Annotated in this window: 50 protein-coding genes and 2 riboswitches (2 of these 52 running past the window's edge); of the genes, 18 read left to right on the forward strand and 32 right to left on the reverse strand. The window is 64.1% G+C overall.

Annotated features, from left to right (window positions below; all coding sequences use genetic code 11):
* The 6 genes from H582_RS25570 to spoVAC all read right to left on the reverse strand — a co-directional run.
* Positions 1-1,136, reverse strand: partial view of a transglutaminase TgpA family protein gene (locus tag H582_RS25570; protein ID WP_052332873.1) — the 5' portion only. 1,132 nt of this gene lie to the left of the window's left edge; the window shows 1,136 of its 2,268 coding nt (coding positions 1-1,136); the start codon lies at positions 1,134-1,136; its stop codon lies beyond the left edge, outside the window.
* Positions 1,123-2,406 carry a DUF58 domain-containing protein gene (locus tag H582_RS25575; protein WP_043110746.1) on the reverse strand — a complete coding sequence of 428 codons (1,284 nt, stop codon included), beginning with the start codon at positions 2,404-2,406 and terminating at the stop codon, positions 1,123-1,125. Before H582_RS25575 ends, H582_RS25570 begins: the two co-directional genes overlap by 14 nt.
* 2 nt (positions 2,407-2,408) lie before the next feature.
* The gene (locus H582_RS0102025) at positions 2,409-3,365 is read right to left on the reverse strand and encodes an AAA family ATPase (RefSeq protein WP_052332874.1); all 957 of its coding nucleotides are present in this window, start codon (positions 3,363-3,365) and stop codon (positions 2,409-2,411) included.
* Between the two features lie 182 nt (positions 3,366-3,547).
* Positions 3,548-3,898: a stage V sporulation protein AE gene (gene spoVAE / locus H582_RS0102030; RefSeq protein ID WP_028597161.1), complete on the reverse strand. Its 351-nt coding sequence runs from the start codon at positions 3,896-3,898 to the stop codon at positions 3,548-3,550.
* Positions 3,895-4,914 carry a stage V sporulation protein AD gene (gene spoVAD / locus H582_RS0102035; protein ID WP_028597162.1) on the reverse strand — a complete coding sequence of 340 codons (1,020 nt, stop codon included), beginning with the start codon at positions 4,912-4,914 and terminating at the stop codon, positions 3,895-3,897. Before spoVAD ends, spoVAE begins: the two co-directional genes overlap by 4 nt.
* Before the next feature lies 1 nt (position 4,915).
* Positions 4,916-5,407 (reverse strand): stage V sporulation protein AC, encoded by a 492-nt coding sequence (gene spoVAC / locus H582_RS0102040; RefSeq protein ID WP_028597163.1) that lies wholly within the window; start codon positions 5,405-5,407, stop codon positions 4,916-4,918.
* 374 nt (positions 5,408-5,781) lie between these two features.
* On the opposite strand from spoVAC, the gene H582_RS0102045 reads away from it, so the two are divergent.
* The 3 genes from H582_RS0102045 (at position 5,782) to H582_RS25580 (ending at position 9,697) form a co-directional block, all read left to right on the forward strand.
* Positions 5,782-7,035, forward strand: coding sequence for a CynX/NimT family MFS transporter (locus tag H582_RS0102045; protein ID WP_240478903.1), 1,254 nt, complete (start codon positions 5,782-5,784; stop codon positions 7,033-7,035).
* Positions 7,036-7,233: 198 nt separating this feature from the next.
* Positions 7,234-7,803, forward strand: a complete 570-nt coding sequence (locus H582_RS0102050; RefSeq protein WP_052332875.1) for a C40 family peptidase — start codon at positions 7,234-7,236, stop codon at positions 7,801-7,803.
* Positions 7,804-8,077: 274 nt separating this feature from the next.
* Positions 8,078-8,176, forward strand: a riboswitch (purine riboswitch).
* 48 nt (positions 8,177-8,224) lie between these two features.
* Positions 8,225-9,697 carry an NAD(P)/FAD-dependent oxidoreductase gene (locus H582_RS25580; RefSeq protein WP_043110747.1) on the forward strand — a complete coding sequence of 491 codons (1,473 nt, stop codon included), beginning with the start codon at positions 8,225-8,227 and terminating at the stop codon, positions 9,695-9,697.
* A 636-nt stretch (positions 9,698-10,333) separates the two neighbouring features.
* On the opposite strand, the gene H582_RS0102060 is transcribed toward H582_RS25580, so the two are convergent.
* The 3 genes from H582_RS0102060 to H582_RS0102070 are packed head-to-tail and all read right to left on the reverse strand — an operon-like array spanning position 10,334 to position 12,929.
* Entirely contained in the window at positions 10,334-11,182 is an 849-nt protein-coding gene (locus H582_RS0102060) for a MetQ/NlpA family ABC transporter substrate-binding protein (RefSeq protein WP_028597166.1), read from the reverse strand.
* 50 nt (positions 11,183-11,232) lie between these two features.
* Positions 11,233-11,892, reverse strand: coding sequence for a methionine ABC transporter permease (locus H582_RS0102065; protein ID WP_028597167.1), 660 nt, complete (start codon positions 11,890-11,892; stop codon positions 11,233-11,235).
* A gap of 32 nt (positions 11,893-11,924) precedes the next feature.
* On the reverse strand, positions 11,925-12,929 hold the full coding sequence (locus tag H582_RS0102070; RefSeq protein ID WP_028597168.1) for a methionine ABC transporter ATP-binding protein: 1,005 nt from the start codon (positions 12,927-12,929) through the stop codon (positions 11,925-11,927).
* Positions 12,930-13,224: 295 nt separating this feature from the next.
* Here H582_RS0102070 and H582_RS0102075 point away from each other — a divergent pair, with 295 nt between their 5' ends.
* The 3 genes from H582_RS0102075 to H582_RS0102085 all read left to right on the forward strand — a co-directional run bounded on the left by H582_RS0102075 (position 13,225) and on the right by H582_RS0102085 (position 16,877).
* Positions 13,225-13,983, forward strand: a complete 759-nt coding sequence (locus H582_RS0102075; RefSeq protein WP_028597169.1) for a YdcF family protein — start codon at positions 13,225-13,227, stop codon at positions 13,981-13,983.
* 128 nt (positions 13,984-14,111) lie between these two features.
* Positions 14,112-16,079 (forward strand): stalk domain-containing protein, encoded by a 1,968-nt coding sequence (locus H582_RS25585; protein WP_052332876.1) that lies wholly within the window; start codon positions 14,112-14,114, stop codon positions 16,077-16,079.
* Positions 16,080-16,103: 24 nt separating this feature from the next.
* Positions 16,104-16,877, forward strand: coding sequence for a hypothetical protein (locus H582_RS0102085; RefSeq protein WP_028597170.1), 774 nt, complete (start codon positions 16,104-16,106; stop codon positions 16,875-16,877).
* A gap of 132 nt (positions 16,878-17,009) precedes the next feature.
* On the opposite strand, the gene H582_RS0102090 is transcribed toward H582_RS0102085, so the two are convergent.
* The 8 genes from H582_RS0102090 to copZ form a co-directional block, all read right to left on the reverse strand.
* Positions 17,010-17,393: a MerR family transcriptional regulator gene (locus tag H582_RS0102090; RefSeq protein WP_028597171.1), complete on the reverse strand. Its 384-nt coding sequence runs from the start codon at positions 17,391-17,393 to the stop codon at positions 17,010-17,012.
* 5 nt (positions 17,394-17,398) lie between these two features.
* Positions 17,399-18,379, reverse strand: coding sequence for an aldo/keto reductase (locus H582_RS0102095; RefSeq protein ID WP_028597172.1), 981 nt, complete (start codon positions 18,377-18,379; stop codon positions 17,399-17,401).
* Positions 18,380-18,617: 238 nt separating this feature from the next.
* A complete protein-coding gene (locus H582_RS0102100; protein ID WP_028597173.1) occupies positions 18,618-19,223 on the reverse strand; it encodes a hypothetical protein in 606 nt (201 codons plus the stop codon).
* Positions 19,220-20,380 (reverse strand): ATP-binding protein, encoded by a 1,161-nt coding sequence (locus H582_RS25590; RefSeq protein ID WP_043110748.1) that lies wholly within the window; start codon positions 20,378-20,380, stop codon positions 19,220-19,222. Before H582_RS25590 ends, H582_RS0102100 begins: the two co-directional genes overlap by 4 nt.
* A gap of 671 nt (positions 20,381-21,051) precedes the next feature.
* Positions 21,052-22,155 (reverse strand): Gfo/Idh/MocA family protein, encoded by a 1,104-nt coding sequence (locus H582_RS0102115; RefSeq protein WP_028597175.1) that lies wholly within the window; start codon positions 22,153-22,155, stop codon positions 21,052-21,054.
* 154 nt (positions 22,156-22,309) lie between these two features.
* Positions 22,310-23,299, reverse strand: coding sequence for a DUF2332 domain-containing protein (locus H582_RS0102120; protein ID WP_052332899.1), 990 nt, complete (start codon positions 23,297-23,299; stop codon positions 22,310-22,312).
* 221 nt (positions 23,300-23,520) lie between these two features.
* Complete coding sequence (locus H582_RS29695) at positions 23,521-25,179, reverse strand: ATP-binding response regulator (RefSeq protein ID WP_052332877.1); 1,659 nt, start codon at positions 25,177-25,179, stop codon at positions 23,521-23,523.
* Entirely contained in the window at positions 25,179-25,379 is a 201-nt protein-coding gene (gene copZ / locus H582_RS0102135) for a copper chaperone CopZ (RefSeq protein WP_028597177.1), read from the reverse strand. Before copZ ends, H582_RS29695 begins: the two co-directional genes overlap by 1 nt.
* Before the next feature lie 253 nt (positions 25,380-25,632).
* Between copZ and H582_RS0102140 the strand changes: the two genes are divergently transcribed.
* The 3 genes from H582_RS0102140 (at position 25,633) to H582_RS0102150 (ending at position 32,698) form a co-directional block, all read left to right on the forward strand.
* Positions 25,633-28,218, forward strand: a complete 2,586-nt coding sequence (locus tag H582_RS0102140) for an Ig-like domain repeat protein (RefSeq protein WP_028597178.1) — start codon at positions 25,633-25,635, stop codon at positions 28,216-28,218.
* Positions 28,219-28,379: 161 nt separating this feature from the next.
* Complete coding sequence (locus H582_RS25605; RefSeq protein WP_052332878.1) at positions 28,380-31,523, forward strand: hybrid sensor histidine kinase/response regulator; 3,144 nt, start codon at positions 28,380-28,382, stop codon at positions 31,521-31,523.
* Positions 31,520-32,698 carry a response regulator gene (locus H582_RS0102150; protein WP_028597179.1) on the forward strand — a complete coding sequence of 393 codons (1,179 nt, stop codon included), beginning with the start codon at positions 31,520-31,522 and terminating at the stop codon, positions 32,696-32,698. The genes H582_RS25605 and H582_RS0102150 overlap by 4 nt, the downstream gene beginning before the upstream one ends.
* A gap of 95 nt (positions 32,699-32,793) precedes the next feature.
* On the opposite strand, the gene H582_RS0102155 is transcribed toward H582_RS0102150, so the two are convergent.
* Positions 32,794-33,912 (reverse strand): DUF4179 domain-containing protein, encoded by a 1,119-nt coding sequence (locus tag H582_RS0102155; protein ID WP_028597180.1) that lies wholly within the window; start codon positions 33,910-33,912, stop codon positions 32,794-32,796.
* Positions 33,890-34,474, reverse strand: coding sequence for an RNA polymerase sigma factor (locus H582_RS0102160; protein ID WP_052332879.1), 585 nt, complete (start codon positions 34,472-34,474; stop codon positions 33,890-33,892). The genes H582_RS0102155 and H582_RS0102160 overlap by 23 nt, the downstream gene beginning before the upstream one ends.
* A gap of 239 nt (positions 34,475-34,713) precedes the next feature.
* On the opposite strand from H582_RS0102160, the gene H582_RS0102165 reads away from it, so the two are divergent.
* The 3 genes from H582_RS0102165 (at position 34,714) to H582_RS32690 (ending at position 36,112) form a co-directional block, all read left to right on the forward strand.
* The gene (locus H582_RS0102165) at positions 34,714-35,079 is read left to right on the forward strand and encodes a PadR family transcriptional regulator (RefSeq protein WP_028597182.1); all 366 of its coding nucleotides are present in this window, start codon (positions 34,714-34,716) and stop codon (positions 35,077-35,079) included.
* Positions 35,066-35,464: an HAAS signaling domain-containing protein gene (locus H582_RS32685; RefSeq protein WP_240478904.1), complete on the forward strand. Its 399-nt coding sequence runs from the start codon at positions 35,066-35,068 to the stop codon at positions 35,462-35,464. The genes H582_RS0102165 and H582_RS32685 overlap by 14 nt, the downstream gene beginning before the upstream one ends.
* A gap of 63 nt (positions 35,465-35,527) precedes the next feature.
* On the forward strand, positions 35,528-36,112 hold the full coding sequence (locus H582_RS32690) for a hypothetical protein (RefSeq protein ID WP_240478905.1): 585 nt from the start codon (positions 35,528-35,530) through the stop codon (positions 36,110-36,112).
* Between the two features lie 22 nt (positions 36,113-36,134).
* Here the strand turns inward: H582_RS32690 and helD are convergent, their stop codons facing one another.
* The 9 genes from helD to H582_RS0102215 all read right to left on the reverse strand — a co-directional run bounded on the left by helD (position 36,135) and on the right by H582_RS0102215 (position 45,426).
* Positions 36,135-38,561: an RNA polymerase recycling motor HelD gene (helD, locus tag H582_RS0102175; protein WP_028597183.1), complete on the reverse strand. Its 2,427-nt coding sequence runs from the start codon at positions 38,559-38,561 to the stop codon at positions 36,135-36,137.
* A 232-nt stretch (positions 38,562-38,793) separates the two neighbouring features.
* Positions 38,794-39,423: a cysteine hydrolase family protein gene (locus tag H582_RS0102180; RefSeq protein WP_028597184.1), complete on the reverse strand. Its 630-nt coding sequence runs from the start codon at positions 39,421-39,423 to the stop codon at positions 38,794-38,796.
* 113 nt (positions 39,424-39,536) lie between these two features.
* The gene (locus tag H582_RS0102185; protein ID WP_028597185.1) at positions 39,537-40,418 is read right to left on the reverse strand and encodes a deoxyribonuclease IV; all 882 of its coding nucleotides are present in this window, start codon (positions 40,416-40,418) and stop codon (positions 39,537-39,539) included.
* Positions 40,419-40,553: 135 nt separating this feature from the next.
* On the reverse strand, positions 40,554-41,465 hold the full coding sequence (locus H582_RS0102190) for a fumarylacetoacetate hydrolase family protein (protein ID WP_028597186.1): 912 nt from the start codon (positions 41,463-41,465) through the stop codon (positions 40,554-40,556).
* Positions 41,466-41,501: 36 nt separating this feature from the next.
* Entirely contained in the window at positions 41,502-42,275 is a 774-nt protein-coding gene (locus tag H582_RS0102195; RefSeq protein WP_028597187.1) for an SDR family NAD(P)-dependent oxidoreductase, read from the reverse strand.
* On the reverse strand, positions 42,272-42,703 hold the full coding sequence (gene fucU / locus H582_RS0102200; protein WP_028597188.1) for an L-fucose mutarotase: 432 nt from the start codon (positions 42,701-42,703) through the stop codon (positions 42,272-42,274). Before fucU ends, H582_RS0102195 begins: the two co-directional genes overlap by 4 nt.
* Positions 42,697-43,809: a Gfo/Idh/MocA family protein gene (locus H582_RS0102205; protein WP_043110749.1), complete on the reverse strand. Its 1,113-nt coding sequence runs from the start codon at positions 43,807-43,809 to the stop codon at positions 42,697-42,699. Before H582_RS0102205 ends, fucU begins: the two co-directional genes overlap by 7 nt.
* 10 nt (positions 43,810-43,819) lie before the next feature.
* Positions 43,820-44,968 (reverse strand): UxaA family hydrolase, encoded by a 1,149-nt coding sequence (locus tag H582_RS0102210; protein ID WP_043110750.1) that lies wholly within the window; start codon positions 44,966-44,968, stop codon positions 43,820-43,822.
* Positions 44,969-45,084: 116 nt separating this feature from the next.
* The gene (locus H582_RS0102215) at positions 45,085-45,426 is read right to left on the reverse strand and encodes a UxaA family hydrolase (RefSeq protein WP_028597191.1); all 342 of its coding nucleotides are present in this window, start codon (positions 45,424-45,426) and stop codon (positions 45,085-45,087) included.
* A 162-nt stretch (positions 45,427-45,588) separates the two neighbouring features.
* On the opposite strand from H582_RS0102215, the gene H582_RS0102220 reads away from it, so the two are divergent.
* Entirely contained in the window at positions 45,589-46,599 is a 1,011-nt protein-coding gene (locus H582_RS0102220) for a LacI family DNA-binding transcriptional regulator (RefSeq protein WP_028597192.1), read from the forward strand.
* A 255-nt stretch (positions 46,600-46,854) separates the two neighbouring features.
* Here H582_RS0102220 and fosB read toward each other — a convergent pair whose 3' ends face one another.
* Together fosB and H582_RS0102230 are read right to left on the reverse strand one after the other, a co-directional pair.
* Positions 46,855-47,277 carry a metallothiol transferase FosB gene (gene fosB / locus H582_RS0102225; protein ID WP_028597193.1) on the reverse strand — a complete coding sequence of 141 codons (423 nt, stop codon included), beginning with the start codon at positions 47,275-47,277 and terminating at the stop codon, positions 46,855-46,857.
* Between the two features lie 98 nt (positions 47,278-47,375).
* The gene (locus tag H582_RS0102230; RefSeq protein ID WP_028597194.1) at positions 47,376-47,867 is read right to left on the reverse strand and encodes a C40 family peptidase; all 492 of its coding nucleotides are present in this window, start codon (positions 47,865-47,867) and stop codon (positions 47,376-47,378) included.
* 4 nt (positions 47,868-47,871) lie between these two features.
* Positions 47,872-48,005: riboswitch (cyclic di-AMP (ydaO/yuaA leader) on the reverse strand.
* 313 nt (positions 48,006-48,318) lie between these two features.
* Here H582_RS0102230 and H582_RS0102235 point away from each other — a divergent pair.
* The 3 genes from H582_RS0102235 (at position 48,319) to H582_RS0102245 (ending at position 52,146) form a co-directional block, all read left to right on the forward strand.
* Positions 48,319-49,629, forward strand: coding sequence for a glycosyl hydrolase family 18 protein (locus tag H582_RS0102235; protein WP_028597195.1), 1,311 nt, complete (start codon positions 48,319-48,321; stop codon positions 49,627-49,629).
* 225 nt (positions 49,630-49,854) lie between these two features.
* Positions 49,855-50,736: an AraC family transcriptional regulator gene (locus H582_RS0102240; RefSeq protein WP_028597196.1), complete on the forward strand. Its 882-nt coding sequence runs from the start codon at positions 49,855-49,857 to the stop codon at positions 50,734-50,736.
* Between the two features lie 123 nt (positions 50,737-50,859).
* Positions 50,860-52,146, forward strand: a complete 1,287-nt coding sequence (locus H582_RS0102245; RefSeq protein ID WP_028597197.1) for a glycoside hydrolase family 27 protein — start codon at positions 50,860-50,862, stop codon at positions 52,144-52,146.
* 243 nt (positions 52,147-52,389) lie between these two features.
* Here the strand turns inward: H582_RS0102245 and H582_RS0102255 are convergent, their stop codons facing one another.
* Positions 52,390-52,857, reverse strand: coding sequence for a CBS domain-containing protein (locus H582_RS0102255; RefSeq protein ID WP_028597198.1), 468 nt, complete (start codon positions 52,855-52,857; stop codon positions 52,390-52,392).
* 185 nt (positions 52,858-53,042) lie between these two features.
* Here H582_RS0102255 and H582_RS0102260 point away from each other — a divergent pair, with 185 nt between their 5' ends.
* The gene (locus tag H582_RS0102260; RefSeq protein ID WP_028597199.1) at positions 53,043-53,474 is read left to right on the forward strand and encodes a MarR family winged helix-turn-helix transcriptional regulator; all 432 of its coding nucleotides are present in this window, start codon (positions 53,043-53,045) and stop codon (positions 53,472-53,474) included.
* 130 nt (positions 53,475-53,604) lie between these two features.
* Here H582_RS0102260 and H582_RS0102265 read toward each other — a convergent pair whose 3' ends face one another.
* The gene (locus H582_RS0102265) at positions 53,605-56,055 is read right to left on the reverse strand and encodes a heavy metal translocating P-type ATPase (RefSeq protein ID WP_028597200.1); all 2,451 of its coding nucleotides are present in this window, start codon (positions 56,053-56,055) and stop codon (positions 53,605-53,607) included.
* A 260-nt stretch (positions 56,056-56,315) separates the two neighbouring features.
* Here H582_RS0102265 and H582_RS0102270 point away from each other — a divergent pair, with 260 nt between their 5' ends.
* Positions 56,316-57,171, forward strand: partial view of a S8/S53 family peptidase gene (locus tag H582_RS0102270; protein WP_028597201.1) — the 5' portion only. The gene runs 38 nt beyond the window's last position; 856 of the gene's 894 nt are visible here — the first part of the coding sequence; the start codon lies at positions 56,316-56,318; its stop codon lies beyond the right edge, outside the window.

Here is a 57,171-nt window from a genome sequence, read left to right on the forward strand (position 1 = left end):
TCCTCGCGCTCGGGCGGCTTCAGCGAACGCACGGAAGGAGCGGCGAACAGCACCGGAAACTTGTCCTTGCGCAGCATCGTGAACGTCTGGTCGACCATCACGGTCTCCGCCCCGGCGATGTCCGGACGATCGCCAAGATCGGTGCCGAGCGGAAGCTCGAAGGGGCTTGAGATTGCCTCGCTCGCCTTCCACCCCTCGCCGCTGTAATAATCCTTCGTCTCTCCCCGCCAGTAGCTCTTGTGGGTGGACGACACTTCCATGACCGGCGAATAGTCGAAGTTGAAGCCGCCTCCGAGCTTGCTGTCGTCCCGGCTGTAGCCGGATTTGGCCGACTTCTTGGAGGAGGCCGGCGCGATGCCCTTGTCGCCGACGAAGTTCTGGACCGCCACCCCTCTGGACTCCTGCCAGGCCGTGTACGGGTCCTTGAGCAGCGGCGGAATCTCGGGGGCCGCCAGGCCGGCGGCCATGACGAGCGACAGCACGAGCACGATCGGCAGCAGCAGCTGCAGCGGATATCGCAGCAGCCGCCGCCAGCTGACCGGATGCCGCTGCTGGAAGCCGGCGTAATGCTCGGCGATCAGCCAGACGAGGCCGGCGAACACGACGATCGCCACGCTGTCCCACAAGTAGATCGGCGTGAACGAGTCGGAGATCGCCAGCACGAGCAGGTTGACCGTCGTGAAGCCGACGATGCGGATGCGCGCCCGGTTCCAGGCGGCGAACATCGCATGCACGGCCCAAACGGCGAGCGCGATTTCCCAGAACGGATGCAGCAGCGTCGCGGCGGCCCGGACGCTCTCCCCTAAGCCGATCTCGGCCGGTCTCGGCAGCAGGCTCCAATCGACCGGCGCCAGCTGCACCAAAATGACGGCGACAGCCACAGCCTGCAGGACGAGCCGCAGCAGACGGCGCACCGGCAGCAGCTCCAGCAGCGCCGCAACGCCCAGCACGGCATAGACGATCGTATACGTCTCTTCCCACCAAAGCTCTTCCAGCACCGAAAGGGAGCTCGCGATCATGACGGCGGTCAATACGCCGGACAGCGCGAGGAACCAGCGCGCCCGCGCCGGCGGCTGCAGCCGCTCCCATCCGCGCGAGGTGCGCATCCGGCCGCGCGTCGGTTCAGCTTCCAGCATCGGCAGCCGCCTCCCTTCCGCTCAGCGCCTCAGGCAGCTCCTCGAGGCTGCGGATCGCATGCACCGGGCCGACGGCATGATCGGACAAGCCGTCGGCGGAGCGGGCCTGGTCTTCATCCAGCACGCGGATGCAGCACGGGTTATGCCCGCGCCGAGCGAGCCAGCTCATCGCCTGCCGGATCTCCTCCGGCGGAGCGTCGGTCACGAGCAGCGTCATCGATCCCGCTTCCAGAATCGGATCGGCTCGCAGCACCGCCTGCGCCAGCCGGTCGGCGCCGTCCCGGCTCGCCTCGGTGAGCAGCTCCATCGCGCGATGCAGCTGGTCGCCGCCGCTTCTCGCCTTGAGCGCGGCAGGGACGGCCGAGGAGCACCACAGCCCCATCGACGTGCCCCGCTTCATGCCGTGCTCGAACAGCGAGGCGGCGGCCGATACGGCCGTCTCGAACCGCTCGGCCTCGCCCGGTCCGCTGCGGACGCAGGCGTCGAGCAGCACGATCGTGCGGGGAAGCGCTTCGCGCTCGAACTCCTTGGACTTCCACTGGCCGGTCTTGGCCGTCGCTCCCCAATGGATGCGCGAGAGGCGGTCGCCCGGGATGAACTCGCGGATGCCGTTGATCTGCGTCGTCTCGCGCGAGGAGCGCGGCGCCGCCGAGTGGGAAAAATGCCCCTTGGCTCCGCGGCTGACGCGGTCCCAGCCCGGCACCGCGATCGTGCGCGGACGGACGGAGAAGCTCATCTCCTCCTCGAAGCTGCCTTCATGCTCGAGGAAGCCGAAGACGTCCTTGGTCGTGCAAAGCGTCGGCAGGAAGCGGTAGACGCCCCGCCGCAGCGGCGGCGTCTCGAAGTCGGCGGCGCCGCTGCGGCGCATGCCCGGCACGAAGCTGACCTCGAACGGAATCGTCTCTCCGCCGTTGCGTTCGAGACGCTCCTGCACGAGCACATAAGGAACGGGATAATAGCCGGGCAGCCGCAGCTGCATCTCTACGCGCAGGCTGTCGCCCGCCGCGAGCACCCGGCTGTCGGCGCTGCCCGCGGCCATGCCTGCCGGAGCGGTCGCGGCGATCCGGCGCGAGCCCGATATGCGGCGGATGCCGCTCCAATAACCGAGGATCAGATAAAGGATGAGGCCATTGAAGATGCAGAACAGCATGACCGCGGTCTTGCCGCCCTGAAACAGCATGTACAGCAGGCTGCTGACGTAAAGCGAGGCCATCAGCCCCCAGCGGCGCCGCGCTCGGACGGAGCGTCGATCCGTGGCCGGCCGTCGCATGCTCATCGCTCCAGACGGACCGGAGCCTTGGTCCGCTCGATGACATCCTGGACGACCGTCTCGGGACGCGTCCCCCGCAGACGGGCAGAAGGCTGCAGCAGCAGCCGGTGGGAGAGCACATGGGGCGAAAGCTGCTTGACGTCGTCGGGAATGACGTATTCCCGCTGCTCGACGAGCGCCCGCGCTTTGGCCGCGCGCATGAGCGCTACGGCCGCGCGCGGGCTGGCGCCGAGCTGCACGCCTTCATGCTCGCGCGTGCCGCGCACGATGCGCACGAGATAGTCGGCGACGGCTTCGTCGGCATGGATCCGCTCCGCCTGCTGCTGCAGGGCGATGATGTCGGCGATCGAGGCGACGCGCTCCAGCGCGTCTACCGGATGGCCGCTCTGGCGCCCCAGCACCATCCGCTTTTCGTCCGCCTCGCCGGGATAGCCGAGCGACAGCTTCATCATGAAGCGGTCCATCTGCGCCTCGGGCAGCAAATAGGTGCCTTCGAACTCGATCGGATTCTGGGTGGCGATCAGGATGAACGGCGCGGGAAGCGCGTGCGTCTCGCCGTCGACCGTCACGCTGTTCTCCTCCATCGCCTCGAGCAGCGCGGACTGGGTCTTGGTGGTGGCGCGGTTGATCTCGTCGGCGAGCACGAGATGGGACATGATCGGACCGGGACGGAAAATGAATTGTTCTTCGCGGGGATGATAGATCGTGAGGCCGGTGATATCGGTAGGCAGCAGGTCCGGATTGCATTGGATGCGCCGGAAATCGCCGCCGATGGAACGGGCAAGAGCTTTGACCAGCTGGGTTTTGCCGGTGCCGGGAACGTCCTCCAGCAGCAGATGGCCGCCGGCGAGAAGCGCGATCAGAACAAGCTCGATCTCCCGCTCCTTGCCGAGGATGACGGATTCCAGGTTGCTGCGGATGGACGAGCACAGCCGCGTATGAGGGGCATAGACTTCCAAGTCGACAACTCCTTCCCGAATTCTACATCGAGTGAGCCAGCGCCATGGGACGCTGGTCTCATTAGTTTACAGGAACCGGGATGCCTCAACAACATTTCCCAGTCCGCTCGCATCGCAAAAAAAATTGGAGAATCCTCCAGGAGGAGGATTCTCCAATCAACGAGCGGAACGGCCAAAAGGTTTCACCCTTTGGGACGAACGATGAGCGCGGCGAGGAACGAAAAGATGATCGCGGCGCTTATGCCCGCGCTCGTCACCTTGAAGATGCCGGAGATGACGCCGATCCAGCCGGTATCATGCAGCTCCGTCAGCGCCCCGTGCACGAGCGAGTTGCCGAAGCTGGTAATCGGCACCGTCACCCCCGCGCCGGCGAACTTGATGAGCGGCTCGTACCAGCCGAGCCCGTCGACGATCGCGCCGAGCACGACGAGCAGCGACATCGTATGCGCCGGAGTCAGCTTCACGACGTCGAACAGCAGCTGCCCGAATACGCAGATCGCCCCTCCGATGACAAACGCCCACAGATAGATCATGGCTTCACCTCGTTTCTTTCGATGGATACGGCATGCGCGATGCACGGGATGCTCTCACCCTGCTGAAACGACAGCGGCGACAGCAGCGCGCCGGTCGCGACGACCAGGATCCGCCTCAGCTCGCCTTTCTCGATCCGCTTGAGCAGATGGCCGTAGGTGACGACAGCGGAGCAGGCGCAGCCGCTGCCGCCGGCCTGGACCTTCTGGCGGTCGACATCGTACACCATGAGCCCGCAGTCGGCGAACACCGTCTCCTCCATCGGGACGCCGCCGCGCTTGAGCAGATCGGTCGCGATCCGGTGGCCGACCGTCGCCAGGTCGCCGGTGACGATCATGTCGTAGTCGCCGGGCGAGCGGCCCGTGTCGGTCAGATGCGCCTGGATCGTATCGACGGCCGCCGGCGCCATCGCCGCTCCCATGTTGAACGGATCCTTGACGCCGAGATCGACGATGCGGCCGATCGTCGCGCATTCGACGACCGGCCCGCTGCCTGCCGGAGCGACGATCGCCGCGCCCGCTCCCGTGATCGTGTACTGGGCGGTCGGCGGCTTTTGCGAGCCGTACTCGGTCGGATAGCGGAACTGCTTCTCGGCCGTGCAGTTATGGCTGCAGGTGCCGGCGAGCACATGGGTGCCGTTGCCCGAATTGACGATCATGGAGGCGATCGCCAGCGACTCCATCGAGGTCGAGCAGGCGCCGAAGACACCAAGATACGGCACGCCGAGCGTGCGCGCCGCGAACGTGTTGCTGATGATCTGGTTCATCAGATCGCCGCCGACGTAGAATTCCAGCTCGTCCTTGGCGATTCCCGATTTTTTGATCGCCAGGTCGGAGGCTTGCTCGAGCAGCAGCCGCTCGGCTTTCTCCCAGCTTTTCTGCTGCAGGTCGAGCTCCGGATGGACGAGATCGAAGTCGGCCGCGAGCGGCCCGTCGCCCTCGTCCGGACCGACGACCGTCGCCGTGCCGATGATGACCGGCCGGTTCTCGAACCACCAGGTCTGCTTGCCTTTTTTCATCTTACTGCCCCCCCGTGCCGAGGATCAGATGCGCGATGCCGACAAAAAAAGCCGCTACGGTGCCGAATACGATGACCGAGCCCGCCAGCTTGAACATATTGGCGCCGACGCCGAGCACGAGCCCCTCGCTCCGATGCTCCAGCGCGGCGGAGCACATCGAGTTGGCGAAGCCCGTCACCGGCACGGCCGTCCCCGCTCCCGCCCACTGGGCGATCTTGTCGTAGACGCCGAGGCAGGTCAGGATGATCGACAGCAGAATCATGACCGCGACCGTCGGGTTCGCCGCCTTTTCCGCATCGAAGCCGAAGGCATGCATGAAAAATTCTTGGACGCCCTGTCCGATCAGGCAGATGAAGCCGCCGACGAGGAACGCGCGAATGCAGTTGCCGAGCACGGAGCGCGCCGGCTCCCGGTTTTTAGCGAATGCCTTGTACTCCTTGGGAGACATCGTCATTTTTTTATAGTCCTCGCCTTTAACGCTGTTGCCTGGCATGTCGAATCCCCCTGTCTGGCCGCTGGATCGGCACGCGGTCCACCGCGGCGATCGGCCCATGGTCTGGGATTAGTATGAGCGTTGGCGGCCGACCTTATCCTATCGCTCGTCCCCGAAAACCTTCCGCTCGTCAGGCGCGGCGGCTCAGGAAAGGCTAACAAAAGCCGCCCCTCCCTCATGTCCGCAAGGCGGCCGGCGACCGCAGCAAGCATTAGAAGAGCTGCTTCTTCAACCGCGTCACCGCTTTACATTCGCATAGAACAGCCTGTCCGCCGTTTACGAAAAGCTCCAGATGCGCTATAGTACGTTTCAGGCCGTTTTATAACCTTACATCTTATGTCATGACAGGCATGTCAGAAAGAAGGGCTTTATCCATGATTCCTCATTCCTCGCCTGCCGGACGCCGTCCGACATGGCTTGCCGTCGCCGGCATCCTGCTCATCGCCGCCAACATGCGCGCCGCGATCACCTCGGTCGGTCCGCTGCTCGACCGGATCGCGACGGATTATCGCCTGAGCAGCGAGATGTCCGGCTTGCTTACCTCGCTGCCGCTGCTCGCCTTCGGAGCGATGTCGCTGCTGGCTCCCCGCCTGGCCGAAAAGCTCGGCTCCGAGCGCTCGCTGCTGTACGGCTTGGCGCTGCTGCTCGCCGGCATGCTGATCCGCGCGCTCCCTGGAACGGAGGCGCTGTTCGCGGGCACCGCGCTGCTCGGGCTCGCGATCGCCGTCAGCAACGTGCTGCTGCCGAGCCTCATCAAGCGCGACTTCCCGGGACAGATCGGACTGCTGACCGGCTCCTACTCCGTGACGATGAGCGTCTTCGCGGCGATCGCTTCCGGCGCGTCGGTGCCGCTCGCCGCATTGCCGGGCTGGGACTGGAGCCGCTCGCTGCTGCTCTGGGCGCTGCTCGCCGCGCTGGCGTTCGCGGTCTGGCTGCCGGTCAGCCTGAGCTCCAAGCGCGTGACTGCCGCCGCTCCGGCCCAGTCTCCGGCGCGCATGCTGCGCTCGCCGCTCGCTTGGCGGATCACGCTGTATATGGGCCTGCAGTCGCTCACGTTCTATGCGACGATCACCTGGCTGCCCGTGCTGTTTCACGAGCGCGGCTTCAGCGCGGCGTCGGCGGGCTGGCTGCTGTCGCTGATGCAGCTGGTCAGTCTGCCTACCTCCTTCTTCGTTCCCGTCTGGGCGAGCCGGATGCGCTCCCAGGTGCCTCTCGTCGGCATTGCCGGCGCCCTTTCCTTGAGCGGATATGCCGGGCTGCTTTGGGGCTCGGCGTCGATGTCGCTGCTCTGGATCACGCTGCTCGGCTTGAGCCAAGGCGCCACGATTTCGCTGGCGCTGACGTTTTTCGGCCTTCGCACGCGCACGGCGGCAGAAGCCGCCCGCCTGTCGGGCATGGCCCAGTCGATCGGCTATTTTCTCGCCGCTTTCGGCCCGGTGCTGCTCGGCACGCTCCATGACCGGACCGGCTCGTGGAATCCGGTGCTGGCCGTGCTGCTGCTCGTCTCCGTCGTTGTCGTCGCCCTAGGCCTCGGCGCCGGCCGGCCGGGCACGATCAGCGAGCCGCATGGCGGCGCGAGCGGGCTGCGCTCGCCGGCCGGCGGCAAGCTGACCGGACCTGCCCGCTGACAAACGGGCGGCTGACGGCCCGCCAGACGGGCGGCTCGGCTTTTCAACCTGAATTCGCTCTCCCCCAAGCCTCGGTCCTTGCTCAGGACCGGGCTTTTTTTGCCTTCATTTTCCTGTATTAGGATCTTCTAAGAAGGATACCCAGGCTCGTCCTCCGATGCTACAATCGGCCCACAACGCATAAGGAGGCGCTCCAACATGAACCATCACCACCATCCGATGCTTCGCCGTCTGCTTGTCGTCACGGCCGCCGCGACGCTTGTCGCCGGACTCTCGCTGCCCTCTACGGCCGCCGCCAGCACCGCCGCAGTATCGTCCGTCTCGACATCGGCGGCAAGCGCTTCGGCTGACGATGCAGCCGCATCCGTCTCGGCCAGTTCGAAAGCCGACCGCATCATCGCCTTCGCCCAGTCGCTGCGAGGCAAGGTCAAGTACGTCTATGGCGCGAACCAGCCGTCCCGGCTTGTTTTCGACTGCTCCTCGTTTACGAAATATGTGTTCGCTTCCGAAGGCGTCAGCCTGAAATGGGGCTCGACGGCGCAAAGCAAGCAAGGCGTCAAGGTCGGCAAGGACAGCCTTCGCAAAGGCGATCTGATGTTCTTCCGCAGCAGCAGCGGCTCTTCCTCGAAGATCAGCCATGTGGGCATCTACATAGGCGACGGCAAGTTCATCCATAATACGATCGGCTCCAATGTGAACGGCGTCGTCATCAGCAGCTTCAACAGCAGCTATCAGAAACGATTCGTCTCCGCCGCGCGCGTGCTATAGCGAGCGCCATCTCCCTAAACGCCCCTCGTTCCGGCCGTTCCACGGCCTGGATCGAGGGGCGTTTCCGTTGGTTTTCACATGCTTCCATTCGCTTCCGTTCGCTTCCGCCCGCTTCGGACGTCCGGCTTTGATTGGAGACTCGCCGCCGATTCATCGTTCGGATTTTGGTCATTTTATTCGATGGAACCTATACATTCTCTCTTCCAAACTACTGATAGGCGAATGATTTTCATCCCCACCGTTGACACATCCGTTTTCCTGAGCTACGATATCAACTGTCGCCGATAGGCGCGTTCGTATATCCTCGGGAATCGGCCCGAGGGTCTCTACAAGGAACCGTAAATTCCTGGCTACGAACGGGTTGCTTTTCGCATACCCGTTTGCAGCCGGGAATTTTTGCGTCCAAAGGAGAATGAAGGTCATGGGAAAATATGATGTCATCGTCGTCGGAGCCGGTCCGGCCGGAATCTTCGCCTGCTACGAGCTCACGCTCAAAGCGCCGCAGCTGAAGGTGCTGCTCGTCGACAAGGGCCACTCGATCGACCGCCGCAGCTGTCCAATTCTCGAAGAGAAGATCCAGCTCTGTCCTCCGCCCGCGGGCAAGAAGGAATTCGCCGGCTGCCTGCCGGCCTGCTCGATCACCGCCGGCTTCGGCGGCGCCGGCGCGTACAGCGACGGCAAGTTCAACATCACGACCGAATTCGGCGGCTGGCTGACGGACTATCTGCCTCCTTCTCAAGTGCTGGAGCTCATCCGCTACGTCGACCGCATCAACCTCGAGCACGGAGCGACGACGGCAATCACCGATCCGACGACCGATACGATCCGCGACATCGAGCAGCGCGGCTACGCCGCCGGCCTCAAGCTGCTGCGCGCCGAGGTGCGCCATCTGGGCACGGAGCAGAACCTCGCGATTCTGAAGTCGATCTTCGACTACTTGCAGACGCGCATCGACATGCGCTTCAAGACCGAGGTCGAGGATCTCGTCACCGTCAAGGAGAACGGCGCGCACCGCGTGACCGGCATTACGATCCGCGGCGGCGAGACGCATGAAGCCGACGTCGTCATGGTCGCCCCAGGCCGCGACGGCTCCGCCTGGCTGACCGAGGTGCTGAAGCGCCGACGCCTCAAGATGCACAACAACCAGGTCGACGTCGGCGTGCGCGTAGAGACGAGCGACGTCGTCATGCGCGAGATCAACGAGCATCTGTACGAGGGCAAGTTCATCTACAACACTTCCGTCGGCACGCGCGTGCGCACGTTCTGCAGCAATCCGTCCGGCCACGTCGTCGTCGAGAACCACAGCGGCGTCATGGCGGCCAACGGCCACTCCTACAAGGATCCGGCGCTCGGCTCGTCCAACACGAACTTCGCGCTGCTCGTCTCGCACCGCTTCACCGAGCCGTTCGACAAGCCGAACGAGTACGCGCGCGAGATCTGCCAGCGGGCCAACGACCTGTCGAGCGGCGGCGTCATCGTGCAGAAGTACGGCGACATCCTGCGCGGACGGCGATCCACCGCGAGCCGTATCCGCGAGGGCTTCCTAGAGCCGACGCTGCATGAGGCGGTGCCGGGCGATCTCGGCCTCGTGCTGCCCTACAACACGATGCGCAGCCTGATCGAGATGGTCGAGGCGCTGGAAAAGGTGACGCCGGGCATCGCGTCCGAGCATACGCTGTTCTACGGCGTCGAAGCGAAGTTCTACTCCGCCCGTCCGAAGCTCACGAACGACCTGGAGACGGAGATTTCCGGCCTGTACTGCGGCGGCGACGGAGCCGGCATCACGCGCGGCCTCGCCCAGGCCGGCGCGGCCGGCGTCTGGATCGCGCGCGCCATGCTGCGCCGGACGAGCGGCTCCGCTGCCGGAGCGGAGGCGGCTCTGCCGACGCTCTGACGGCGCTGCTGGCGGACGATTACATTCGGGGGGACCAACATTCGGCGGACGACCAGAAAGCGGGATCGCTCGGCGGCGCGGGCATTCGAAACCGGCATTCGCTTCGCGGCGCGGGGACTCGAAACCGGTATTCGCTTCGCGGAGCGGCATCGAAACCGACATCGCTTCGCGGCGCGGGGACTCGTTCCGATCTCCCTGGAGCCCAGATTCCTTTGATTCTATTTTTCCAAAACGGAAGGAATCCGGCCTCCAAGGGAACCGCTGCCGCTTCTCCACGAGCCCCCGTCCGCTTCGCATCCGGTTTCAACCTCGCTGACGGCTTGATCGCCTCGCCTGAGGCCATTGCAATTTCTATCGTCTCCGGCTGAACGCGGAGTACGATCAGGCCAATCAAGCAGAGCGGGCCGCTGCCGTTCGGAGAAGCGTCAGCGGTCTTTTGCTACGCCAATCCCGCCTCAGCGCCCCCACCAGTGGTACTTTTACCACTAACGGGCGCCTTTTCCGCCGCAGCGCTTCCACCAGTGGTATTTTTACCACTGACGTGCAGGCTCCCCGGCACGCGGGGCCAAGGCTACCCATAATGTCAAAAAAGGCCGCTCCCGGACTTCCGGGAACGGCCTTTTCAATCATGTGCGTTTAGAATGCAGCGACGATCGCGCCTTTGTACGTCTCGTCGATGAAGGTTTTCACTTCTTCGCTGTTGAGCGCCTTGGCCAGCTTCTGGATCGCCTCGGAGTCCTTGTTATCCGGACGGGCGACGAGGATGTTGGCGTACGGGGAGTCCTTGCTCTCGATGAAGAGGGCGTCCGCCGTCGGGTTCAGGTCGGCTTCGAGCGCATAGTTCGTGTTGATGACGGCCAGATCGACTTCGCCGAGCACGCGCGGCAGCGTCGCGGCTTCCAGCTCCTTGAACTTGAGGTTCTTCGCGTTCTCGGTCACGTCCTTCACCGTCGCGGCGATGCCGACGCCTTCCTTGAGCGTGATCAGGCCGTTCTCGGCCAGCAGCGCCAGCGCGCGGCCGCCGTTCGTCGCGTCGTTCGGGATCGCTACGGTCGCGCCGTCCTGAAGCTCGTCGACGGACTTGATCTTGTCGGAGTAGGCGCCCATCGGCTCGACATGCACGTTCACGACCTTCACGAGGTCATAGCCGCGCTCTTTGTTCTGATCGTCGAGGTAAGGCACATGCTGGAAGAAGTTCGCGTCGAGCTGCTTCTCGTACAGCTGCACGTTCGGCTGCACGTATTCGGTGAACTCCTTCACGACGAGGTCGACGCCTTCCTTGGCCAGCTGATCCTTGACGTGGTTCAGGATCTCGGCATGCGGAACCGCGGTCGCTCCGACGGTCAGCGTGACCGGCTCGGCAGCCGCGCCGCCGCTGTTCGCAGCGTTGTCAGCCGGAGCGTTGTTGCCTTCGTTTTTGGCGCCGCAAGCAGCGAGCGATACGGCCAGCGCCGCGACGGTGATTCCTTTGAGCCATTTGTTCATGGTTAACCCTCCTGTAGGTTCTCTCTATAATAAAAATCGTATAGCTAGGTTCACTTGCGGCTGATCTTGCGCACCAGCCAGTCGCCGAGCATCTGCAGCAGCTGGACCAAAAGGATGAGCACGACGACCGCGACGATCATGACCTCGGTCTGATACCTCTGGTAGCCGTAGCGGATCGCCAGATCCCCGAGTCCGCCGCCGCCGACGACGCCCGCCATCGCGGTGTACGAGACGAGCGTAATCGCCGTCACGGTGACGGCCGCCAGCAGGCCGGGCCGGGATTCGCGCAGCAGCACCCGCCGCACGATGTCCCATTTGGACGCGCCCATCGCCTGGGCGGCCTCGATGATGCCGCGGTCGATCTCGCGCAGCGCCGTCTCGACGAGCCGGCCGAAAAACGGCGCGGCGCCGATGACGAGCGGCGGAATCGTGCCGGCGACGCCGATCGTCGTGCCGGCGATCTCCTTGGTGAGCGGCATGACGGCGATCATCAGGATGATGAACGGCACCGAGCGCAGAATATTGACGACGAGGGACAAGAACGAGTAGACGACCGGAAGATAGAGCAGCTGGCGGCTGGACGTCAGATAGAGCAGGACGCCGATGACGAGGCCGAGCGCGATCGTGAACACGAGCGACAGGCCGAGCATCGACAAGGTGTCCTGCGTGGCGGTCCAGATCTCGGCCGGATCGATGCGGCTCCAGTCCATCCCGGTAGAGCGCAGCGCGCTGAGGTTCCCGCTCATGGCAGCACCTCCGCGTCGATGCCGCTGCTCCGCAGGGAGGCGATCGCCCCGTCGATGTCGGACGGGCTGCCGCTCAGCTCGACGAGCAGCTGGCCGTACGGCGTATGCTTCATCCGCGACACCGTTCCTTGCAGGATGGCGCATTGGACCGCGCTGCCTTTGACCGCCTCGAACAGCACCGGCTCATACGTCTCCTCGCCGACGAAGTGCAGCCGCACCAGCTTCGATCCGGCCCGCCGCGGCAGCGGAGCGCCGCCCTCCAGCTCGGACAGCTCGTCCGCGAACTGCTTGGTCACGCCATGCGCAGGACGCAGGAACACGTCCAGCACCGGCCCTTCCTCGACGACGCGTCCGGCGTCCATGACGGCGACGCGGTCGCAGATCGAGCGGATGACCTGCATCTCGTGGGTGATGAGGATGATCGTCAGCCCCAGCTTCTCGTTGATGCTCAGCAGCAGCGAGAGGATCGAGCTCGTCGTCTGCGGGTCGAGCGCCGAGGTCGCCTCGTCGCACAGCAGCACGGCCGGCTCGGCCGCCAGCGCCCGCGCGATGCCGACGCGCTGCTTCTGCCCGCCGGACAGCTGCGCCGGATATTTGTCTCCGTGCGCCTGCAGCCCGACGAGCTCCAGCAGCTCGTCCACGCGCGCCGCCTGCCTGCGCTTGCTTTGGCCCGCCAGCACGAGCGGGAACGCGATGTTCTCGCGCACCGTGGCGCTCGTCAGCAGGTTGAAATGCTGGAAGATCATGCCGATCCGCCGGCGCTCCGCCTGCAGCTCGCGCTCCTTGAGCGACGTCAGCTCCCGGCCGCCGAACAACACCTTGCCGGAGCTCGGACGCTCCAGCAGGTTCATGCAGCGGATCAGCGAGCTCTTGCCCGCGCCGGAATGGCCGATGATGCCGTAGATTTCTCCCGGCTCCACCTTGAGCGAGACGTCCTTGACAGCGTCGACCGTGCCTCCGCGTCCCTTGTAGATCTTGGTGACATGCTGCAACTCGATCAGGTTAATCCCTCCTGCACAACACCGCCCGTCAATATTCCTACAAAACCAAGTGATTTAAGTGGTATTATAGAGTCTGACCTATCATTTGTCTATAGCGGCTTGCATGAATTTTAGATTGCGAAAGGAACCGAAAAAGCATACCCCGGTTACCAAACAACTTATTTTAAAGGTACCCGAAAATGGTGTCAATGCACCTCATCACCGCGAGACTGCAAGAAACGAAGGGCTTGCGCCCGAGCGCCCGCTCCTCGATGATAAAAGAAACGAACCGATCGCTACAGCTGGAGGTGCCTGGTTGATCTACTTCATTAAAGCCATCTATAGCTTCCTGCTGCCGCCCGGCCTGTTCCTGCTGCTGCTCGGCGCCGCCTCGTGGCGCATGCTCCGGCGAGACCGCCGCTGGGCGATGCTGCCGCTCGCGGCGCTGCTGCTGCTCTATGCGCTGTCCTCGCCGTGGGCGGCCGACGGGCTCGCCCGCAGCCTCGAGCAGCGGTATCCGCAGCCCGCCCTGAATGAGACGGCGGGCGACGTCATCGTCGTGCTCGGAGCGGGCGCCGTGCCGGACACGCCGGATGTCGGCGGCCTCGGCAACATGTCCGCCACCGCCGAGGCGCGGCTGCTCGCCGCGGTCCGGCTGTCGCGCTCGACCGGGCTGCCGGTGCTGTTCAGCGGCGGCCAGGTGTACCCGGACAGCGGCAACGAGGCCGACATCGCCGGCCGCCAGCTGCGGGAGCTCGGCTTGCCCCCGGACCGCATCCTGCTGGAGAACCGCTCGCTCAATACGGAGCAGAACGCGCAGCTGACGCGCAGCCTCCTGGACGAGCGCGGCCTGAGCCGCCCGGTGCTGCTGACGAGCGCGCTCCATCTGCCCCGCGCCCTGGAGCAGTTCCGCAAGGCCGGCCTCGAGCCTCTTCCCTATCCGGTCGATCATGCGGCTCCGGTCCAGCCGCGCTGGTACTGGAGCAAGCTGCTGCCCTCCGGCGCCGCGCTCGCGCTCAGCCAGGCGGCGCTCAAGGAGCATCTCGGCCTGGCCGCGCTGAAGCTCGGCCTGTGAGGCCTCCCGCATCCGGGAACATTTCCCTCCTTCGGCGCAACTTTTCCAGTCCGGGCGCGTTCTTAGTTACGGGAGTTTCACGGGGAATCACCCTGCATGCAGGAAGCGAAAAGGAGTCGTTCACGTTCATGAAATGGTGGAAAAGCCTGGCCCTGCTCAGCCTTGCCGCCGCGCCGCTCTACGGAGCCGCCGGCGAAGCGAGCGCCGAGCCGGGAGTCAACACGATCACGCTGACCAAAGGAAGCAAGCAGATGGACAAGGACGGCGCGGCGATTACGGCGGTGCAGCCGCTGACGATCAAGAACGACGTCAGCTACGCGGCGTTCAGCACGCTCGCCCAGCTGTACGGCTACAAGACGTCCTACGACGCCAAGGCCAAGGAATCGATCGCCAAGACGCCGAGCGGCGAGATCCGCTTCCGGATGAATACGAAGGACATCTGGGTCGACGGGACCAAATGGACCGGCGAGGCGGCGAGCTACTCCGAAAAAGGCTCGCTCATGATTCCGATCCGCACCTGGGCCAAGATCAGCGGCAGCAGCATCAGCTTCAGCGGCAAGCAGATCCTGCTCCGCTGGACGGAGCAGCAGGCGCCGACCGCAGGCTTCCAGGTGCAGCCTGCCGTCATCTATGCCGGCGATCCGGTGACCTACGTCGACCAGTACGCCTCGCCGTCCGGAGCGCCGCTGCTGAATGAAGAATGGACGGGACGCCAGGACGTCTTCTTCGAGCCGGGCACGTATACGGTGACTCGGCGCGCGCAGGATGCGGACGGCAACTGGAGCGAGCCGTTCACCGTCACGGTGCAGGTGCTCGCGGTCAACCAGCCGCCGGTCGCCGACTTCACGACCGACAAGCCGGTCTACCGCCAAGGCGAGAAGATCGCCTACACGGATCTGAGCAGCGACGACAACAACGCGATCGATCCCGCCAAGACGAAGTGGACGGGCAAGCAGGACGCCTTCTTCTCGCCCGGAGACCATACGGTCACGCTTTCCGTCACCGATGCGCAGGGACTGACGTCGACCGTCAGCAAGACGATCTCCGTCACCGACGAGATCCTCTACACGGAGAATGAATTCGGCCTGCTGTTCGCTCAGCCGGGCGAGAAGATCCGCGTCGACGGCGATCAGGTGCTGAACATCCCGACGCGCAGCTACGACTTCGACTCCGAGCCGTCCAAGATGATCCGCAGCAACAGTCCGGAGATCTGGAACGAGGAAGGCATCGTCTTCGACGACCAGTTCGACGGCAAGGTGCGGCTGCTGTTCCACAACAAGAACAACATGTCCGGCAACGTGCGCATGTATCTGGCCGTCACCAACGAGGGCTACCAGACGGCGCGCTTCGGCGTCGGCGCGACCGGCACCGGCGGCCCCGACCCGTCCGAGATCCGCACCGGCAAGCTGTCGACGATCCGCTATCTGACCGCCGTCAACGCCAATGGACCGCAGACGTACACGGACATCAAGGCGGGCGAGACGAAGCTCGTGCTGAACGAAATCTCGCAAAATGCGATCAAGCCGGGCATGGTGTACTCCGCCTACGCGGACGTCACCGCCGACCGCACGCTGCGCTTCCGCGTCGTCGTCGTGCGGGACGGCCGCGAGCCGATCGCCGCGCTCGACCAGCTCTCGCTGCTGCCGGCGGACGGCACCCACACGCGCGGCTCGTTCAACAACACGACGCGCGACATCCACATCGACGGCATGCTCGGCGAAGGCGGCAAGGCGGAGCGCGTCGTGCTCGGCGACAACAAGCTCGATCCGTACCTCGACGGCTACGACAACTCCGACGGCTCGCTGCAGCTCAACCGGGGCAACTTCGGCGTGCTGTACAAAATGACGGTCACGCTCGCCCCGCGCACGGTCATCTACCTCAATCCGCGCGGCGGCCTATATGCGGGAGCGTTCATCGTCAACGGCCAGATCGTGCCGGTGACGAACAACGAGCAGCTCAAGAACTCCAGCGAGGCGGCCGTGCTGCACCGCTCCGGCGACAGCCCGGAGACGGTCGAGCTCAAGTACATGATCGCCTCCGGCAGCAACCTGCCGATCACGATGGTGTTCCAGCCGATGCCTCCTCTCAAGAGCTAGAAGGGCAAGAAAGGAGCCTGACCGTTGACGCTGAAATGGCGGGACGAGTACGAGCCGGAGCATCCGGAGGATGTCCGCGCGAGCCGGCGGAAGAGATGGATTCGCGACGCCGTGCTGGGGCTTCTGCTGCTGGCCGTATGCGTCCTGGCGGCGAAGCATTTCTCCGCGCGCGTCTTCGAGCTGGACGGCACCCTCTACAAGCTGGAGTCGGCTGCCGGAGAGACGAGGCGGTACGCGCCGGTGACGGGCAGCGCGGCCGGAGCGGTCGTCGCAGCCGGCTCGGACACGGAGAGGGTCGTCACGGCCGGCGGCTACCAGTTCCGCATCGAGGAGCTCGTAGCCGAGGCGGGCAAGCCGCCTGCCATGGCCGACGCGGTGTTCCGCATCGCCTATCCCGGGGGCGAGGCTTACCGGGTCGAATGGTCGCAAGGGCTGCTGTTTGCTTATGACGCCGAGGGAGAGTTCTATGCCGGCGCGGCCGCCTATGCGAACGGAGCTCCCGTCGGCGGCGGCACCGTTCCGGAGCGGTTCCATCCTGCTGCCGTCTTGACGGCAGCCTACCCGGACTTTCAGGAAAGCCGCGGCCAGCCGATCCCGTTCGGCCTCGCCGTGCTGCTGTTCGTTCTCGGCTGGGGCCTGCTGCGCTTCGAGCGGGTGCGGAGTACGTTCTACTGGCTCTCCCTCGACTGGCTGCGCCGGGAAGACCCCGATCCGGAGTCCGGCGAGTTGGGCTACTACAAGCTGCCCGGCATCATCTTCCTGGTCGGCGGCGCCCTGCTCGGAATGTCCTCGCTGTAGGGAGGAATCGGGTTCCGCAATGATCGCAATAGAAAGGGACGAAACGGCGCCTGCGCCGTTTCGTCCCTTTTTCGTCCCTGCCTCTCTCCAAGCGCTCGTCCAAGCGGACGGAACGATCGGCGGCGTGCCGGATTACGGCGCGCGCAGCGCCTGCTCCTTGCCGCCGATCGTCTGCTCGTAGCGGGCGATCTTGTCGTCGAGCCGCCGGAGCGTGCTCGTCATGTCGTCGATCTTCTCCGCCAGCCGGCCGCGCTGCTCGACGAGCAGCGTCTTGCGCGCATCCAGCGTGCCGTCTCCCTGCTGGAACAGCGCCAGGTATTCGATCAGCATCTCGACCGGCAGGCCGGCTTTCTGCCGCATGCACTTGACGAAGTCGATCCATTTCAAGTCTTCTTCCCCATAGTCCCGAATCCCGCTGGCGCTTCGGCGCACCGGCGGAATCAAGCCGATGCGCTCGTAATAGCGGAGCGTATCCTGCGACAGCCCGAACCGCTCGCTCACTTCCGATATGGTCATCGGCATCACTGCGGGCCGACGACCGGATGCGGCACATAAGGCGCCTCGAGCGCAGCGGCTTCCTCCGGCGTCAGCTGGACCGACAGCGCGGCCACGGCCGTTTCGAGATGGGCGGCCTTCGTCGCGCCGACGATCGGAGCGGATACCGGCGACTGCTGCAGCAGCCAAGCGAGCGCGACCTGAGCGCGAGGAGCTTCCCGCTGCTCGGCGATGGCGGCGAGGCGATCGACGATCGCCTGATCGGCTTCGGCCATGCGGTCGTATTTCGACTTCTGCACCTGATCCGTCTCCGAGCGGAGCGTCGACTCCTCCCGGCCGCGCGTCAGCCGTCCGCCCGCGAGCGGGCTGTAAGGAATGACGCCGATGCCCTCCTCCCGGCATAGCGGCAGCATCTCTCGCTCCTCCTCGCGATAGATGAGGTTGTAATGGTTCTGCATGGAGACGAACTTCGTCCATCCCCGTTTCTCGGCCACATGCAGCGCCTTCTGGAACTGCCAGGCGAACATCGCGGAAGCGCCGATGTAGCGCGCCTTGCCTGCCTTGACGACGTCATGCAGAGCCTCCATCGTCTCCTCGATCGGCGTGTCGTAGTCCCAGCGGTGGATCTGGTACAAGTCCACATAGTCCGTGCCCAGCCGGCTCAGGCTCTTGTCGATCTCGCTCAGGATCGCCTTGCGGGACAGCCCGGCCCCGTTCGGACCGTCGTGCATGCGGAAATGCACCTTCGTCGCGATCACGACCTCATCCCGGTTCGCGTAATCCCGCAGCGCGCGTCCGAGATATTCCTCGCTCGTGCCGGCCGAGTAGACATTCGCCGTGTCGAAGAAGTTGATGCCGAGCTCCAGCGCCTGCCGGATCACTTCCCGGCTCCGCTCCTCGTCCAGCACCCACGGATGCGTCCAGCGCGTCGCGTCGCCGAAGCCCATGCAGCCCAAGCAGATCCGCGAGACGTCCAATCCGGTCTTTCCCAGCTTCACGTAGTCCATTCGTTGCAGCGCTCCTTCGGATTCATAGTGGCCAGCCTATGGAAAGTCTACCTCCTGGAGTCCTCTCCAAGTCAAGCCTTGCCGCGTCGAAATTATGTGAAACTTGATGCCAGCTCTCGGGATGAATCCCATCGCCGGAATTCAGTTAAAAATGTGCTCTTCCTGACTTTACTGCTTAAAATAGTCCATAGAAACAACTACAACTCAATTTTTGTCATTATGAACTCTCCAATTTGTGTCACTTAATAAACACGATATATACCTTGTCTTTGTCCAATGCTATTTCTTCTTTATAAAGAAAAACTTTACCCTTCAGGTAAGCCGGAAGGTTCTTGATCAGGTGCTGCACGGCGAGTAATGTATGGTCACCGAAATCATAGATCACCAAAAACTTGAGCGCCTCAGCCGGATTGACCGACTTCACTTTGGACTTACCTTCAAGCAACCCAGTGATATCCTTAATAAGACCCGTTTTCTGTTGAGCACCAAACTTAAATCCATTATTAATCGGCTTATTACATTTTATCTCAGCTAAAACATTAATATCCCCTGTGACTACAAGGTCATAACCATTGTCGCTTGGCTTGATGTTTAATACTTGATCCAAATAAACTTGATAATTTTCCCTGACGTAAGGGAAGCGTTCACTAACCCATTCAATGAAGCGGACTGTGGTTCTGTAAGTAATAATATTATGAATGTCTCTGAGTGTAGTCTTAATATCTTCAAAGTCTTCAATCGACAATTTTGAATAGTAATCTTCGGAATTGCCGGTTATTTTGTCCGTGACAAATCGGTTGAAGCGCTCCTTAAGTTCGGACTCGCGATGATAAGGATCGCTCATAAATACCCCCATCTAAATCGAAAATCCAAAAGCATCTGATTCAACACTTTACCCGTTTTCAAACGCTCTACAATATGATCCCGATGATGATCTGTATCTACATCAACCGAGAAATAATCATCACAAGTATTTAGTTTATTGATAAAGTCATCCTCGTAATGGTGGACATATTCTAAGAAAGTTTCCTTCTCAAGTTCATCATTAAACAACAGAACAACCTCAAAAAATCTTCTTCGAACGTGGGCCTCTTCCTGATCTTCTTCATTGTAAAGAAACTCGTTCAGTTTATACGACGCGCTATCCATCGTGAAATATTTAAATGGATAATCTGCATGCACCTTGTGTTCTCCAAAATTGAGGAACGCCCACTTTGGAGCAGGTGTGCTGTACCTGCCACCATCAAGTATGACAATTAAGTCATTGAATAGCTGCGTGTTAAAGTATTTGATTCTGAGTTCTCGATACATTGTAGATGAATTTATCAATGCATATGAGTAGAACTCAGGTATGCGCCTGTCATATTCGTCATCTTCATTATTAATAGTGATTGTGAATTCAGGTTTAATGCAGTTGTAATAGCCGCCTTCACCATTTTTCCATTCGCTCTTATTTTCAAGTCGCTTAAGGACTTGTTCCAATGGAGATCTGGTCAATAGGAATCGTTTCTTCCATAAATACTCGACATTATTAATATCCGCGCTACGATTAATATCGGTATTAGTGTCGCCCACCCTTGTGTAGATGTGATTAGCACGAACTATTCTTCCTTGATCCTTATAATCTTCGGTTAGATAATACGGAGTGTCAGTACTATTCTTTATGACCAACACATCAACTTCCAAACCAGAGATAATGAAGTTACGTACTTCAACTCTAGGTCGAATACCTGAAACGAACTTCTTATCCTTTAAAAAATCAATCATATGTTGCTGAGTCCTTCGATTTTCATCGTCCTTAACCCCAACGACCTCGTATGTCCCGTCAACTACTCCAAATATAATGTAGGCATCTCTGTCTACACGATTATTCGCCATGCAAATAATATCGTGTAACAGATTAGCCGAATTACTATGATACTTCACTTTGAAGTCCCAATAATCGTCTTCACGCTTTGAGTCGATTAGCATCAGTACTTCTTCCCTAAGTTCAAACATCATCTTCTCACCTTGGCTTTCCTTGCCCCAGGCACGAAATCATTTCGACACCATCTGACAAAGTTATTAGAGTGGAGAAGGTACGTTTTAACTGTCTTTTCCTCAAGAATACCTTCACATTGCTTTTCCAAAACCTCTTTCTCATATTGCTCGAACATTATCTCCAACTGCTTTATAAACTCGGAAGAAGCCTTCATTGATTTGAACACCCCCGGACAAGTAATAAGCTCATTATACTTTTCGGGAATCATTTGTATAGATAAGGAAGTGATGTGATTCACTGTTGTGTTTGGAGTTTGTGAGTTAATGATTGTGATTAGGAAATTACCGATTTTGTTCATCTGCTACAGTGAATATCCGCTACAAGAAAATAGCTGCCGTTTGTCGTGACAGTTGCGGAACCCCATAGCACGGATTACTCATCTTTATAGATGTTAGACTCAAAAAGTACAACTGCTGTTTAGTCAGCTTCTTGATAGGAATATCAAAGTGGAAAAACGCTGACGCTAATCAGCATCGTCAATTTGCATGGATTTTTTTGTTTGCTGAGTAGATTTGGTCAGCGCGTTAGTGATGACCTCTAGTTCCTTTTATGAACAGTTTGGCCTATAGCATGTAAAAAGGACCATCCCCGTCATCGCTTGACGGGGATGGTCCTTTTTTTTATTCTCCGATCAGACCGCAGCGGGCTGATCCTGATTCAGATACACCGTCTTGCCCGTACGGGCCGACTCGTAGATCGCCTCGAGGATCTCGGTCACGACGAGCGCCTGCTCCGGCAGCACGACAGGGTCTTTGTCCTGCAGGATCGCGTCGATCCACGCCGCGCACTCGACGTCGATATCGCGCGCGCTGCTGCCGCTGTAGAACGCGACGCCGCCGGCGTTCAGGTCGATCTCCTTGACGAACAGGCGGCTGTTCTCCTCGCCGTTGATGCGCAGGCCGCCCTTCATGTCCGCGCCGCCCTCCGTGCCGCTGAGCGAGCATTTGGCCTCGTCGATGTCCAGCGTGTTGAGCGCCCAGCTCGCCTCGAGCGTGATCGTCGCGCCGTTCTCCATCTTGATGAAGCCCATCGCGGAGTCCTCGACCGTGAACTTCGCCGGGTCCCAGGGTCCCCAGGCGTTGGCCGCGTTCTCCTTGGAGCCGAGCTTGTGGTACACCGAGCCCGTCACGGACACCGGCTTGTAGTTGTCCATCATCCACAGCGTCAGGTCGAGCGCATGCGTGCCGATGTCGATGAGCGGACCTCCGCCCTGCTTCTCCTCGTCGAGGAAGACGCCCCAGGTCGGCACCGCGCGGCGGCGGATCGCATGGGCGCGGGCATAGTAGATGTCGCCCAGCTCCCCTGCCTCGCACACCTTTTTGAGATGCTGGCTGTCGCTGCGGAAGCGGTTGTTGTAGCCGATCGTCAGCTTTTTGCCGGTACGCTTCGCGGCGTCCAGCATCGCGCGGGCTTCCGCCGCCGTCTTGGCCATCGGCTTCTCGCACATGACATGCTTGCCCGCCTCGAGCGAGGCGATCGAGATCGGCGCATGAGAGTCGTTCGGCGTGCAGACGTGGATGACGTCGAGGCTTCCGTCCTTGAGCAGCTCGCGGTAGTCGGCGTAGACGCCGGCTCCCTCGATGCCGTACTTCTCCGCAGCGTCGCGAGCTTTGTCCACCTCGATATCGCAGAAAGCGGCGAGCACGACGTGCTTGTTCTGGCTGAGCGCGGGCAAGTGCTTGCCGTTTGCGATGCCGCCGCAGCCGATGATGCCGACTCGGAGCGTTTGGGTCATGTCAGAGTTCCTCCCGGTTCGATAATCTCGGACTTCGCGTCCATGCCTCTACTGTAGCACAGCGCAACAAGCGCGGGGACTATCGGAATCGGACATCGAGGGTGCGAAATCGCGACAACATGCATCGGACAGCCATGAGGCTCCGCTTGCTTCATCAAACGAGCCATTCGAACCATCTGCCGTGTCCGTCCGTCCTCGCCAGCGTCTCATGCTGCCAGCGGCCATTGATGAACGCCTCCAGATGGAGGTCCGGATCGCGAATATTGTTGTAGAGATGATAAACGTCTCTCGTACGTCCGATAGCTCGAACTTCGTCGATCAGCCGCTGTATGCCCTCTGGAGGAATCTGGTTCGCGACATGGGTATGGAAAATGCAGAGCGCCGATTTCGGCTCCACGGACCGCGCGGCTTCGGCCAGCATCGAGATGCCGTCTCCCTCCATCAGCCGCATCGGCACTTCCTTTCTCCGTGCAGCCGCCTGTTCGAACCGCTTCAGCCGATCCGCCTGCTCAGGCCAGATCAACGCCTTCAGCCATAAGCTCTCCTCCGCATCCTCCAAGTCGACCACCTTCAAATCGAGTCCGATCCGCGTCGAAACCGGCGGACTCTCTTCCAATAGAAACGGCGCTTTCCCGCCGCGAATCTCGGACGCAAGCTCAAGATCGGATCGCTTGCTTCCATAGGCGTTGCCGCCGGGATAGACATAGCGGTAGCGATCCCATGCCAGCTGGAGCCCTGCGCTCGTGCCGATTTCGATGAGCGCCAACGGCTTTCCTGCCATCCGGTAGATGCGGCAGAAGCTCGGATACAAATAGGCGCAACGCAGCACCTCGTTGGTTTGAACCCGCTTCGTCTCCAGCAAAGGCACGAGCTCGCTCTCGCGGCGCGAGCAAAACTCCCTGAACGAAGGAAACGCCTCTTCTGCGGCCCGCGGCATTTTCGACAAGGTCGGGTAGAAATCCGCCAGCGGCTCCTTCGTTCCTTGCAGCAACAAAAAATGAACGGCGCCCAACAGCAGATTGGGAGCCGGCTGCCCCGGCCGAGAGCGGGCCGCGAGCCGGAGCAGCTCCGAATCCTCTGCAACCCTTCTCGACAAGTGCTCATAAAGCTTGCTGGAGCCATGGCATTCCTTTTCCGCGAACATCCGGAACCGATGAGCTAAATCCTCCAAATTTCGCCACTCCTCCCTGCTTTCGATGGTTTCATCCTATCATGAATGTTCAAAATAAATATTTTTCATATTTTATAATGCTAATAAATAAAAATAATCACCATTACTGTCGTCATGCCGGAACGAACGCCAAAAAACCGCGCTTTCGAGGAAAGCGCGGCCTGACAGAAAGGAACGAACCAGGCGACCAAAAATCAGCCGGAAGCCCGGGCGCCGGAGCGCTCCGGCAGCGGCAGCTCCAGCGTCAGCCGGGCGCCGCCGGCTGCGGAGCGCTCCGCGCGCAGCGAGCCGCCATGCGCCTCGGCGAGCTGGCGCGCGATCGCGAGGCCAAGGCCCGAGGCGCCGTCCGGCGCCTGCGGCGAGCGCCGGCGAGAGCGATCCGCGCGGTAAAAGCGCTCGAACACGAACGGCAGCTCCTCCTCGGGAATGCCGCAGCCGTCGTCCTCGACGATGAGCGCCAGCAAACGCTTGCTCTTTTCGGCCCGCAGCGCAATGGCCCCGCCCGGAGGCGTGTGCTTGACCGCGTTGTCGAGCAGGTTGTGCAGGATCTGCCCGATCCGGCCCGCATCGGCGACGACCGACCAGGCTTGCGGGACCGGCTCCAGCCGCAGCTCGATCCCCGCCGCGCCGCAGCGCGCCTCGAAGCTCGCCGCCGCTTCCGCGAGCAGCCGGCCCGCGGACTGGAGCGACGGCTCCAGCCGGAACTCCGGCCGCCCGTAGCCGCCGAGCTCCTCCAGCTCCTCGACCAGACGGCCGAGCCGCCTGACCTCCCCATAGCTGGCGGCCAGCCGCTCCGGCGTCGCCTCCCACACCCCGTCCTCCATCGCGCGAAGGGAGGCGCCGAGAGCGGCAAGCGGCGTGCGCAGCTCATGCGCGATGTTCTCGCTCATGCTGCGCCGCAGCCGCTCCTGCTCCTGCAGCCGGGCGGCCAGTCCGTTCATCGAGGCGGCGAGCTCCGCCAGCTCGGCCGGCCCGGCCGCCTGCACGCGGGCGGAATACGCGCCACGCTCCATGTCGGCGGCGGCCTCCTTCATCCGCACGAGCGGCAGCGCCAGCCGGCCGGCGGCGGCATAAGCGATCGCGGCGGCGATCAGCACCGAGCCGAGCAGCGTCCAGAGCACCGACTCGGCGATCGCCCGCTCCAGAGGGCCGCTCAGCGACGCCTCCGCCGCATGGCGCGCCAGCCGCAGCTCCCGCTCGTACATGGCGACATGCAGATGCAGCCCGGCCAGCACCGTCAGCTTATGCCGGATGTTCTTGACATGCTGGTCGATCGTGCGGACGTCGCCCTCGTAATCCGGTCCGAGCGCAAGCTCCGCCAGCTCGTCGCGGGCGAACACTCGGCGCGGCCGCCGGGCGAGCGTCTGCAGCAGCCGCTGCTCCGCCGGCGTCAGGACGACCGTCCGGCCGGCGCAGCGCGCCTCGCCGGACAGCGCGTCCAGCTCCAGCAGGCCGCCGCGGAAGCTCAGCCGCTCCGCCAGCAGCGAGCCGGGATCGGCTCGCCTCAAGATCGCGCGGATGCGGGCGACGATCTCGCGCGGATCGAACGGCTTGACGACATAATCGTCCGCGCCGAGCGCCAGTCCGCGCAGCCGGCTTTCGCCCGAGGACTTGGCCGTCAGCATCAGCACCGGCACCGGACTGAAGCGGCGGATGTCCCGGCACGCCTCCTCGCCGCTGCCGTCCGGCAGCATCAGATCGAGCACGACGAGATCGAACCGGCCCTCGCGGACATGACGAAGAGCCTCCGCGCCGCTCGCGGCCTCGGAGGTCTCATATCCTTCCCGCTGCAAATAGGAGGCGAGCGCCTCCCGGATCAGCGGCTCATCGTCGACAATCAGCACCGACGCCATCAGACGACGTCGTAGCCCTGCTCCTCGATCGCTTCCTTGATGGATTGCAGCGAGAGCTTCGCCTCGTCGAACTCGACCGTCACCTGGCCTGCGGACAGATCGACCTTGGCCGCTCCTCCGGCTTCCTTGACGGCGGACTCGACCGAGCTCACGCAGTGGCCGCAGGACATGCCCTTCACTTGCAGCGTTTCGGTTTTCATCTCAACTTCTCCTTCGGCTCGGATCCGAGCAGGTAATAGGTTGCCTTCTTCCTCTTCAATATACCCCCTGGGGGTATATAAGTCAACTCTGATTCCGCTTTTTCGGTGCAAAACCTGACATGAAGCGCTTTCTTTTCAGTTTGCTGCAGAGCCTGCTGCGATAGCATCAAAAAGCGCGGACGAAAGGCGGCATCGCCCCGACGCATCCGCGCAGCAAGCGGCAAGGCAAATTCACGATAAAGGGGACATCCTGTTGTTCAAGTGGAATCATTCCGCACGATCGGCTCGGCTGCGAGCGGTCGTGGCGGCGGCGCTGGCCGCATTCACTCTCCTGCAAGACATCGGCGTCAGCCGCGCCGAAGGAGCGCCGGCCGTCGCGCTCTCGGCGAGCGTCGCCTCCTCTTCCTTCGGCGAGACGGTCACATTCACGGCCACGGCGTCCGGCGCAGGCGCCGAAGAAGCGCAGCCGACCGGCTCCATCACCTTCCTGGACGGCGACTCGCCTCTCGGCACCGTGCCGCTGACCAAGCCCGAGCCCGCCGTCGCGACGGCCAGCGGCAGCGTCCGGCCGCCGGAAGGCTCCGGCCGCAACTGCGTCGCCGGGCCGAACAGCCATTCGTTCGCGACATGCCCGGTGCTGCAATGGGGCGGATACACGTATTGGGCGTTCAGCTATTTCGACAACAGCAACGCGTTCGCCATCGCCGCCTACGACGCCTCCGGCAACCTGCTGCGGACGTGGAACAAGCCGGGCGCGCGCTATCTGTGGCAGATCACCATCGACCAGGAGAACCGGACGGCGACGTTCTGGGGACAGGACAGCTACTCCGTCACGATGGGATGGGACGAGCTGGTGCAGCCGCCGGCTGCGGCCAGCCTGACGACAGCGGAGCTTGCGATCGGCACGCATGACATCACCGCCGTCTATTCCGGAGACTCCCTTTACGGGGAGGCCCGCTCCGCCCCGCTGTCCTTTGCCGTCGCGAAGATCCGCACCTCCACCGCCGCGGCTTCGTCGAACAATCCGTCGCTGCAAGGGGACGAGACGCAGCTGCTGGCGATGGTGTCCGCCTCGGACGGCAGCGCGCCGACCGGCGAGGTCGACTTCATGAAGGGGGACGAGCTCCTGGGCACGGCTCCGGTCGTCGACGGCGCGGCTGCGCTGGACGTCTCCGACCTGGCCGCCGGATGGCATCCGATCCTCGCGAGCTACAAGGGCGACGAGCTCCATGCGCCCAGCACCTCGTTCCCGTTGCTGCAGATCGTCGAGCTTCGTGGGACCGAGACCGTCCTGACGGCCGGCAGCGGCTCCGTCCTGCGCGGAGAGTCCGTGAGGCTGACGGCGGAGGTCGGCAGTCCCGATGGCGGCACGGCAGCCGGATTCGTCGCGTTCCGCAGCGGCGAGGACGAGCTCGGGCGAATTCCGCTGTCCGAGGGCCAGGCCGCGCTGGACGTCTCCGAGCTTCCGCCCGGCCTCCATACCTTCACCGCTTCTTATGAAGGCAATGACGCCTACTCGGCCAGCGAGTCGGATGCCGTCTCGGTCGAAGTGATAGCGTCGCGGCCGGACGCGCTGCCGGAGCCGCCGACCGTCGGCGAAGTCGCTGCAGGCAGCGCCCTTCTCTCCTGGAAGGCCGCTCCCTATGCGATCTCCTATGTCGTCTACGCGGACGATCGGCCGCTGCTGACCGCCGAGGGGACCGAGGTCCGGCTGGACGGGCTCGAGAGCGCCAGGACGTACGACCGGCTGGCCGTCGCGCCCGTCAACGAGGTTGGCGAAGGCGCGCGCGCGGCCGTGCCGGCGTTCGAGACGCTTCCGCGCGGCGACTTCGCCGTCGAGGCCGTCTCCGCCAGCGACAGCGAGATCATCGTCCGCTGGACGCTCGCTTCCGCCAATGAATGGTTCGTGCTCGCTTCCGGCGGGAAGGAGCTTTACCGCGGCAAGGGGCGGGAGCTCCGCCTGAGCGGCCTGCCTGCGGACACGAGCGTCGAGGTCGAGCTGTGGACGGAGAACGGCGCCGGCATCCGCAGCGAGCCGAAAGCCGCGACGGCCCGCACCTTGCCAGCCGCTCCTGCGGGCGGAGGCGGCGAAGCGCCAAGTCCTTCGCCTTCCGTAGCGCCGACGCCTACTGTCGCGCCGACGCTGGCACCGGCGCCTTCCTCCGCGCCGACTTCGGCGCCGACGACGCCGGGTCCGACGGCAGCGCCGTCTCCTGCTCCCGCGTCTCCGTCCCCGGCGGCGCCGGGCGCGACCGACGCTCCTCCGGCAACGAAGCCGCTCGTTTCCTTCGTGGATACCGCCCATCTGGCGAACCGCGGCGAGATCGAATTCCTCGTGCAGAAGGGCCTCATCCGAGGCGACGGCGCCGACCGCTTCGAGCCGCAGCGCCCGATCGCCCGCAGCGAGTTTGTCGCCCTGCTCGTCAGGCTGCTCGGCTACAAGACGCAAAACGGCTACCGGAACGACTTCGCCGATGTGGATGCCGGCAAATGGTATGCCGAGGAAATCGGCGCCGCGTTCGAGCACGGCCTTGTCGCCGGCAACGGCAAAGGGACGTTCCAGCCCCAAGCGGCTCTGACGCGCGAGCAGGCGGCCAAGATCGCAGCGGCCGCGCTGGGACGGAGCGGGGCCGCCGCGGGCCAGGCGGCGCCTGCCTTCGCCGACGACAGCTCGATCTCCGCCTGGGCTCGCCAGGACGTTCGCCTGCTGGCGGAGCTGCAGCTGCTGAAAGGCTATGAGGACGGCAGCTTCCGTCCGCTTGGCCGCCTGACCCGGGCGGAGGCGGCATCGCTGCTCTACCGGCTGCACGAGCGGCTGGCCGGCGGCGAAGCCCGCTAGCACGCCCCGCTTTGCAGCAGCAGAAAGCCCCTGTTCCGGACCGATGCGCGCATCGGCCTCGGAGCGGGGGCTTCTTTCCTCCATCCCCAACGAGCGGCGGATGCGGTATGATAGGGCTGATCATTTCCGCGAATGCCGGAACGCGAAAGGCGCGACAACCGATGCCCAACCTACGAAAACGCAAATCCAAGCCGGCGGGGCTCCTCGCCCTCGCGCTCGGCTTCGCCCTGCTCGCCCCCCTCCTGCTCGCTCTGACGGGCTTTCCCTCGCCCGACGCCAGGCCGAAGGCGCAGGAAGGCGTCCTCCAGCTCCGGGAAGGCGAGCTCGGCCGGAACGGGCCGCTCCGGCTGAACGGCGACTGGACGCTGTACGAAGGACGCCTGCTGACAGGCGCCGAGCCGGACCGAAGCGCCGCAGGGGTCGAGTCTCTCGCGCATGTGCCCGGCGTGTGGACCCGCTACGGCATGCCGGGCAAAGGGATCGCCACCTACCGGCTGCAGGTGCGGACCGCAGGCGCGGCCGAGCCGCTCGGGCTGCAGGTTCCGGCGATCGCCCCGGCCTACCGGATCCTCGTCGACGGCCGCGAGATCGCCTCCGCCGGCTCGTTCGGTCCGGACGGGACGGAGCCCGTCTCCGCCTACCGGCCGCAGACCGTTTATTTCACGCCCGAGTCGCCTTCGTTCGACCTGTTCCTCCAGATCTCCAACGACCTGTATCCGGAGGGCGGCGTCTGGTACAGCCTGACGCTCGGCACGGAACGGGACATGCTGGCGCGCAGCGAGCGCAGCTCCTTCGCGGACATGGCCGTTTTTGGCGGCTGCACCTTGCTCGGCCTGTACCAGATCGCGGTCTATCTGCTTCGGCGCAGCGACCGCTCCACGCTGTACTTCGGCATCTGCTGCCTGCTCGGCGGCGTCCGCCAGTGGGTCGTCGGCGGCATCCATCTCGTGCAGGTCTACCCCGAGGCGGACATCCGGCTCATCATCGTGCTGGAATACTTGACCTACTACGGCGGCGTGACCGCGGCGGCGCTGTTCGTCCGCAGCCTGTACCCCCGGGAATTCAACCGCCTCGCGATCAACGCGCTTGTCCTGGCCGGCTTCGTCTTCATCGGCTCTGTCCTGCTGCTGCCCGTCGAAAGCTTCACCGCCTGGCTCGGCGCGTACAAGCTGCTTTCGCTGCTCGCGCTGCTCTATTTTCTCTACGGCTTCGCGCTGGCCTGCTGGCGCGGCCGCGAAGGGGCGCTGCTGCAGCTGGCCGGCTGGCTGGCGTTCGTCGCCGCCGCCGTCCACGATATTCTGTACAGCGCCGGCTGGATGCTCGGAATCGACGTGCAGCTCGTCCCGTACGGCTTCGTGCTGCTCGTCTTCATCGAAGCGCTCGAGCTGGCGCGGCGCTTTACGAGCGCCTACCGCACGATCGGCATGATGAAGGACGAGCTGATCGCCGTCGGCCGCCTGAAGGACGAGTTTCTGGCCAATACGTCGCATGAGCTGAAAACGCCGCTGCACGGCATCCTGAACCTGTCGCAGTCGATGGCGGACGGCAAGCTCGGCCCGCTCGCCGCCGCGCAGCGGGAGCAGCTCGAGACGATCGTCGCGGTCTCGCGGCGCATGTCCAATCTGATCAACGACATCCTCGACCTGTCGCTGCTCAAGAACAACGGCATCGCGCTGCAGCTGAAGCCGGTCGACCTGCGGGCGGCGCTGTCCTCGCAGGAGGAAGTATTCCGCCACTACATCGGCGGCAAGCCGGTCTCGCTGCGGATGGAGTGGCCGGATTCCCTGCCGGACGCGCTCGCCGACGAGAGCCGCCTGCTGCAGATCGCCTACAATCTGATCGGCAACGCCATCAAGTTCACGCCGGAGGGCGAGGTCGTCGTCTCCGCCCGCGCGGAAGGCGGGATGCTGCGGCTCACGGTCGCGGATACCGGCATCGGGATACCGGAAGAAGCGCAGGAGCGGATCTTCCTTTCGTTCGAGCAGCACGGCACCTCCGTCGCCAAGGAATACGGCGGCGCGGGCCTCGGGCTCAGCATCACGCGCAGGCTCGTGGAGCTGCACGGAGGCGTCGTCACGGTGACCTCCAAAGTGAACGAGGGCTCGGTATTTACGGTGACGCTTCCGGCGGCGCCGGCAAGCGCCGCGGCGGCGCGGCCGCATGGCGCCGTATCGGGCGACCGCTCCCGACCCGCGGCCGGCTCGGCCCGGGATGGATTCCCCGCTGCCCGGAGCCGCTCCGCCGGCTCCGAGCGCGGCGTCGTCCGCGAGCCGCAGCGGGCGGCCAAGGGCTGGCCGACGATCCTGGCGGTCGACGACGACCCCGTCAACCTCCAGGTGCTGCAGTCGGTTTTTCTGGACGAGCCCTACGGCATCGTCGTCGCGACCGGCGGCGAGGAAGCGCTCGAGCTGCTGCGGAATGCCGAGGAGCCGTTCGGCCTCGTCGTGCTCGACGTCATGATGCCCGGCCTGTCGGGCTACGAGACCTGCCTGCGCATCCGCGAGACGTACACGCTGGCCGAGCTGCCCATCCTGCTCACGACGGTCCGCAGCGAGCCGGAGGAGCTCGTCTACGGCTTCGCCGCAGGCGCGAACGACTTTCTCGCGAAGCCGTTCCACCCTTACGAGCTGCGGGCGCGGGCGCATACGCTGCTGGAGATGAGGCGCTCCGCGGAGGAGGCGGTCCGTTCGGAGAGCGCATTCCTGCAGGCGCAGATCAAGCCCCATTTCCTCTACAACACGCTGAACACGATCATCTCCCTGTCGCTGGACGAGCCGAGGACGACGCATGATCTGCTGCTTCACCTCAGCCGCTACTTGCGGGGGAGCTTCGACTTCAACAACAAGCAGAAGCTGGTGCCGCTCCGCAAGGAGCTCGAGCTGGCGGAGGCTTACCTGCAGATCGAGCAGGCCCGGTTCGGCTCCCGCCTGCGCGTCCGCTACGAGATCGAGGAAGGCGTCGACGGGCTGCTCCCGCCGACATCGCTGCAGCCGCTCGTCGAGAACGCGGTCCGGCACGGCGTCATTCGGAAGGAAGAAGGAGGCACGGTCACGATTACGGTTCGCGGCGAGGAGTCCCGTACGGTCATCGCCGTCGCGGACGACGGCGCGGGCATGGACATTTCGCTGCAGGCGCTGCTCGCCACGGAGGCCGAGGGCGAGAGCGGCGTCGGCCTGCGCAACATCCACCAGCGCCTGCTGCGGGCCTACGGCGAAGGACTTCGCATCGACAGCGGCATCGGCGGGACGGTCGTGACGATCGCCATCCCGCGCCATATCGACCATGAAAGGGGACAAACAGCATGATGAGGATCATCGCAGTCGACGACGAGCAGCCGGCGCTGCGCCGGGCGGGCAAGCTGCTGGAAGAGATGGACGGCGTGCGGATCGGCGGCTTGTTCGACAGCGCCAAGCGGTTTCTGGAGCATATGCGGACGAGCCCGGAGCCCGTCGAGCTCGTCCTGCTGGACATCGAGATGCCGGGCTGCGACGGACTGGAGCTGGCCAGGACGCTTCGGACGGAGCGGCCGGACATCCAGATCGCCTTTTTGACCGCTTATGAGGAATACGCCCGGGAGGCGTTCGAGGTGGAGGCGATCGACTACTTGCTCAAGCCGTTCACAGCGGACGATCTGGCGCGCACCGTCCGCCGCGCCGCGAGGCGCCTCCCCCGCGAGCGACTGGAGGCGGCGGCGTCGGAGGCGCCATCGGCCGATTCGCGGCCGAGGCTGGCGGTCAGCAGCTTCGGGCCTTTTTCCGTCGTGACGGAGCAAGGCCGCGCCGTGGCGTTCCGCAATTCCAAAAGCCGCGAGCTGCTCGCATATCTGCATCAGTTCGGCGGCAAGCCCGTTGGCAAGGCGCAGATCCTCGAAGCGCTCTGGCGCGAAAAGGACGCGGAGCGGTCGCAGGCCACGCTGTATTCGACCGTGTACCAGCTGCGCAAGGATCTGGAGGCTTGCGGCTTGCGCGGGCTGCTCGAGTCGTCGAAGACGGCCGGCGGCTGCTATCGGTTATGCTGGCCGGGGCCGGTCGACGATGACGTCGCCGCTTATGGCCGGCTGCTCGCGGACTATCGGCAGACGCAGGCGCTCGGACCGGCGATGCAGGCCATCCAGACGTACGGAGAAGGATTCCTGCACGGCAGCGGGTACGCTTGGGCCGCTCCGCGCCAGGCGGAGCTGGAGCTCGGCTATGCCGAGCTGCTGGAGTCGGCCGCGGGCGCCTGCTTCGCCGCGAAGCGCTACGAAGCGGCGCAGAGCCTGCTGCAGAAGTGGACGCTGCTGCTGCCGCTCGAGGAGACGGCCCATGCCCGCATGATCGCTCTGCTGATCGCGATGGGCAAGATCGAGGAGGCCCGCGAGTATCGCGCCCTGCTCCTGGACCTGCTCGACGCGGACGAGGCTTCCCGGCTGCCGGATTTTTCCCGCTTCCTGGCGGACCCGGAGCGCTTTTTCGAGCGTTCTCCGCTTCTGACGAGCTGATCCAGACTGCAAAAGATAAGGAAAAGGACATCCTCGCGGATGTCCTTTTCCTGCCTTCTCAGTTCTACCACATCCGGGCGCTGCCGCTTCTCTCTTTACCGCTGCCGGTCCGGCAGCGGCACCTCCATGACGATCGAGTACGGCTTGTCGCCCGCCCCGATGCCCGCGACGTTGTAGATGAGCTTGAGCACCTTGGCCTCGGGATCAAGCGGCTCGAACAGCTGCACCTGCTTGCTGCCCTCGTCCGTCTCCGGATCGCCTTGCCCGCCGATTCCGGCGTAAGTTCGTCCATGCTCGTCTTGCGCAGCGGACATGTCGAAGTCATCGGGATGCACGAAGGTGCCGGCGCTGTCCTGCGCCTTCGGCCGAAGGTGGAACAACAGCTTCGTCGTCACCGGAGTCACGATCACCTTGTCCACGACAAACCCGCGCTTCGCGAGCTCCTCCGGCATGGCGGGCTTGTCGATGACGATCGATTCGGCGCCCGCCGCCAGAGGAATGTCGAAGCGGACGGGCTGCTCCACGCCGGCTACGGTCAGCAGCAGCTCGAGCTCGGAGCGTTCCGGCAGCTCCGTCTGCACCCGATCCATGCTTACGAGCACGGAGTCGTCTCCAGCCGGTCTCCAGGACGGCATCAGCTCCTGCCCTTCCAGCCGCGCTTCGACCCAGGTCAGATCGCCCTTTTCAGGGCTTCTCAAATCACGGCTGTAGAACTCTCCTTCTCCATCCCGGTGGACCTCGAGCACGATCCTTGATCCGTCATAAACGACGTTCCGGATGCTGATCGTCGTATCGCCGATTGTTTGGGCCATCTCCACCGGCTGCACGAGGCCTTGCTCCTCCGCCGCCTGCATGCCCTTGTCTCCGTACATGGAGAGCAGGCTTCCGAGCACCGGCACCGACCTCAGCGAGTCGGCGAATGCCGGCGAGATGAAGCCGAGCCCGGCCGTTCCCGCTCCGAGCAGCAGCAAGCCTGCCGCGGCCGCAGCCGCCGAGCGCCGCAGCCGCTGCATTCTCGGGCGGACGAGCCGCGAGTCCCGGACCTCGTCAGGACCGGGAAGCGGGCCGTCCTCCCGCCTCCCCGCCGCCTTGCCAGCTCGAATCATTTGATAAGCCTCCTCCAGCCGGAGCTCCACCTTCGCTGGAAGGTCCGCTTCCCGATCCCTCTCGATCCGCAGCGCTTCCAGCCGTTCATCGATATTGCCTGGTTTCATGGTTTCCGCTCCCTTCCCATGTCGGCTCCAGCCATTTCCGCAGCAGCGCCTTGCTCCGCTGAAGCCTCATCTTGGCCGCGCCCTCGCTGATGCCGAGAACTGCGGCCGCATCCGCGATTTTCAGATCTTCCCTATAGACGAGCAGCACGACGAGCCGCAGCGGCTCCTCCAGCCGGTCGATCGCTTCCCTCAGCTCGACGTCCCGATAGGCCGAGCTCTCCGCCGCCTGCTCCGGCAGCGTGCCGGGCAGGGACTGGCGCGCTTTCTTGCGCCAAATGGCTGTGCATTCATGAATGAGGATCCGGTACAGCCAGGTCCGGACATGCTCCGGCTCTTTCAGCGAGCCGATCGACTGGTACGCCTTCAGGATCGTTTCCTGAAGGGCGTCCGCGCACTCCTCATCCCCTTTCAGAATCGTCCTTGCGGTCCGATAGAGCGATCCTTTGAGCTGCTGGATCAGCTCGAGAAAGGCTTCCGTATCGCCCTGCCGGGCCGATTGCGCGAGCCTCGTCAGCTCCATCTTCTGCGATGATCCGGCCTTTGCCGGCTGCCGTTCTGCCATACGTTCATCCTATCCCTCCTGACGAAAAAGCCCGGGCTCTCTCGCGTATCGTTCGCTGTCGACATGGATTAGATGTGGCGGGCACGGAAAAAGTAACGGGCGCCGGACAATTCGTGCCAAATAGGATCGGTTTGACCGCCCAGCTCCCTGATCGAAAAAATCATTGTATCTTATTTATTAGCGGCCCATTTACAATAGTGTGCGTAATACACTATAATGATTTCCAGGAGCTGATGCATATGACGGATGTGAAGGAGACGCTGGCAAGCCTGCTCAGCGAGCTGCGCCGAGGCACGATCGTCATGGGCGTGCTCAGCCAGCTGGCCGAGCCGCAGTATGGCTATTCGCTGGTGTCGTTGTTGGAGGAAAAGGGAATCGCCGTCGAGCCAGGCACCTTGTACCCGCTGCTGCGCAGGCTCGAGAAGCAGGAGCTGCTCGAGAGCCGCTGGGATACGAACGAGTCCCGCCCGCGCAAATACTACCTGCTGAGCGAGGTCGGCAAGCAAGTGTTCGCGGAGCTGCAGCAGGAGTGGCGCAAGCTGGTCGCCAGCATGGAAGGCCTAATGAACGAACCTGAAGGAGGAGATCGGGATGGAACTCGTTGATCGCTATATTCATGCGGTGACGGCGCGTCTGCCTGAGACGCAGAGAGAGGATATCAAGCGGGAATTGCTAAGCGTGATCGAAGACATGCTGGAGGAGCGCAGTCCGGAGAGCCCCCCGACCGTCGAAGACGCGGAAAGCGTGCTGCTGGAGCTCGGACATCCGAGCGAGCTGGCCGCGAAATACCGCGGGTACGAGCGTTATTTGATCGGGCCGGCGCTGATCGACGCGTACTGGACGACGCTCAAGATCGTGACGGCCGCGATCGTCTTCAGCCTTGCCGCCGCCCTCGCGATCGATTCGTTCCGGACGGATGCGGGGATGCTGGACAGCGCCCTGAGCTTCCTTGCCTCGCTCGTCTCGAGCGTCGCCCAAGGATTTCTCTGAGTCACTCTGATCTTCGTCTGCGTCGAGCGCAGCCAGCGGGCCAAAACGGCCGGAAGCGGGCGCATGAAAAAGGCATGGAAGCCTTCCGAGCTGCCGCCGATTCCCGAGGCCGGCCAGAAAGTCAAGAAGAGCGGACCGATCTTCGGCATCTTTTTTGCCGTCGCCGCCATCATGCTCGCCCTCTTCTCGCCCGATCTGATCGGCGTGTGGAGAATCCACGACGGCAGCGCCGCCAGCGTTCCTTTTTTTGATCGCGACGTGCTCCTCCATTATGCGCCGCTGCTATGCGGACTGGCCGCGCTTGCCATCCTCAAGGACAGCGTGCGGCTGATCGCTCAGCGAAGATCGGGCCGGCTGCTTGCGTTCCATATCGCGATGACGATCCTGATCACGACGCTGGCCTGCCTCATGCTGGCCGACGACGCCCTCTGGAACCCGACGTTCATTGCGGACCTGGCCGCTGCGAGCCCCTTGCCGTCGAGCGGCGACGGCTACGATACGCTGGTGTCGGTCTGGCCCCGCCTGAACGGCCTGCTCGTGAACGTTCTCCTCGTCTATGCCCTGGTCGACATCGTGCTTGAATTCATGGCATGGTTCCGCAGCAAGACTCCTTCTTCTGCAAAGGCCAGCCAAAAGCCGCTCCTGTGAGCGGCTTTTTTAATGGCCTGCCCTAGCGAGCCTGGCCCACCTCCTCGACCAAAGACGGCTCGACGCCTTGCAGGAACGGCGTCCATTCTCCTGCCGCATACAGCTGCAGCCGGTGCATGGCGCGCGTGCACGCCGTATAGAACAGCTTCCGCTCGCTTTCTCGACGGTACGTCCGCGACGAAGCGTCGTAGATCAGCACGGCGTCGAACTCGACGCCTTTGGCCAGATAGGCCGGGATGACCTGCGTCCCGTTCTCGAACGTCGGCGTCTCCTTGGTGACGAGCCGCAGCGACGGGCAGCCCTGCTTGGTCAGGAGCTCATGCGCCTCGCGGCTTTCGGCGGCCGTTTTCGTGATGACGGCGATCGAGGCGAAGCCTTCCGCTTGCAGCGCCGCCAGCTCCTCGGCCATCCGCGCCGCCAGCCGTGCGCTGTCGTCCGCCTGGATCAGCAGCGGCTTTTTGCCGCTTCGGGCGAAGGGCACGATCTCCTTTGCGCTCGGCAGCAGCGCTTTGGTGAACTCGACGATCTCGCGCGTCGACCGATAGCTGCGGACGAGGCGGATCAGCCTCGTGTCCGCCTCCCCGTAAAGCCGCATCAGCGGCGAGTCCTCGCCGTCCAGCTCCGTCGCCTGGGCGAAGATCGCCTGGCCGAAGTCGCCCAGCACGGTCATGCGGGCGCGGGGAAACAGCTTCCGCAAATATTCATATTGAACCATCGAGTAGTCCTGGCCTTCATCGACGAAAACATGCCGCACTTGCGTATTTGTCCGCATGCCTTCCACAAGCTCCCGCAAATAAAGGAACGGCGTCGCATCCTCGCTGAACAGCTCCCCGCGAGCCAGCTTCTCCCGGGTCTGATCACAGATATCCGGCCAAAGCCGGGGCGCGGCCGCCTGCTCTGCCAGCGCCGCATAAGCCTGCTCCGGATCGAACAGCTGCGCGTACAATCCGGCCATGTCGACGAACTGCATCCGCCTCACGCTTCGCCGCAGCGGCTCGAACCGCTCCCGGACGATCGCGCCGGCCAGCAGCTCCTGCTCCCTCTCCGCGTAGTCGAAGTCTCCTTCGTCCCGGCGCCGCTTGTTCTGCACGAACTCCTGGATGCGCTCGTACTGCTCGGCGAAGTCGAACACGCCCCGTTCCTTGTGCAGCTCCCGGTGCACGGCGTCGTAGCGGTCGTTGTCGAGATAGTCGAGCTCCTCGCTCACCCAGTCCGCGCCGCGCTCCTTGCGCTCCAGCCCGGCCAGCTCCTGGAGCAGCCACTCCTGGAGCATGGCGACGCGATTGGCCAGGCGGATCGAACGATCGTACCCGTAAAAGCGCTCCGCCATCCGGCTGGCCGGAATAAGCTCGCGATCTCCAAGCCGGATGCCGCTGAAGCGCATGCCGGATTGCCCCAGCCCTTCCGCATAGTCCCTCAGCGCCTGCAGGAAAGCTCCCGACGCCTTGCAGCGGATGCCCTCCACCCGGGCGTCATGCTCCGGCGAGCCGGCCATCTGCAGGACGTATTCGATAGCATCGAATGGATCCTCAAGGCTCAGGATCGAGCCGATGCCCTGCTCCAGATATTCTTGGAACGTCGCCTGCTGCATGTTCTCCTCGCCGAGCTCGGGAAGCACGGTCGAGACGTAGCTGTTGAACATCGGATTCGGCGAAAACAGGACGATCTGGTCCGCCTTCAGCCGGTCCCGGTTTTTATAGAGCAGGTACGCCACGCGCTGAAGCGCCGCAGACGTCTTGCCGCTGCCCGCCGCTCCCTGCACGATGAGCATCCGGCTCCTGTCGTCGCGGATGATGGCGTTCTGCTCTTTTTGGATCGTCGCGACGATGCTCTTCATCTGCGAGTCTGCGCCCTGTCCGAGCGCCTGCTGCAGCAGCTCGTCGCCGATCGTCAGGCTCGTGTCGAATACGTTCAGCAGCCGGCCTTGGCGGATCTGGTACTGGCGCTTCAGCTCCATGTCGCCCCGCACGGCTCCGTCCGGCGTGTCGTAGGAGGCTGGCCCCGGAGAGTGGTCGTAGTACAAGCTCGCGATCGGCGTGCGCCAGTCGTAGACGAGGAAGTCCATTCCTTCCGCGTCGACGAAGGAGGAGACGCCGATGTAAACCGGCTCGGCGGAGCCGACGCCATGTTCGCGAAAATCAACGCGTCCGAAGTACGGGGAGGGCAGCAGCCGGGTCATGCTCTTCCATTGCTGCAGCCGCAGCCGGTGGCTGCGCTCCCGTTCCGAGAGCAGCGCCTCCTGCTGCCGGATGCTGTAGAACGTTTCCTCGAAGTCCTCGTCCGTGGCCGTGTTGACCGTCACTTCTTCCCAAAAGCGCTTGCGGATGTCCCCCGCTTGCCCGTGCAGCCCGGCCACCTCCGGCTCCAGCTCGGCGATCCGCTCCCGCAGCTTTTGGGCGACTCGATCCAGCCGTGCCTGCTCTTCGTTCCATTCTCGCTCATGCCGCATGTCCGCACCGACTCCTCCCGTTTTCCTCTGAAAAAGGCATTTGACATCCAGCCGCGACCCATGGTAATATTGAATTAAAGGTAAGATGCAATAACTGTGGATTTTAATAAAAAATTGAAGCGACTGGTTTTCTGATGATACCATAGCTTCGTTTTGCGCGCAATGGCGCGGCAGCATAAAAAAACCCCCGGTCCGTGGACCGGGGGTCTTTCGTTTGCCTTTCGACAAGGCTCTATAGATTGACGACTGCCTGCTCGGTCGTCCAGACAGCCGAGGCGAACCCTTTGAAATTGACGAGAGCGGCATTGAACCCGTCCGCAGGAGCCGCCGTCGCATCCTGAACGGTCGCGACCTCGAATCCCTCCTCGATCAGATGCCTCATATGGGATTCGACGCACACATTGGATACGACCCCGGCCAGAACGATTTTGCTTACCCCTTGCTTGCGCAGCTGCAAGCACAGATCGTTCGTTGCCGGGCTGGCGATCTTGTGCGCATTGGCGATGATCGTCTGCCCGTCTTCGAGAAACGGCAGCAGGTCCGGCACGAATGCCGCTCCGGAGGCCGGCGGCACCGGGCTCCGCGCATCGGGACGATCGTAGGCGTAGGTGGAAAGGAGGAGCGTCTCCTCCGCTCCCTTGAACTGCCACTTATGGTCATGCGGATACAAGTAGTGGGGAGAGACGAAGACCTTATACCCCTTTTGCTTGGCTGACTGGAGCAGCTTCACCAGGTTGCCGACCGTATTGTTTTGCAAAATGACCGGCTTGAGCAGCTCATACCCGGGATGCCCCGGCGACAAAAATTCATTTTGCGGATCGGTCAGGACGATGCCGGTCGTCGTCGGATCGACAGTGAACATCACGATTCAGCCTCCTCAGCATGCGATTCTGCACCTAGCCTTCCCCGAAATTTCAAAATCCTTGCAGCGTTGCCAGAGGCCCGCCTGGGCGCGTCAAACCAAGCTTGTCCCGCCTACGCGGTCGGCTCCTTGTTCACCGGATCGGCCAATTGCCTGCGAAGCAGGGCGATTTCGTGCTTATAGGGCGGGTTCTTATATTTGACCGGCCCAAAGGAAGGCGTCTCCAGCAGCATCGGAATGTCGGCCAGCTGGGGATGATGGACGATAGAATCGAGCGCCTTCAAGCCGATGAAGCCGTGGCCGATATTCTCGTGCCGGTCTTTGCGGGAGCCCCGCACGTTTTTGGAATCGTTGATGTGCAGCACCTTCAGCCGGTCCAGGCCGATCAGGCGGTCGAACTGATCGAGCACCCCGTCGAAATCGTCCACGATATTGTAGCCGGCATCATGCACATGGCAGGTATCGAGACAGATGGAAAGGGAGTCGTTATGCGTGACCCCGTCCAAAATGCGGGCCAGCTCCTCGAATCGGCTGCCGCATTCCGTTCCTTTGCCGGCCATCGTCTCCAGCGAGATCTGGGCTTTGCCGCCAGGCTCCAGCACCTCGTTCAAGCCTTCGACGATTTTGCCCAGCCCGATGTCGATGCCTTCCCCGACATGAGCTCCCGGATGCAGGACGAGCTGCCTCGAGCCAAGCGCTTCCGTCCGCTCCAGCTCGTCGCGCAGAAACGAGATGCTGTGGCGGAACACCTGATCGTTCACGGCGTTGGCCAGATTGACCAGGAACGGAGCATGCACGACGATGTCGGCGATGCCGTGCTCCCGCATATGCGCCTGCCCCTCGGCGATCCGATAGGCCGAGATCGGCTTTCTTCTTGTATTCTGGGGCGCGCCCGTGTAGATCAGGAACGTATTCGCACCATACGAAGCCGCTTCCTTGCTCGCTTGGAGCAGCATTTCTTTCCCGCCCATGGATACATGGCTGCCGATCCGCATGCCGTCCCTCCTCTTTTTCCGTTCCTTCCCATTCAGCGTTTGCGGAAAAAAGAGTCCTGATACGCTTCTCCCATTAAAAAAGCGATGCCGGGGCTTGCCCCGGCATCGCTTTTTTACTCTTCCGAAGCCTGATCGTCAGATCCGAGCCTCCGCGCCCTGCTCCGCCGTCATCCGGTTGCGCAGCGTGCCGAGCTTCTCGATGGAAATCTCAACGACGTCGCCCGGCTGCAGGTAAACCCGCTTCTCCGGAGGCAGGCCGAGCACGACGCCCTCCGGCGTGCCGGTCAGGATGATGTCGCCGGGCGACAGCGTCATATGCCGCGAGATGTAGCTGACGATCTCGTCGCAGCGGAAAATCATGTCCGAGGTGCGGGACGACTGGCGCGTCTCGCCGTTCACGACGGCGGAGATCGCCAGCGCGTTCGGATCGCCGACCTCGTCGGCCGTCACCAGATACGGGCCGAGCGGGCTGAACTTGTCGCATGTCTTGCCGAGCAGCCATTGCGGCGTGCGCATCTGCAGGTCGCGGGCCGACAGGTCGTTGACGCAGCAGTAGCCGTACACATGCTCCAGAGCCTGCTCGCGCCCGACGTCCTTGGCCGTGCGCCCGATGACGATGACGAGCTCCGCCTCGTAGTCGACCTCCGAGCTGACGCGCGGCAGCGGGATGTCCTCCCGATGCGCGGCCAGCGTATTGTTGAACTTGTTGAACAGGATCGGATACTCCGGAATCGGCGCATTCGTCTCCTCCGCGTGCTTGCGGTAGTTCAGGCCGACGCAGATGATCTTGCCGGGAGCCGTCACGCACGGCCCGAGCTGCAGCGCGTCCTCGTCCAGCCACAGCTCGGGGACTCCGTCCGCCTGAGCGGCCAGCGTCTCCAGCGTCCGCTGCGCCTCGGCTCCGCCCTCGATCGCGGCCTCGACCGTCAGCGGCACCTGCCGCCCCTCTCCGAGCCGGATCGCAGCCGCCGCCACGTCCAGCACCCCCTGCTCCGTGCGCACGCCGAGCGCGAGCCGGCCCTCCTTGCGGTATGTCAACAACTTCATGATCGCCGATTCCCCTTTCTCATGCTTGCCTTGCCGTCAGGCATTTTTGCCGAACACGACTCCGCCGTCCAAATACAGCGGCGAGCCCATCATGAACTTCGACTCGTCGGAGGCGAGGAACAGCGCGCCTTCGGCGACATCCTCCGGCCGGCCGAGATCGCCGCTCAGCTGGCGGCTGCGGATGCCGGCGAGCCCTTCCTCCGGGTCCGCGTACGACTCGCGCAGGTACTTCTCCACGAACGGCGTCAAAATCGTGCCGGGCAGCAGCGCGTTCACGCGGATGCCGTACGGCGCATAGTCGACCTGCATCGACTTGGTCAGCGCGAGGATCGCGCCCTTGGTCGCGGCGTAGGAAGCCCGGCGCGCGAGGCCGATCTCGGCGATGCAGGAGCTCATGTTGATGACGACGCCGCCGCGGCGCTCCATCATCGACGGCAGCACGGCCCGGCTCGGCAAATAGGTGCCGCGGATGTTGACGCTGATGACGCGGTCCCAGGCGTCCGGCTCGACCTCGTGCAGCGCGCCGACGCCGCTGATGCCCGCATTGTTGAACAGCACGTCGATCCGCCCGTGCCGCTCCAGCGTCTGCTGCGCCATCGCCTCCGCCGAGGCGGGATCGGTGACGTCGCAGGCGACGGCGGAAGCCTCGCCGCCTGCTTGGGCGATCAGGGCGGCCGTTTCTGCGGCCGCCTCCAGGTTGATGTCGGCGACGACGACATGCGCTCCCTCCGAGGCGAAGCGCAGCGCCGAGCAGCGTCCGATGCCCGAGCCGGCCCCGGTGATCAGCGCGATCTTGTCTTTCAGCCTCATATCCGCACCACGCCTTTTGTCAAAATCAGATTGCCGTAAGGAGCCGCCTCGCTCGTCGCGACGACGGCATAGGCCCGGCGCGTCCGCTCGTAAAAAGCGAAGCGCTCCAGCTCGGCGATGTCGACCTCGCGCCGCTCATGCCGGCGCAGCAGCTCCCGGTACTGCTGCCAGACGGCTGGGGCAGGCGGATCGCCGGGCACGACCGCCATGACGACGGCCGGCTGCGGCACGTAGGTGTCCACCGGCAGCAAGGTCAAGATCGCGTCCAGCAGCTCCGGGATGCCATGGCCGTCCGCCCGGACGAGCCGCGCCGCCGTCGATGCGGCCGGGAAGTTTACGTCGGCCAGCACAAGCTCGTCGCCATGCCCCATCGCCCGCAGCGCATGGAGCAGCTCAGGCGAGAGCAGCGGAGAAATTCCTTTCAGCATGCCGCTTCCTCCTCTTCGTTTGCAATTTCGCGCAGCGCGACCGGCCGGTCCTCGCTCATCGATCGGTAAGCCGCGAAGACGAGCTGCATCGTCTCCAGGTTGTCGCGGACGGAGGTTTCCGGCTCGCGATCCTCCTCCACGGCCCGCAGCAGCTCGCCCATCGTGCCGAGGAAGGCGTCGGGGAACCATTTGCCGTGCAGCGTCGGAACGAACCAATAATCGGGATGGAGCAGCCGCGAGTGGAACCTGAGCGTGTCCTCCCGTCCGACCGGATAGTCGTACAGCGAGCCGTTCGTCCCCTGGACGATGCCCTCCGTGCCCTCGAACCGGTACGTCGCGTGCCAGTCCTCTTCGCCGGCGATATGGTTGTGGTTGTCGTGGACGAGCGCGCGCCGCTCGCCGGGATAGCGCAGCGACAGCATCGTGCGCGTCTCGCCGACCGTGCGCTGGCCGGGGAAGCGGGCTCCGTCGGCGTAGATCGAGTCCGGCGTGCCGAACAGGAAGCGGATGCTGTCGAGGTAATGGATGCTGTGGTACATGACCTCCAGCGTCGGCATCTCCCGCAGCCAGCTCCACGCGGCAAAATCCTGGCGGACGTCGACCGAGATCGTCGCCTGCGTCAGCTCTCCGAGCCAGCCGCGGCTCAGGATCGCATGGCTGGCGCGGATGCCCGGCGACCAGCGCATCTGCTGGTTGACCGCGCCGCGGACGCCGTGCTCGCGGCAAGCGCGCTCGATGGCGGCCGCCTCGCGGTAGCTTTCGGCGAGCGGCTTCTGGCAAAGCATATGCTTGCCGGCGGCCGCGGCCTGGCGCGCGATGGCCGGCTGCGCCTTGGCCGGCACGGCGATGTCGACGACGCGGACGGCCGGATCGTCAAGCAGCTCCTCCAGCGTGCGATAGACGCGCGGCAGGCCGAACTGCGCGGCTAGCGCCGCGGCGCGCTCTGCGTTCAGATCGTAGATGCCGACGACGTTCAGGCCGCCTTTGCGGTAAGCGGGAAGATGGCAGGCGCCGACGATTTCGCCCGCGCCGATGATCGCGATGCCGATGCGGGCGTCCTGCGGCAGCTTGGGCTTGTAGTCGAGCTCCAGATCGATGACGTTCATAGGACCTCCTTCACAGGCTCGGGCCGATGCGGTTGATGGAAAATTCCTGATGGCCGAGAATCTCGGCCTTGGTCAGCTTGCCGTCCGCGACCTCGACGATCTCCTGCCAGATCCTCTCGCCGGCCGCTTCCACGTCGAGCGAGCCGTCCAGCATCGGACTGACGTCGACGTCCATGTTGTCCTCCATGAGCGAGAACGTGCGGCCGTTGCCGGTGATCTTGATGACGGGAACGACAGCCGAGCCCGTCGGCGTGCCGCGGCCGGTCGTGAAGCAGACGATATGCGCGCCGGCCGCCGCCATGCCGGAGACGCATTCGATGTCGTTGCCGGGAGAATCCATGAAATAAAGTCCGCCCTCCGGCAGCGGCTCGGCGTATTCGGTGACGCCGAGAATCGGGGACGTGCCGCATTTGCTGATGCAGCCGAGCGACTTCTCCTCGATCGTCGACAGCCCGCCGGCGATGTTGCCGGGGCTCGGATTGCCGCCGCGCATGTCGGCGCCCATCCGCTCCACCTCGCGCTCAAAGCGGCCGACGATCGCGTACAGCCGCTCGCGCACCGCGGCGTCCGGGCAGCGCTCGGCAAGCACATGCTCCGCGCCGATGATTTCCGTCGTCTCGCCGATGACGACCGTGCCGCCCTCGCGGATGAGCCTGTCGGCCGCGGCGCCTAGCGCCGGATTGGAGGCGAGTCCCGAGGTCGCGTCCGAGCCGCCGCATTTGACGCCGACCTTCAGCTTGGACAGCGGCACCGGCTCCTGCCGCAGGCGCATCAGGCCCGCCTGCAGCTGCCGCGCCAGCTTCGCGCCATGCTCGATCGCCTTCACCGAGCCGCCGACGCTCTGGATGTCGAACCATTCGACCGGTTTACCGGTAACTCGAATGGCGTCGGCCAGCTGCTGCGGATCGACCACCTCGCACCCGAGGCTGACGATCAGCACCGCGCCGACGTTCGGGTTCGCCCCCGTCCCCGCCAGCACGCTGAACGTGCGGTCCTTGTCCGCCCCGATCTGGCTGCAGCCATGCGGATGCGGCACGGCGACCGCGCCCGGCACGAGCTGCGCGATGCGGCTGCACACCTGGTTCGAGCAGATGACGGTCGGAATGATGAGCAGATGATTGCGGATGCCGATGTCGCCGTTCTCCCTTCGGTAGCCCATGATCGCAGGGGCTGCCTGGCTTGCTGCCGCCTGATCTGCGGCTTGGCTTGCCGCTGCCTGGCCTGACTCCGTCTGATCTGCCGCTGCCTGGCCTGACGCCTGCCCTTCCGGTTCCCTCATGCTTTTCCTCCTCCTGTTCCAGCAGCCGCGCCGGCCTGGTCGCCGCGTCCGCGGATGCCCTCGATGTTGTGCACATGGACGTGGCGCCCCGCCTCGATTGCCGTCACGGCGCGGCCGATCACTTCGCCGTACTTGCGCACCTCGCCGCCTGCCGCTACGGCCGCGATCGCGATTTTGTGGCCGAACGCGACCGGCTCCGCGACGACGACGCTTCCTTCCCGCCCGCCTGTCTTGTAGCGGATCGTCTCTCCTGCCGCCACATCCCGCAGCGCGGTCGCGACATGGTCGCGGACATCCATGACGATCGCGTCCGCTCCCGCTTCCAACGCATGCTCCATGCCTTCTCCTCCTCTTTGCGCCGGCAGACGACTTGGATCGGCTGGCCGCGCTCCTCGATTTGAGTTATCGGTAACTCAAATGTAAGCGACCTCATGCTTGCTGTCAATAGACCGCATTGGCTACAATGATTGCAGCTTGTAAAAAGGGAACGGAGGAGCTTCATGGTCACCATCTACGACATCGCCCGCGTGGCCGGCGTCTCCGCCATGACAGTGTCGCGGGTCATCAACGATACCGGCCGGATCAGCGAAGCGACGAGAAAGCGGGTCCGGCAGGTGATGGAGGAGCTGCAGTACGTGCCGAACTCCAACGCCCGCAGCCTCGTCCTGCAAAAGACGAATATCCTCTCCCTGCTCATTGCCGACATCGCCAACCCGTTTTATACGACGCTGGCGCGGGGGGCGGAGGATGCGGCCAAGCGGCTTGGCTATCGGCTGCTGTTCGGCAACAGCGACGAGGATTACGGCAAGGAAAAGGACTATGTGGACATGATCCTCTCCACGCGCGTGGACGGCGTGCTGTTCGCTCCGGCCGGCGACGGCTCCGCCCCGCATCTGCGGCTGCTGGAGCAGCACCGCATTCCCTATGTGCTGCTCGACCGGGACGTGCCCGGCATCCAGGCGGACCGCATCCTCGGCGAAAGCCGCGACGGGGCGCGCCGGCTCGTCGAGCATCTGATCGGACTCGGCCACGAGCGCATCGCGCTGGTGAACGGATCGGAGGACGTCTCCACCGCGCGCGAGCGCCATGCGGGCTATCGGGACGCGCTCAAGCTGAACGACCTCCCGTATGACGAGACGCTCGTCCGCCATCTCGACTATTCGGACGGCTTCAATCCGAGCGATCTCGACCCACTGCTGGCGTTGAGCTCCCCGCCGACGGCCATTTTTGCCGCCAACAACTTCCTCGCGCTCGGCGTCATCCAGTCGCTGCGCGAGCGCGGCCTGGCTGTGCCGGACGATCTGTCGGTCGTCTGCTTCGACGATCTCGGCTTCGCCAGCATTTTGAGTCCGTTCCTGACGGTGGCCGCGCAGCCGGCCTATCAGTTCGGCGCGCTCGGCCTGGAGCGCCTCGTCGACCGGATCGAAAACGGCGACGGCAGCGGCCCGCGCACGCTCATCCTGCCGGCGGAGCTGATCGTGCGCTCGTCGAGCCGCAAGCGAGAGCGATGAAAGCAGCTGCGCGGTAGGCCTGGAGCCTGGAGCGGCGCTGCCGTTCGCGAATCCGAGCGGCGAGAAGCCGCGGCTCTGCCGTTCGCGAACCCGAGGAGCGAGAGGCTGCGGCGCCAGAGGCGGCCATGCGACAAGGGGCTGTCCCGACGTCCGTTTCACGGATGCCGGGACAGCCCCTTGTTCCTTTCTGTCCGCGAGCGAGGCTTCTAAGCGCTAACGAAACGACTGCGCGGGCCTATGAGCCATGCGGAGCCTCTAGTCAAAAAACTCCATATGCGGCTTGGTCTGGCGATAATAGGCCATCCGGTCCGCCAGCGTGCCGGTATGGAATTCGAACTTGTGGCCGTCGGGGTCTGCGAAGTAGACCGAGCGCCGGTCACGCTCGTCCCGCTCCCGTCCCGGCAAGATGTCCGCGCCGATGCGCCGCAGCCGGGACACCGCCTCGTCGAACTCCTCCTCTTTAATGGAAAAGGCGATATGCGTATAAGACAGACGGATCTCCTCGCGCGGGAGATCCTTTTCTTCGTTCAAGGCGAGCCACAGACCGTCCAGATCGAAATAAGCGGTCGACCGTCCGCGCACGAGCAGCTTCGCGCCGAACGCCTCCCGATAGAACGCGATCGACCGCTCCAGCGACGAGACGCTGAACAGCAGATGATTAAGGCCTTGCAGCTTCATGATGGACTCCTCCTCCTCCTGTATCGCCAACGGCTCCCCTGCGGGTCCGGATGCAAAAAGTCCCGGCAGCCAAGCTGCCGGGACTTCAACGACCATGCTTATTCTTCGCCGGCGACGTCCTCGCCGTCGTCCTCGCCGATCATCTTGCTGTAGTCCTCGCCGGTGACGACGCGGCGGGCGGTGACGTACCGCTTGGCGTAGTAGGAATCGCTCAGCTTCGTGTAGCGCACGCCCTTGCTGGAGGCGTGGGCGAACTTGCCGTCGCCGACGTAGATGCCGGCATGCGAGATGCCGCGGCCGCTCGTATTGAAGAAGACGAGATCGCCGGGACGAAGATCGTCCTTGTCCACTTTGGAGCCGACCTGAGCCTGCGACTTGGACGTGCGGGGCAGCTTGACGTCGAACTGGTTGAAAATATGGCGGACGAAGCCGGAGCAGTCGAAGCCGGCTGTCGTCGTGCCGCCGTATTTGTAAGGCGTGCCGATGACTTTTTTGATCGCGCTGTCGAGATCCGGCGTATTCGCGAACGCGCTGCTGCTGAACGTCAGAAGCAGAACCAGGCCAAGCATGGACAGGATGACTTTCTTCACAAGTTGCTTCTCCCTTCGGATGCCTACGAAGTTAGCTGTGGGTTCGGTTGAAGGTTCCCTAGAATCCTCTCTTGCAAGATTCATTCACCCGGTATGGTTCCCCCGTTTTTCTTCTCGAAAATTCGGCATGATGATTCATCATTTTTATTAAAGGTTAATATTCGTAGTTTTTTGTCGAATCCCTGCCCGGGAAATATTAGAAGTCCCTCATCAAATCCCTTACTTTTCTCATAAATCAGCCTAGGCCCTTCTGCTCATATCATCGAATGGACGCGATTTTCGCCCCTGTCCTCCTGCCCAGAGGAAGAAATGGATATTTCCCCCTGCCATTCTGAGAAACTATCCTTTAAGCGTTATGAATTTAATAGGATAATAGTGGAACTCTTCGAGTGAAAGGAGGCCGCCTGCCGAATTCCGCTTTTTTATCCTACTTTTGAAAAGGAGGACTTTCATGTCCGCAAAATCCCGCACTTCCACCCCCCGCTTCCAGGCTTTGCGCGCGCTGCTGCTCGCCGTGTTCCTGATCGGCTCGATCGTGCCGGGCTCGCTCGCCGTCCGCACCGCCCATGCCGCCGATGCCTGCACCGGCGTCTCCGCCTGGTCGGCCTCGGCGATCTACACCGCGGGCCAGAAAGCCGTGTACAGCAGCACGCTGTACGAAGCGAAGTGGTGGACGACGAACGAGCGCCCCGACCTGTCCGGCCCATGGGGCGCATGGAAATCGCTCGGCGCCTGCTCGTCCGCTCCGACTCCGACGCCGACTCCGACCAAGACGCCTTCGCCTAGCGCGACGCCGACTCCGACGCCCGGCGCTCCGGGCGGCAAGATTACCGGCGCCTACGTCGCCGACTGGCATTTCCCGAACGTGAGCACCGTGCCGGCCGAAAAGCTGACGCATGTGTTCTACGCCTTCGCCGACGTGGCCAACAACGGCGTGAGCGGCGGCGACGCCTCCAAGCTCGCCCAGCTGACGACGCTGCGCAGCAAAAATCCGAGCCTGAAGGTGCTCGTCTCCGTCGGCGGCTGGGGCCGCTCGCAAGGCTTCGCCGGCGCGGCCTCGACCGACGCCAGCCGGACGGCGTTCGCGAACAGCGCCCTTTCCTACATCCGCGCCAACAAGCTGGACGGCGTCGACATCGACTGGGAATACCCGGCCGCCGGCGACAAGCAGAACTATACGCTGTTCATCCAAAAGCTCCGTTCGGTGCTTGACGCAGGCAGCGCAGCGGACGGCCGAGGCAGCAACAAGTACCAGCTGACCGCCGCCGTAGGCGCTTCGGACTACGGCCTCGGCAACATCGACATCGCCGCCGTGCAGCCGTCGTTCGACTTCCTGAACGTGATGACCTACGACATGCAGGCCGGCTCGGGCACGCATCATACGGCGCTTTACAACTCCTCGCGCGCCAGCTACAGCGTCGACACCGCCGTCAAGCTGCTCAAGAGCAAGGGGCTGCCCGCGTCCAAGCTGGTCATCGGCGGCGCGTTCTACTCCCACGGCACGGCCGACTATACGTACGACGAGCTCAAGGCCGGCTTCATCAACAAAAACGGCTGGACGCGCCAATGGGACGATGCGGCCAAGGCTCCGTATCTGACGAACAGCGGCGGCGGCTTCCTCAGCTACGACGACACGCAGTCGCTAGCCGAAAAGGTCAAGTACCTGAAAGCGAACAGCCTCGCGGGCATCATGTTCTGGGAGTACGGGCAGAACTTGGACGGCGAGCTGCTGGGAGCGATCCACACGGCGCTGAATTCCTGACCGCCTCGCCCGGCATGACGGCAGGCGCGGAGAAATGCCGCTGGTCCAAACGGACCTGCGGCATTTTCGCCTTTTCGCCTGCCGCGGCTCGCTTGACGCGCGGACGCATCGTCTCCGGCGGCTTGCCGCCGCTCGTTTTTCTCCCAAGCGCCTACCGCAGGTGGACAGCGCCGCCCGTCCGCTTTACGATGGATTCATTCAGCATGGAGGAAGGGACGGGCGCATATGGCGAGAAACGAGGGCTACGGCATCTACGGGTTCCGCTTCCAGGAGAGCGCGGAGCTGCCGCTTTGCAGCCTGTTCGCGGTCGGCCGTGAGGCGATCGACTCGACGGACTACGACTGGGACGGGGAGAAGAGGACCGACGGCCCGCTCCTGCTTTTCCAATATACGACGAGCGGCGAAGGAATCTACGAGAGCGGCGGCGAACGCCGGCTGGCGGCGGGAGAAGCGTTCATGACGGAAATTCCCGGGCGTCACCGCTACCGCTATCCGGGAGGAAAGGAGCCGTGGGAGTTCTATTTCGTTCTCCTCCGGCCGACGCATGCGCAGGGCTTGTGGGACTACGTCAAAAGCAGGACCGGCCCCTTTCCCCGCCTGTCGGCGGACAGTCCGCCGATCCTGCTGCTGCGCGATCTGTTCCAGCGCGCCAGCGCGGGCGGAATATCCGATCCGTTCGTCGCCTCCTCCTGCGTGCACGCCTTTCTCGTCGAGCTCTGCCGCTGGGCGTCGACCGGCGCCCGGCCGGAGACGGACTGGCCCGCTGCGATCCGCGAAGCGGCCGACTGCATGCGGACGCGCTATGCCGACATGATCAGCCAGCATGAGCTGGCCGACCGAGTCGGCTTGTCCCGATTCCACTTCGTCCGCAGCTTCGCCCGCCATGCCGGCGTGACGCCGGCGCAGTACCTCGCCCGCGTGCGCATCCAGAAGGCCGTGGAGCTGCTCGGCTCGACGGACTGGAGCATCGAGCGGATCGGCGCGGCTGTCGGCTACAGCAGCGGCAGCTATTTCATCAAGGCGTTCCGCAGGCTGACCGGCCGGACGCCGGGCTCGTTCCGCCTGGGCGGCGAAGGGCTTCCCTACAGCCGCATCTTTTTCGACTGAGCCTCTCGGAGCAAGACAGCAATTTCATGCTATTGCCTGCGTGAAATTGTCGTAGTTGGCGCCGGGACGCGTCGAGTATAGTTCAAGAAAGAACGCTGCTTGATGCGAAAACAGGAGGAAACGATGAGCCATCTGAACCTCGCGCCGACCCCGCCCATGGGCTGGAACAGCTGGGACTGCTACGGCGCAGCCGTCACCGAGCAAGAAATCCGCGGCAACGCGGAATACATGGCCGAGCGGCTGAAGCCGTTCGGCTGGGAGTACGTCGTCGTCGACATCCAGTGGTACGAGCCCGGAGCGAGCAGCTCCCTCTACCGCAAGTTCGTTCCACTGGAGATGGACGGCCATTCCCGCCTGATGCCCGCCGCGAACCGCTTTCCGTCCGCCGCCGGCGGCAAAGGCTTCCGTCCGCTCGCCGATTACGTGCACGGGCTCGGCTTGAAGTTCGGCATCCACATCATGCGCGGCATCCCCCGCCAGGCAGTCCATGCCGCGTCCCCGATCCTCGGCAGCGAGGCGACGGCGCGCGACATCGCGCATCCGAACTCGATCTGCCCGTGGAACACCGACATGTACGGCGTCGATCCGCGGCACGAAGGCTCGCAGGCGTACTACGACTCGCTGTTCGAGCTGTATGCGGAGTGGGGCGTCGACTTCGTCAAGGTCGACGACATCGCCGCGTCCCGGCTGTACGGCGCCCATCTCGAGGAGATCGCGCTGATCCGGCGGGCGATCGACCGCTGCGGGCGGCCGATCGTGCTGAGCCTGTCGCCCGGACCCGCGGCGGTCGAGCAGGCCGAGCAGCTCAAGGCCGGAGCGAATCTATGGCGCATCACCGACGACTTTTGGGACCGCTGGGAGCTGCTGCTCGACATGTTCGACCGCTGCGAGCGGTGGCAGGGCCTCGGAGCGGACGGCGCCTGGCCGGACTGCGACATGCTGCCGCTCGGCCATATCGGCATCCGCTCCGTCGACGGAGGCGGCGCCGACCGGCTGACCCGCTTCACGCGGGACGAGCAGGTGACGATGATGACGCTCTGGTGCCTGTTCCGCTCGCCGCTGTTTTTCGGAGGCGAGCTGCGCGACAACGACGCGTGGACGAACAGCCTGCTGACGAACCGCGACGTGCTGCGCCTGCACCGGAGCAGCAGCGGCGCCCGGCTGGTCAAGCGCGAGGGCGGCTCGATCGTCTGGGCGGCGGACGGCGACGGCGGCAGCTTGTACGCGGCGCTGTTCAACGTCGGCGAGCGGGCGGCGGCCGTCGAGGCGACGCTCGCCGAGCTCGGAGGCGCCGGCGCCTTCACGGCCAAGGAGCTGTGGAGCGGCCGGTCCGCCGAGCTTGCGGACGGCCGGCTGAGCGCCGAGCTGCCTCCGCACGGAGCGGCGCTGTACCGGCTCGATCCCGCCTAGCGGGGAGGCAGTCCGTGGTTCAGGCCGCGGGCTGAGCGGGCTGCGCCGGGGCGATCCTGCCGGCGGGAAGCCGGCCCGAGCGGGCTGCGCTGCGGCGATCCTGCCGGCGGGAAGCCGGACCGAGCGGCGGGCCGCCCTCGCATGGAACGGCGCTCGGCTCGGCTTGATCCCGCTTCGGCGGGCGCTGCGGACGCAAAAAAGGTGGAAGGGAAGCCGGCTCGGCCGGTTCTCCTTCCACCTTTTTCAGCTTTCCTCGGTCAAATAGCTGCCGAAGGAATGCCGGATGACATCGCCGCGGCTGATGATGCCGACAAGCACGCCGCCGCGGTGCACGGGCACCTTTTTGATCCGCTTGCGGCCGAGCAGTCCCGCGATCTGCGCGACGTCCTCGTCCTGGCTGACCGCCACGACCTTCTTGCGCGACAGCTCCATGACGTTGCGCCCGAGCAGCCGGCGCGTGCGGTCGTCGTACTCGCCCTCGTTCATGCTCATCACGGCCGAAAAATAAAACGCGTCGAGGACGAAGTCCTCCCGCTGGCCGATGTAGCGCATGATGTCGCCGTCGCTGATGTAGCCGACGATCTCGTTGCGCTCGTTGACGACCGGCAAGCCGCTGATCCTGTACTTGATGAACTTCTCGACGACGTCCTTGAGCGTGTCCGTCTCCTTGACCTTGTGGACCTGGCGGACCATGATCTCATGCGCCTTCATCCCCCGCACCCCCCGGCTGCGTTCCCGTCTGCTAGACAATACTTGCATCATGCAACTATATAATTGTATTATACAACTGTATAGATGCCTGTCAATGCAGAGTATGCGTCATGGCAGGCCAAGGAGACGGCGGATGGCGCCCGGGAAGGCGATCGGCGCCGCCTCTCTTGTCAGGAGGAGAGACGATGGACCCACATGCAGTCGAAACGATCGAAATGGAGCTGGCCCACCTGATCCGGCGCCTCATCGCGGAAACGACGTACCGCAAGAGCGGCGACAGCCTCGACCGCGCCGCCTATTTGCTGCTCGACCATATCGCCGGCAGCGGCTGGGCGTCGGTCAAGACGCTGGCCGAGGAGTTCCGGCTGGACAGCTCGACAATCAGCCGCCAGACGGCCGCGCTCGAGAAGAAGGGCCATCTCGCGCGCAGGCCGGTGGAGAATGACCGCCGCGCTTATACGCTCGAGCTGACCGAGCTCGGCCGCCTGGAGCTGGAGCGGAACAAGCAGATGCGGACCGAGCGCGTCGGCGAGCTGCTGGAAGGCTGGACCGCGCAGGAGGTCGAGCAGTTCAGCCGCCTGCTCCAGAAGTTCGGCGAGTCCGTGTCGGAGGGCTAGATCGGCGGATCAGCCGGCGAGGCGGGCCTGCCGAGTCGGGTCGGCGGGTCTGCCGGCGAAGTCGCGTCCGCGAAGCGGGTCGGCGAGCCGGCCAATCAGGGCAGCTTGTCGGATCAGCCCGCGAGGCGGATCAGCCCGCCTGGACGCGCTGCAGGCGCAGCGCGTTCAGCACGACCGAGACGGAGCTGAGCGCCATCGCCGCGCCGGCGACCCACGGCTCCAGCAGGCCGGCGGCCGCGACCGGGATGCCGAGCGAGTTGTAGCCGAGCGCCCAGAACAGGTTCTGGCGGATGTTGGCCATCGTCTTGCGGCTCATCCGGATCGCTTCCGGGATGCTGCGCAGGTCGCCGCGCATGAGCGTCACGTCGGCCGCCTCCAGGGCGACGTCCGAGCCGGTGCCGACCGCCATGCCGATGTCGGCCGTGGCGAGCGCCGGCGCGTCGTTGATGCCGTCGCCGACCATCGCTACGACGCGGCCTTCGCGCTGCAGGCGGCTCACCTCGTCCGCCTTGCCCTCCGGCAGCACCTCGGCCCTGACCTCCTCGATGCCGGCCTGGGCGGCGATCGCCCGGGCCGTGCGCTCGTTGTCTCCGGTCATCAGGATGACGCGCAAGCCCATCTCCTTCAGCTTCGCCACGGCTTCGCCCGAGCTCGGCTTGATCGTGTCGGCGACGGCGACCAGCCCGGCGTAGCGGCCGTCGACGGCGACGAGCATCGCCGTCTTGCCGTCCCGCTCCAGCGCCTCCATCTGCGGATGGGCGGCTGCGGCGTCCACGTCCTCGCGCTCCATCAGGCGGCGCGTGCCGACGAGCACGCGGCGGCCTTCGACCACCGCCTGGATGCCGTAGCCCGGGATCGCTTCAAAGGACGTCGGCTCCGGCAGCTCCGGCAGGTCGCGGCGGATGCCGGCGACGATCGCCTCGGCCAGCGGATGCTCGGAGCCGAGCTCCGCCGCTCCCGTCAGGCGCAGCAGCTCGTCGCGCTCCATCGCCGGCAGCACGTCGGTCAGCACCGGCTTGCCCTCGGTGACCGTGCCGGTCTTGTCGAGCACGATCGTATCGGCTTTATGCGTCTGCTCCAGATGCTCCCCGCCCTTGAACAGGATGCCGAGCTCCGCGGCGCGCCCGGAGCCCGCCATGATCGAGGTCGGAGTCGCCAGGCCGAGCGCGCACGGGCAGGCGATGACGAGCACGGCGATCGCGATCTCCAGCGCGCGGGCAAAGTCCCCCGGAGCGATCAGGAAGTACCAGATAAGTCCGGCCGCGAGCGCCGCCGCGACGACGATCGGCACGAAAATGCCGGAAATGCGGTCGGCGACCCGCTGAATCGGCGCCTTGGACCCTTGCGCCTGCTCGACGATGCGGACGATCTGCGCCAGCGTGGAGTCGCCTGCGGCCCGCGTCGAGCGGACGAGCAGCGCGCCGTTTTTGTTGATCGTCGCGCCAGTGACCGAATCTCCGGCCTGCTTGGAGACAGGCAGGCTCTCCCCCGTCAGCATCGACTCGTCGACGCTGCTGCTGCCGTCCTCGACGAGTCCGTCCACCGGAATCTTGTCGCCGGGGCGGACGCGCACGAGATCGCCGACGGCGACTTCCTCGAGCGGCACCGCGACATCCAGGCCGTCCCGCAGCACGGTCGCCGTCTTCGCCTGCAGGCCGATGAGCGACTTGATCGCCTCGGACGCGCGGCCCTTGGCCAGCGCCTCGAGCAGCTTGCCGGTCACGACGAGCGTGATGAGCACGGCGCTCGTCTCGTAGTAGAGCGACGGCGCGCCGTGATGCGCGCCGCCGCCGGCGAGCTGCCACTCGATCGTCAGGTACAGGCTGTAGAAATAGGCCGCCGACGTGCCGAGCGCGATGAGCACATCCATGTTCGCCCCGCCGCTGCGCAGCGCGTTGAACGCCCCCCGGTAAAAAGGCGCCCCGATCACGAACTGCACCGGCGTGGCCAAGGCGAGCTGCAGCCACGGATTCATCAGCAGCGCCGGCACCGGCAGCCACGACAGGAAGCCGAAATGCGCCGCCATCGTGTACAGCAGCGGCAGCGAGAGCAGCGCCGAGACGGCGAGGCGCAGCGCCTGCCTTTTCAGCTCCTTGCGCTTGCGCGCCTCCGCCCCGCCCTCCTCCTGCTCCATCGGCAGCGCCTTGTAGCCGAGCTTCGCCACCTTCTCCTGCATGTCGGCGAGGCCGACCTCGCCCGGAGCGTAGTCGACGCGCGCCGTCTCCATCGCAAAGTTCACCGTCGCCGAGGCGACGCCGGGCATGCGGGAGAGCCCCTTCTCGATGCGCGCGGCGCAAGCGGCGCAGGTCATGCCCTCCAGCCGCAGCTGGATCGTATCGTTCGCCGTGCCGTAGCCCAGCTTCTTCACTTTATCCTCCAACGCTTCGCGGTCGACCTTGCCCGGATCGTAGACGACGCTCGCCTGCTCGGTCGCGAAATTGACGCTGGCCGCCGAAACGCCGTCCATCTTGCCCAAGCCCTTCTCGATGCGCGTCGCGCAGGCCGCGCAGGTCATGCCGGTCAGCTGCAGGACGGATTTATGCTCGCCCGACGGGGCCGTCGTTGAGTCTGTTCGAGCCATCTCGCTTCTCCTCCAATGGTGATTCCTTGACTCCAATATACCCCCCACCCCTATATTGGTCAAGAAGTAAATCCGCCATCAATCGCCTATTTCCTTAGATTGGCTCCATGCCGGCGTCGATATGCGGCGGCATCGGAGGGCGTTGCGGGCCAGGCTGGCGCCGATCGGCGTCCTTGCGCCTCATGGCTCCGCGCATCTTGAGCAGGAATCGGCAGCCGCGGCATCGAAAAGGGCTCGCAGACGAAAGGAGGCTCTGCCTCATGCCTGCAGCGGTGACGGTTTTTGTCATGGATACCGGATTCGATCCGGACGCAGCCAAGGAATTTCCGCATGTCCGCCTGCACGCCGGCTTCAACATGAGCCGGCACGGCTCCCCGGACGACAGCTCCGATCCGCATGGGCATGGCACGGCCGTCGCGCGCACGCTGCTCGAGGCTTGCGGGCCGGCGCCGATCCGGCTCGTGCCGGTCCGGCTGCTCGATCGGCGAGGCGCGCTGTGGGAGCGCGGCCGGGTCGCCGACGCGCTTGAGCGCATCCTGCGCGAGCTGCCGGAGGGGCCGACGGTCGTCTGCGCCGCCTTCGGCGACGGCCGGCATCTGCTGCCGGACGAGCCGGACGGCCAGCCGGAGACGGCGGAGCGGATCCGCGAGCTGCGGCGGCGAGGCGTCGCTTTTGTCGCTGCGGCCGGCAATTTTTATGCTGCTGCGCGGCGGCAGCGTTGCTGGGGCATGTCCTGGCCGGCCAGCTGCCCGGACGCGGTCAGCGTCGGCGCAGCCGTTTGCGGGCGGAGCGAGGGGAGACGGGACGAGGCGGACGGTTGTGTGCAGGAGGCGGAGCGACTCGGCGAAGCGGACGGGGGCTTGCTGGAGGAGCGGCTGCGCGAAGCGGACGGGGGTGCGGCTGGCGGCTGGATGCTCGAGCCGAACAGCCAGCGAGCGCCGGCAGCATCGGCAGGCGGCGGCACGACGTTGTTCGCTCCCGCCCATCCGCCCGGGCATACGAGCGGCGCGGCAGCCTTCGCGGCCGGTCGGCTGGCAGCTCTTTGCAGCCGCTTTCCCGGCATCGGCGTGGACGAGCAGCTCGCATTGCTGCTGGCTGGCGCCGAATTCATTGCCG

It is taken from the genome of Paenibacillus pasadenensis DSM 19293 (assembly GCF_000422485.1).
GTDB classification, from domain to species: Bacteria; Bacillota; Bacilli; order Paenibacillales; family Paenibacillaceae; genus Paenibacillus_O; species Paenibacillus_O pasadenensis.

Bases quoted from the DNA above. Each gene is read 5' to 3' on its own strand.
- H582_RS25575 (WP_043110746.1), bottom strand. From the start codon at position 2,406: ATGCGACGGCCGGCCACGGATCGACGCTCCGTCCGAGCGCGGCGCCGC.
- spoVAE (WP_028597161.1), bottom strand. From the start codon at position 3,898: ATGATCTATCTGTGGGCGTTTGTCATCGGAGGGGCGATCTGCGTATTC.
- spoVAD (WP_028597162.1), bottom strand. From the start codon at position 4,914: ATGAAAAAAGGCAAGCAGACCTGGTGGTTCGAGAACCGGCCGGTCATC.
- spoVAC (WP_028597163.1), bottom strand. From the start codon at position 5,407: ATGCCAGGCAACAGCGTTAAAGGCGAGGACTATAAAAAAATGACGATG.
- H582_RS0102045 (WP_240478903.1), top strand. From the start codon at position 5,782: ATGATTCCTCATTCCTCGCCTGCCGGACGCCGTCCGACATGGCTTGCC.
- H582_RS0102050 (WP_052332875.1), top strand. From the start codon at position 7,234: ATGAACCATCACCACCATCCGATGCTTCGCCGTCTGCTTGTCGTCACG.
- H582_RS25580 (WP_043110747.1), top strand. From the start codon at position 8,225: ATGGGAAAATATGATGTCATCGTCGTCGGAGCCGGTCCGGCCGGAATC.
- H582_RS0102060 (WP_028597166.1), bottom strand. From the start codon at position 11,182: ATGAACAAATGGCTCAAAGGAATCACCGTCGCGGCGCTGGCCGTATCG.
- H582_RS0102065 (WP_028597167.1), bottom strand. From the start codon at position 11,892: ATGGACTGGAGCCGCATCGATCCGGCCGAGATCTGGACCGCCACGCAG.
- H582_RS25585 (WP_052332876.1), top strand. From the start codon at position 14,112: ATGAAATGGTGGAAAAGCCTGGCCCTGCTCAGCCTTGCCGCCGCGCCG.
- H582_RS0102090 (WP_028597171.1), bottom strand. From the start codon at position 17,393: ATGACCATATCGGAAGTGAGCGAGCGGTTCGGGCTGTCGCAGGATACG.
- H582_RS0102095 (WP_028597172.1), bottom strand. From the start codon at position 18,379: ATGGACTACGTGAAGCTGGGAAAGACCGGATTGGACGTCTCGCGGATC.
- H582_RS0102100 (WP_028597173.1), bottom strand. From the start codon at position 19,223: ATGAGCGATCCTTATCATCGCGAGTCCGAACTTAAGGAGCGCTTCAAC.
- H582_RS25590 (WP_043110748.1), bottom strand. From the start codon at position 20,380: ATGATGTTTGAACTTAGGGAAGAAGTACTGATGCTAATCGACTCAAAG.
- H582_RS0102115 (WP_028597175.1), bottom strand. From the start codon at position 22,155: ATGACCCAAACGCTCCGAGTCGGCATCATCGGCTGCGGCGGCATCGCA.
- H582_RS0102120 (WP_052332899.1), bottom strand. From the start codon at position 23,299: ATGTTCGCGGAAAAGGAATGCCATGGCTCCAGCAAGCTTTATGAGCAC.
- H582_RS29695 (WP_052332877.1), bottom strand. From the start codon at position 25,179: ATGGCGTCGGTGCTGATTGTCGACGATGAGCCGCTGATCCGGGAGGCG.
- copZ (WP_028597177.1), bottom strand. From the start codon at position 25,379: ATGAAAACCGAAACGCTGCAAGTGAAGGGCATGTCCTGCGGCCACTGC.
- H582_RS25605 (WP_052332878.1), top strand. From the start codon at position 28,380: ATGCCCAACCTACGAAAACGCAAATCCAAGCCGGCGGGGCTCCTCGCC.
- H582_RS0102150 (WP_028597179.1), top strand. From the start codon at position 31,520: ATGATGAGGATCATCGCAGTCGACGACGAGCAGCCGGCGCTGCGCCGG.
- H582_RS0102155 (WP_028597180.1), bottom strand. From the start codon at position 33,912: ATGAAACCAGGCAATATCGATGAACGGCTGGAAGCGCTGCGGATCGAG.
- H582_RS0102160 (WP_052332879.1), bottom strand. From the start codon at position 34,474: ATGGCAGAACGGCAGCCGGCAAAGGCCGGATCATCGCAGAAGATGGAG.
- H582_RS0102165 (WP_028597182.1), top strand. From the start codon at position 34,714: ATGACGGATGTGAAGGAGACGCTGGCAAGCCTGCTCAGCGAGCTGCGC.
- H582_RS32685 (WP_240478904.1), top strand. From the start codon at position 35,066: ATGGAACTCGTTGATCGCTATATTCATGCGGTGACGGCGCGTCTGCCT.
- H582_RS32690 (WP_240478905.1), top strand. From the start codon at position 35,528: ATGAAAAAGGCATGGAAGCCTTCCGAGCTGCCGCCGATTCCCGAGGCC.
- helD (WP_028597183.1), bottom strand. From the start codon at position 38,561: ATGCGGCATGAGCGAGAATGGAACGAAGAGCAGGCACGGCTGGATCGA.
- H582_RS0102180 (WP_028597184.1), bottom strand. From the start codon at position 39,423: ATGTTCACTGTCGATCCGACGACGACCGGCATCGTCCTGACCGATCCG.
- H582_RS0102185 (WP_028597185.1), bottom strand. From the start codon at position 40,418: ATGCGGATCGGCAGCCATGTATCCATGGGCGGGAAAGAAATGCTGCTC.
- H582_RS0102190 (WP_028597186.1), bottom strand. From the start codon at position 41,465: ATGAAGTTGTTGACATACCGCAAGGAGGGCCGGCTCGCGCTCGGCGTG.
- H582_RS0102195 (WP_028597187.1), bottom strand. From the start codon at position 42,275: ATGAGGCTGAAAGACAAGATCGCGCTGATCACCGGGGCCGGCTCGGGC.
- fucU (WP_028597188.1), bottom strand. From the start codon at position 42,703: ATGCTGAAAGGAATTTCTCCGCTGCTCTCGCCTGAGCTGCTCCATGCG.
- H582_RS0102205 (WP_043110749.1), bottom strand. From the start codon at position 43,809: ATGAACGTCATCGATCTGGAGCTCGACTACAAGCCCAAGCTGCCGCAG.
- H582_RS0102210 (WP_043110750.1), bottom strand. From the start codon at position 44,968: ATGGGCTACCGAAGGGAGAACGGCGACATCGGCATCCGCAATCATCTG.
- H582_RS0102215 (WP_028597191.1), bottom strand. From the start codon at position 45,426: ATGGAGCATGCGTTGGAAGCGGGAGCGGACGCGATCGTCATGGATGTC.
- H582_RS0102220 (WP_028597192.1), top strand. From the start codon at position 45,589: ATGGTCACCATCTACGACATCGCCCGCGTGGCCGGCGTCTCCGCCATG.
- fosB (WP_028597193.1), bottom strand. From the start codon at position 47,277: ATGAAGCTGCAAGGCCTTAATCATCTGCTGTTCAGCGTCTCGTCGCTG.
- H582_RS0102235 (WP_028597195.1), top strand. From the start codon at position 48,319: ATGTCCGCAAAATCCCGCACTTCCACCCCCCGCTTCCAGGCTTTGCGC.
- H582_RS0102240 (WP_028597196.1), top strand. From the start codon at position 49,855: ATGGCGAGAAACGAGGGCTACGGCATCTACGGGTTCCGCTTCCAGGAG.
- H582_RS0102245 (WP_028597197.1), top strand. From the start codon at position 50,860: ATGAGCCATCTGAACCTCGCGCCGACCCCGCCCATGGGCTGGAACAGC.
- H582_RS0102255 (WP_028597198.1), bottom strand. From the start codon at position 52,857: ATGAAGGCGCATGAGATCATGGTCCGCCAGGTCCACAAGGTCAAGGAG.
- H582_RS0102260 (WP_028597199.1), top strand. From the start codon at position 53,043: ATGGACCCACATGCAGTCGAAACGATCGAAATGGAGCTGGCCCACCTG.
- H582_RS0102265 (WP_028597200.1), bottom strand. From the start codon at position 56,055: ATGGCTCGAACAGACTCAACGACGGCCCCGTCGGGCGAGCATAAATCC.